Source organism: Nitrosomonas sp. (genome assembly GCF_043753625.1).
Classification (GTDB): Bacteria; Pseudomonadota; Gammaproteobacteria; order Burkholderiales; family Nitrosomonadaceae; genus Nitrosomonas.
Genome location: NZ_JAYUWI010000037.1, coordinates 1 through 52,141, shown reverse-complemented (window position 1 = coordinate 52,141; position 52,141 = coordinate 1). Strand labels below are relative to the sequence as shown.

Sequence of the window (52,141 nt, the reverse complement as noted above, 5' to 3'; positions counted from 1 at the left end):
CAACACGATATGACAAACTGAAAAGAAATTACGAAAGTATGGTTGCCATGGCTTGTGGATATCTGTGGCTACCTATGTGAAATGTCAACAGACCCTAGCAGGATAGATTTTTTTAACGAAATTCCACATTCGACGTTGATCTTGGTTTAACCCATCCTCATAAAGGCTAGACCAGGAAATTAATTCGACTTCAGTAATATGAGGCGGAGTACCTGCTGCCCTTATTAAACCTTCCAGCTTATCTGGGAAATCTATGTCGCCTCTGGATCGAAAAAAATCTACATAAAATCTATGAGCAATCCTAAAGAAATCAGAATATTCTTGACCAATTTCCTCATCCTCTTCTTTCATCTGCGCTTGGAAGCCAACCTGCTTATAATCATCTATTTGCCCGAGCGATTCGATATACTCAGTTTCCACGCATTTTGAGGCCGCAACAAGTTTTTTTACTTGATTCAAATAACAATTCGCACCTTCAGGTATGCGCTCAAGATGTTCTCCTAAATCATTCACCATTTGTATTACTTGATTTTCGGAGCTGCATTGAAGGATGTTAAAATCCCGCAACAATTGACTAACGTCGTCTATATTAGTTCCACCAGCAAAAAGAGGAAGTAGCGGGAGATTTGCACCCCAACGCGCACCTAATTCAAACATAAAATACTGTGATTCCAAAGAGTTAGGTGTTATAAGAGCAATCAATACCTTACTTTCACAAACTTCTTTTTTTATTCGATCAGTAATGAGGGTTCCTATTGGAAGCCTGAAACCGTCTAGACTAGTACACCTAATTTGTTTTGGAGGAATGTTAAGTGAACTCCTCAATATATCAACGAGAATCGATACTATTTCAACATCTTTGCTGTCATGACTAATAAATACTTGCATTTGATTCATTTTATGTTCTTTAATCACAAATGACAGTGTTTTGTGTCAAGTCTAACGTAAAAGACAGATCATATTCCGCTTTCATGATAGTCCACCCTGCCGCTCTAAATGATCCTCAATATCCTTCCGGCTAAACCCAATCGCACTAGCAACTCGATCCGCATGGCTGACTTTGGAGATACCTGCAATCAGGCGGTGCGTCGGGCCTTGCGGCATGAATTCCACTTGTAAATACCGGCCAATGCCATCTTTCTGCAGTAGTTCGCACAATTCGTGGTTATGCGTGACCAGCAAGGTGCTTGCGCCGAGTTTATGAAATCCTTTCAGGATATATTCTGAAATGGTCATTTTTTCTTCAAACGTCGTGCCTTCTGATAATTCATCGAGTACCACCAGGCTACGCGGGGTGGCGTTGAAGAAAATTTCGCGCGTGCGCTGGAGTTCATGGCCGAAACGACCCATCGCGGCGCTGAGCTGGCCGGGGTCGGGGACTTGGTAATAGATATGTTCGGCCGGAACCAGTTGCCCTTGCGTGGCGGGAATGTAGCAACCGATTTGCCCGAGTAACTGGATTTGCGCGATGGTTTTGCAATACGCCGTTTTACCGCCGCTATTCGGACCAGTGATGATCAGTACGCGACCTGCCAGATCCAGATGAATATCGTTCGGCACATAATCCGGCATGTTCTTAATCAGCAGCGGATTCCTCGCCTGACTGACAGTCAGCCGATGCTGCTTGTCATCGAGAATTTCCGGCAATACTCTGTCCCCGGTACATGCTTGCCCATAGCGGACAAAAGACAACAGTTCATCGAGCAATCCCAATGCTTCGATCGCCTTGGCCAATTCCGGGCTTTCGCGGAATTGTTTGCGCAACGGATATATGATCGAATCGCGGTCGGATACACCAATCGCCAGCAGAACAATCGGAAACACCGGCAAAGTGAGCGCCAAGATACCGTAAAAGAGATACGATGCACCTAATTCAGGCATCAAAATTTCCATGAAAAACAGAAGACCATATCCGGCGGTAAGGGAAAGCAGCATCGGCATGAGCTTAAACAGCGAAGGGCGGAAGCGTGAATACAGGTCAAAACTGGTTTTTTCTTTTTTTGATTTGAATTTTCCGCCCATCGAATAAACCGGGCCTTGCATCAGCGCGAACGTGCGCGATTGGCCAAAATCATGGATTGCATCCAGCAGCGTGCGTAAATAAGCGGATTGCGGGTGTGGCAGTGCCTCGGCTTTCTCGACCAGATCGACGGCAAATTGGGTGCCGTCCTGATATTGCCGGTAGCCGTAGCCGCCAAATTCCAGCTTGTCCGAACGCGAGCTCGGCTCATCGGTAGCCAGGCCGCCGGAGAATTCACCATACAGAAGATGTTTCAGCGATTTCTCCCCCGATGCGATTTTTCCGACAAAATTAGCCAGTGCATCATTAAGTTCCGGATTCGATTCTATTTCACGCAACGCAATCTGTTTCTGTTGTAATACCAGCGCATCCTGAACAGGACGGGCGATGGATCGATACAACGCCAAGCGGCCACACTCAGTTTTTGTTTGATCAATCGTGCGAAACAACGCTTCGGTTTCTATCGCTTCAAACGTTTTCGGGTCTAGTGCTTCATAATCCGTCTCGGTTGGACGGATATCTTCCATGCTTGTAGGTCGATCGGAATCGGATAAGATGAATTTTTTGCGCCAAATATCAATCATACGGATAGTCTATTTCAAGGTTTTTGTGAGTTGCCATCAAGCGGCTTTAAATGAACGTGTAAAATACGCAGTTTTAGAATGAAACACAACCCAATGTCTTCCTATTACAAACCGGCACCGCATTTCTGATGATGTCACCCGTCAAAAAACCGCTCCGATTAATCAGCCTTGCCATTGTAGTGAGCGCAATCGCTTTTGCCAGCTGGTATTTTACCCAGCCCAAGCCGTTGGAAGTGGAATTGGCTATCGTCGCAACCGGCAATGTCGAAGCGACCATTGTCAACACTCGAGCGGGCACGATTAAATCCTGCCAGCGATCTAATCTTGCGCCCATTACCGGCGGGCAGATCGCCAAAATCTGGGTGAAAGAAGGCGACCACGTGCAAAAAGGCCAGATTTTGTTGGAACTTTGGAGCCAGGATCTCCAGGCACAGCGTGAACTGGCGCAGCGGCAACTCACGATGGCGCAGGAACGCCGCCGCGAAACTTGTATTTTGGCGGAGAATGCCCGGCGCGAATCGATCCGTACACAACAACTGGTTGAGCAAGGTTTTGTCAGTTCGCAGCGTGCGGAGGATGCCGATGCCAATGCACGTTCCCGGCAGGCCAGTTGTGATGCGACCATTTCCGACATCAAGCGCGCTGAAGCGCAAATTCGTGTCGCTCAGGCGGGAGTGGACCGAACCGTCATTTTCGCGCCTTTTTCGGGTGTCATTGCCCATATCAGCGGTGAGCTGGGTGAATTTACCACACCCTCGCCACCCGGCATCCCAACCCCACCGACGATTGATCTGATCGACGACAGTTGTTTGTATGTCACGGCACCGATGGATGAAGTCGATGCACCCAAAATCAAAATAGGGCAAGAAGCGCGCATTACATTGGATGCGATGCCGGATAAAATTTTCCCTGGAAAAATCCGGCGTATCGCACCGTATGTGACGGAAATTGAGAAACAGGCTCGAACTGTGGATATTGAAGTGGATTTCTTACAGATCTCAACAGATACCTTGCTAGTGGGCTACAGCGCCGATGTCGAAGTCGTTCTTGAACGGAAAGACAATATCGTACGCATTCCGACACAAGCCATACGGCAAAGTAACAAAGTCTGGGTCGTTGACGCCAAAAACCGCTTAGTCGAGCAACAGTTGGAAACCGGGTTGAGCAACTGGAGCTTCACCGAAATCCGCAGCGGTTTGAAAGCAGGCGATCAGATACTGATTTCCTTTGACAAGGACAACATCAAAACCGGTGTTGCCGTGCAACCAAAGCCCCCCCAATGATCCGCCTGACGGCCATTACCCGTACATTTCACATGGGGGATCAGGCGGTCTACGCACTCAATAACATCAATCTGCATATCGCTTCGGGGGAGTATGTTTCGATCATGGGCCCTTCCGGTTCCGGGAAATCCACGTTGCTAAATATTATCGGTTTGCTGGATAAACCCGATGGCGGTAGCTATGAGCTGGATAAACGGTTAATTACCGATCTGTCGGAAACGGAACAAGCGCAAATTCGCCGGGAAAAAATCGGTTTTGTGTTTCAATCGTTCCATCTGATTCCCCGCTTAACGGCTGCAGAAAATATCGAATTACCTTTGATTCTAAGCGGTATGCCGTCTGCACAACGTCAGAGTCTTGTGAATAATGCTTTGCAAGCATTTGAGCTTAAAGAACGTGCACATCACCGTCCAGCCGAACTTTCCGGCGGGCAGCGCCAGCGTGTGGCGATTGCGCGTGCCACAATTATGCATCCCAGCGTTATTCTGGCCGATGAGCCCACCGGCAATCTGGATCATCAGATCGGCGCTGAGGTCATGTTGTTGCTGGAAAACCTGCATCACACGGGTACTACGTTGATTGTCGTCACGCACGATCGGGAATTGGGTTCGCGCGCGCATCGCCAAATCGGTATGCGCGATGGCAAGATATTGACGGATCAAGCCGATGACGCTCACTGATACGCTGCAAACTTCATTTAAAACCGTGGTAAGCTATCGCATCCGTTCACTGCTGATCATACTAGCGATGGCATTGGGCGTGGCGGCGGTGGTTGTACTAACAGCTTTGGGCGATGGCGCGAGAAACTATGTGATCAACCAATTTTCTTCCATCGGCACCAATTTGCTCGTAGTCCTTCCCGGGCGCGCAGAAACTTCCGGATCATTTTTGGGCGCGGTATTAGGCCAGACCCCCCGCGATTTGACCTTAAAAGATGCGCAACTGCTGGGCCGATTGCCGCAAGTCCGGCGCTATGCCCCGCTCAATGTTGGTGCTGCGGAGCTCTCCGCTGCCAATCGGTTGCGTGAAGTCACGGTTTTAGGCAGCACGGCCAATTTGATACCAATCCGGCATATGAAACTGGCACAGGGAAGTTTTCTGGCGCATGGCACCGAGCGCAGCGCTCAAATCGTTTTAGGTGCAAAAATTGCCAATGAATTTTTCCCCCGCAGCCAAGCCATTGGGCAACGTGTCCGGTTAGGCGACAACCGGTTTTTGGTCTCCGGTGTTCTGGCTTCGCAAGGCGAGTCGATGGGTTTCAATACCGATGAAATCGTCATCATTCCGATTGATTATGCCCAAGCACTGTTCAATACCACCTCGCTATTTCGTATTCTGATCGAAGCCAAAAGTCATAGTGAAATTGAATCCGCCAAGCAAGCCATTTTGGCAACCCTACGGCAAAGCCATGACGGTGAGGATGACACGACGGTGATTACACAAGACGCTATCCTCGCCACCTTTGATCGGGTTTTGCATGCATTGACTTTGGCCGTTGCCGGTATTGCCGCGATCAGTTTGATTGTTGCCGGTATTTTAGTGATGAATGTGATGCTGGTTTCGGTCAACCAGCGCACATCGGAAATTGGACTGCTGAAAGCCATCGGCGCTACATCCACCGACATACGCCGCTTGTTTTTTGCTGAAGCAGTTTGGTTGTCGTTGGCTGGCGCCGTTTTGGGATTCTTATTGGGACAATTTGGTAGTCTGATGTTGCGTTTGGCTTATCCGCAACTCCCCTCATGGGCGCCAGCCTGGGCATCAGTTGCCGGCATTGCTGTCGCGCTGATCACCGGTATTCTGGCGAGTTTGATACCCGCCAGTCAAGCGGCTCGATTGGATGCCGTGAAAGCACTGAGCAAAAAATAAATAAGATTAATGCACTCATCATGCAGCAATGTGGCTTAATTCAATTAAGCAATCTATGGGTTCTGGTTTGTGCACTAGAAAACCTTGGGCATAATCAATACCAAGCTCACGCACGCGGGATAACACTGCAGGCTTGTCTACAAATTCTGCCACTGTCTTTAACCCAACAACGCGGGCTACATCGATAAAACAACGTACAGCCACATCATCTAATGGGTCGTCCACCAAGTCTTTAATAAATTGGCCATCGATTTTTAAAATATCGACGGCTAGATTCTTCAAGTAACCGAACGACGATGCACCTGCACCAAAATCATCGAGCGCAACACGCACACCGAGACAACTGACTTGTTCAATAAATAATGACGCATCCGCCAAGTTCGTAACGGCAGCGGTTTCGGTAATTTCCAGACAAATTTTCGCGCAAATAGTTGATCCCGCTTTTCTGAGCAAATCGGTTGCGTGGCTATGAAAGATACGATCGCCGATAGACTGCCCTGAGAGATTAATACACAGCATATCGATGGCAGGGGCATCTTCAGAGCGTTCAGAAAGCCATTGGATGACACTGCGTAAAACCCAGCGGTCGATACGAGAGGCTAAATTGAATCTTTCCGCCGCAGGGAGAAAAGCACCGGGTGGAATGATGGTACCATCGGTATCCAACATGCGCAGTAATACTTCCGCATGAATTCCGTTGCTTGCATCTGACAAATCGATGATGCGTTGCGCATAGAGTTGAAAATGGTTTTCATCAAGGGCGTGCTCAATACGCGTAGTCCATTGCATTTCGCCATGTCGTGCACGCATGGTTTGATCGGTATCGAACCAAATATGTACACGATTGCGTCCAGCATCTTTTGCAGCGTAACAGGATGTATCCGCAGCTTGCATTAGCTCGACAGTTGTTTGCCAACGGTTGTCAATTTCGACCAGGCCAATACTGGTACCAATGCGAAAACGATGCAAATTGTAATGAAAACGAAAATCTTCCATTTTGTCGCAAATTTTTTGTGCGACTCGTTGTGCTTGCCCGGCAGTGCAGTGTTCCAAAAGTACGCCAAATTCATCTCCCCCTAATCTTGCCAAAGTATCTCGAGTGCGCACCGTTTCGAGTAATAGTTGACTAACTTGTTGCAGCAATTGATCGCCAACCGAGTGTCCGCAGGTGTCATTTACCACTTTAAATTGATCTAAATCGATATACATCAGGGCATGTTGAGATTCTTTTACATGGGTGCTTTGCAATATGCGGCGCAGACGCACTTCAAATTCCGCACGGTTAACTAATCCGGTTAACGCATCATGCGAGGCTTGGTAGCTGACTTCCCCACTTAAGCGGCGTTGTTCGGTCACATCATGAAATACGAGAACAACGCCGAGTAAGTCGCCTCGTTCGTTGCGAATGGGCGCAGCGGAGTCTTCAATGCCAAATTCATCGCCATCGCGAGAAATTAAAATCGTGTGATTGGCAAGACCAACTACTTTCCCTTGCTTCATACAAAGGGCAACTGGATTCTCAGTCAGGAGTCGAGTCTCTTCATTGACAATATGAAAAACCTGTGGGAGTGGACGCCCTTTTGCTTCTTCATTGGTCCAGCCGGTCATGTGTTCGGCAACGGGATTCATCCACTGGGTATTGCCTTGGGCATCGGTGGTGATAACTGCATCGCCAATGGATTTTAGTGTTATGCGCATCAATTCGTGTTGTTCGGCTAATTCTTCGGTAAGCCTACGCAGGCGGCTGACATCCCAGTTAACGCTAATCATTCTTAGCGCATTGTCTTGCTCATCTCGTATTACTTGCGCAGCGGCACGGAGATGGTGAATGCTGCTGTCGGACCAAATAATTCTAAATTCAGTATTGAATGGTGCAATGCCTGCAATCGCATCTGAGAGCGCCTTTTCTGCTTCCCCTTTATCATCTGGGTGTAAATGTTTTACCCATAACTCGTACACTTCAGATTGGATTGTTGGCGATAATCCATAGAGTTTATACATCCACTCGTCCCATACTAAAGTGCCATGGGTAATGTTATATTCCCATACACCGATTTCACCGCTATTGGTGGCAAGCGACATACGATTATGGGTTTCTTCAAGCAACAAACGCTGATTCATGCGTTCTGTAATGTCTCGACGTATCGAAACATAACGGTCAATTTCACTCGCGGCATTTCTTAACGGGGTGATAACACTATCCACCCAATACATTGTTCCATCCTTTGCGCGATTGCAAATTTCACTGCGCCAAGATTTTCCTTTAGAGATGGTTTGCCACAAGTCGGTGAAAAATTCGCGTGGATGAGAACCTGAGTTAATAATGCGATGGTTACTGCCAATGAGTTCTTCGCGAGAATATTTGCTAATAGCACAGAAACTATCATTCACCTCCACGATTTTCCCTTTCGTATCGGTAATCGACATAATAAATTGTGCACGAATGGTGTTGAGTAACGCACTATTTTCTTGCGCTAACATTTTATGCTGAGTAATATCTTCTACCGAACCAACAAATCCCATAGCGTTTGATTCAGCGGAAAAGATCGGTTTGGCGCGAGTATGAACATATCGCGTACTACCCTGTTTATCTTGGGTACGAAACTCAAAATCAAATCCCGACCTCTTGCTTGTACTGGTGTTCCACGCCGTAAGTATCTGCGCTTTATCATCAGGATGTAATCCATCCTGCCAGCCATAACCCAAGCTTTTCTCGAGTGTCAAGCCAAAAATTTCTTGCCAGCACGCATTGGTATAGGTGCAACTTCCTATCGCATCAGTGGAAAAAATACCTAACGGTGATGCTTCACAGAGTATGCGAAAGCGCGCTTCGCTGTTAGATAATTGACCAGCCAAATGCGTGACTTGTTTCAATGTGCGGTGTTCCATTACCAAGGCCCGGCGACCTTCAAGCATGCCTACTGCTGCTTTAGCAAGAGAACTGAGTATCGCTCTTTGCTTGTCATCCAATTTGCGCGGCTTAATATCAATCACGCAAAGTGTGCCGACATTCGCACCTTCGCTTAAACGCAAGGTTGCACCTGCATAAAAACGAATATTGGGTTCGGAATTGACTAAGGGGTTGTCATTAAAGCGGGAGTCTTTGGTAGCATCTTCTACTTCAAGAATACCGTCATCATGGATGGTATAAGCACAGAATGCCATTTCTCGCGGGGTTTCGGTAACGCCAGGTAGTCCGATATTAGCCTTAAACCATTGCCGTTCAGCATCAACTAAACTAATTAGCGAGATAGGTACATCACACACCAGCGCAGCAGCCTGAACCAATGCATCAAATTCAGATTCGTATGATGAATCCAATACTTCCAAATCGGCAAGTGCCTTTAAGCGAATTAATTCATCCTCGGGTAATGGTGCAGCGGGCATATGAATGCTCCGGGAAGGTAAAAAAGCACGGGGATTGCGTCAGAAAATACTTACTTATTAATTTACGGGAAACAAAGTAGGGTGTCAAACGCGAGTATCGTTCAAATAGTCATCTAATTCTCGAGATAAGCAGTCAAAATACTCAAGGCATTCTAATTGGTTTTAGAGAAAGATAAGGTCAAAAATGAAGAGAATTTAGAAAGATAAACTGCAAATCAAATACTAACCATCGCATCGAAGCGATGGATCAAAATAACTGTAACGATTTGTGCATTACTCCATTTGGATCCTGACTGTTTCTGGTCAGGATCCAAATGGGAGTAACGCAATTAATATCCAGGCTCTTAGGGTAGGCACATTACAATCTCGATACCTACCTGTGGTGATTCACACGATTATCGATTGTTGTCGGCTTTCAACATTTCGTATTGACGAAATTGATTCGATTTAGCCTCAATATTATCAAACGATGTAACGCCTTGTTACTAGTTATGCAATCGACGTGTTAATTTGTTCTTACAATATTTAGCCACGATAAGATTACTTCTTGTCACCAACAGACTTACCGTCAGCGTCAGAAGCACCCGTATCGTGCCTCGTTACATCATCCGGGCCATAAGCTGATACTTTCGGTCTATCCATCAGATGCCCATCGGGCGTTCTTCTCGGTTCATTACAAGCAGTAAGCGCCCATATTACAAATAGTGCAGCTAATAATAAATATTTTGTTGTCATCATTTTAATCTCCTCTTTAAGCTTTAAGACTAGTCCATGTGAGTTATCTATAAGTTGATCTACATCAATCATAAAATTGATTGTTGTCAGCACTCCCAGATTGAATGAGTGCGATAAATTGAATCTGTTTTCTATTGCATTAATCTTCTTTTCATTGAAATCGATACGCGTGATCAGTAGCACACTACACTTGATAACCTAATACTCACTATCAGGATCCGGATGAGTGTGATCGGAAAGCTTGCTGGAATTGGTACCCAATTAAACTGTTACCGGATCGCGGTTCTCAGACGCTCATGCAGGGACATTACTATCATGCAGGGACATTACTATCTTGGTACACTGCTTAGGATTAAAAATATGAAAATTTAAAGTTACCTAAAGCAAACAATGAACACTCTTGATACTTTTCATTTTGCTTTCCGCTCTTTAACGGCACATCGTTTACGCACCGTTTTATCGGCATCGGGGATTGCCATCGGTATTGCTGCAGTCATTCTGCTGACTGCAATTGGCGACGGTGTTCAACGTTTCGTATTGTTGGAATTCACGCAATTCGGCACTAATATCGTTACCATCACTCCGGGCAAAATCAATACGCATGGCGGCTCCTTAGGTGCCATCGGCAGTGCGCGATTGTTGACAATAGAAGACGGCATGGCGCTAAAACAGAGCCGCTACGCGGAATATACCAATGCCAGCGTAGTCGGCAATGCAGAAATCCGCGCTCAAGGTCGCAGCAGGCGGGTAACCGCGTATGGGCAGGGACCTGATTTCGCCCGGGCATTCAATATGCAAGTCGCTATCGGGCAATTCTTACCGGGTGATGACCCACGCAATCCGCGCGCATATGCGGTGCTGGGCTCGAAAGTTCGGACGGAACTGTTCGGTGATGCCAATCCGCTCGGCGCTTTGCTGCAAGTTGGCGGATCACGTTTTCGCATTATCGGTGTGATGGCATCCAAAGGTAATGTGCTTGGTTTTGATCTGGACGACACGGTTTTTGTGCCCACAGCCCGTGCATTGGAAGTTTTCAACCGGCAAGGTGTCATGGAAATCAATTTTTCCTACCACCCGGATGCGCCGGTGCAGGCGGTAGTCGAAGATATTAACCGCATCCTGGTGGCGCGGCATGGCCGTGAAGATTTTACCGTTAAGCCGCAACAACAAATGCTCAACACGTTATCTACGGTTCTGAATGTATTAAAGTTCGCCGTCGCCGCGCTAGGTGGCATCTCCCTGCTGGTTGGAGCAGTGGGCATGGTCACGCTGATGCATATTGCAGTTTCCGAGCGCGTATCGGAAATCGGCCTACTCACCGCATTAGGCGCGACACGCGCGCGAATCCGCATTTTGTTTTTGCTGGAATCGATCGCACTATCGACCCTCGGCGGTTTGGCAGGATTGATTATCGGAACGGGCATCGCATGGCTGTTTAAATTTTTTATTAGCGGTTTGCCAGTGAATATTCCGTGGGATTTTGTGTTTGGTGCCCTGTGTTTATCCATGGTGATCGGCCTAGCTGCCGGCGTGATACCGGCTATGCGCGCGGCAAAATTGAATCCGGTGGATGCTTTGCGTACGGATTAGAGAAGATGATTAAAGCTTTTGATTCATTAATCGATTAAGAAAACCAGAATAATCTACATTTGTCATTTCTAACGTAGCGAGGAATCTTTGACAATCAACAATATAGATTCCTCGCTCTACTCGGAATGACGGTCTTTAAAAAGCTTCTTAATACATAAAAAGATAAGTGGGATAAAATACTCACAAACATATTTTTCTTTGACCCACCAACCCATCGATTGAGGAAACAACTTATGCGTATTTTTCTCGCTTTGATCATGACCTTCCTGATTAATCCGGTTTTGGCCTGCAACAGTACCCTGCTGGATCATAATTTTCGCAAACTGGCGGCACCGGAAACAGTGAATTTATGTGAAACCTACTCCGGTAAAGTGCTGCTAATCGTCAATACCGCAAGTAAATGCGGTTACACGCCGCAGTATGAAGGGCTGGAAAAATTATTTACAAAATATGAGCAACAGGGGTTTGTCGTATTGGGTTTTCCATCAAATGACTTTATGGGTCAGGAGCCGGGAACTGAAACGGAGATTCAGGAGTTCTGTCACCTGACCTATGGTGTCAACTTCCCGATGTTCGAGAAAACAACGGTGAAAAAAGAAAATGCGCACCCTTTCTATGTGCAATTGGCCGAGTTATCGGGGACCTACCCGACATGGAATTTCCAAAAATACCTGATCGGCCGCGACGGCAAGTTGATCGCGCACTTCAGCCCGCACACAAAACCGTCTGATCCAGCGGTTGTGACAGCTATCGAACAAGCGTTACAAAAATAAAATAATAAATTGCCATTTGATTAGAAAGATAATTCCCGCATTCAAAACAAACCATCTTGGTTCGTGCCGGTAACAAAAGGAGGTAATACAAGAAATGAGCCTATTATCAATCCTAGTATTCTCGTTGATTTTCGGACTAATGGCAGGCGCCAGTGTCGACAAGTCGCATATTCTCCCGGTAGCCCTGATTTCAGCGGTAATTCTCTATATATCGAGAGATAAAATCGCCGCTCGAGAGCCGAAAGCACTTTCGCATGTCGACTCACAACAAAACACCAATACAGCAAGCGGCTATTACGCCTGGCCGGAACTGGGTCTATTTACTATTGCAATCGCCGGAGAATCCTTTCAGGAAGCGATCAATCAGTTGCTACAGGAAAATGCAATAGCCCCTGATGAAGATTCAACTCTTAAAACACACATTCTGACAGCGCATTTGATACCGGATAACGATAATTCCCACGACAGCAACACCGTCCGGGTGGACATTAATAGCCGGACAGTCGGTTACTTAAACCGTGAACAAGCCTTAAGCTTCCGGCGTAGATTGGATGAAAAGGGACTCTCGAGCCAAATCACTACGTGTAATGCGATTATTACGGGAACCGCCGAGGTAAACAGCGGATATGGTGTGAAGCTGGATATTTCTCCATTTGAATGATATGAACCAAGAATCAGATCGTGCAGTTACCAAATTATTGATCCGGCCATTAAAAAGATTTATTAGAATCTCCGTATCCGGCCTTCTCTGCCATGAGAAATAGAACTGTTTAATGGCCGGCTCTATAATTGAGTATTCGTCAGCTCGACTGTTTGTACAATCACTTGTTTACCCATAGCCATAAACTTTCAAAAAATCACAGCATTCATTTATGATATAAGTAATCAATTGTAATTAATGCGACATCACTGCCACAGCACTTACTTTTCCGACCATGCCCTTTAGCCCGATTATTCTGTGGACAGATGCGCTCATTTATTTATTTGTCGCTATCGTACTTTTTTTTATTGGGTATGTCCGTCATCACGAGTACCTGCTGACGCCCTGGAAGCGCGTCGGGTACAGCGCCAGCGGGATGTCTGCTCTCACTATTCTGGTTTTTTTCCTGGTGGTTGGTTTATTGGATACCGTGCATTTCCGCCCAGTTCTTGAGCATAAAACCAATGACGGGGAAAAGATCTACAGTGTTGAAGTGTTGAGTCTGCTGGATATTGTGGTGACACCGTTGCGTACCCATGTCGAGAAAACTTATTCGGCGCCACTGGCATCTCATCTCTACGCAAAAGAAACGATTGAGCTTCCGGATGGCATGCAAGTGCGCGCCTTCGCACGACTTGAATATGGCGGTGCGCACCTGCAAAACCCGGAAATAGAACACATTAGCGATATTATATGGCGTAGCGCAGCAGGCTTGGGATATGGCCTATTGGTTTGGGGTATCCTGGTTGCTAGTTTATGTATGCTTCTAGCGCGTCGCAACCAGCAAAGCTTCCTGCAAAACCTGTCCGCAATTTGGCGCCGCACTACCGAGACTCCCTGGTACGCCATACTAATCACACTGCTAATCCTGCTGATGCTAATCGGCTGCGTATTCACACTGGCATCGCATTATCATGTTTTGGGCACGGACAAGGTCGGGCAGGATATTTTGTATCAGTCGCTTAAAAGTATCCGCGTCGCATTGGTCATCGGTACCTTAACCACGCTGATTATGCTGCCGTTCGCGTTGCTGCTGGGCATTATGGCGGGTTATTTCAGCGGCTGGATCGATGATGTTATTCAATATATCTACACCACGCTGAATTCTATTCCGAGTGTTTTATTGATCGCGGCCGCCGTATTGATGATGCAAGTGTATATCGAAACGCACCCGGAAATTTTCGAAACGATTGCCTCACGGGCGGATCTGCGTTTATTGTTCCTGTGCATTATTCTTGGGATTACCAGTTGGACCGGGCTATGCCGCTTATTGCGCGGGGAAACGATGAAATTGCGCGAATTGGAATATATTCAAGCTGCCCACGCATTTGGCGTCTCGCATTGGCGCATTATCAGCCGTCATATTTTGCCGAATGTCATGCACATCGTGTTGATCGCAACCGTGATGGATTTCAGCGGCCTGGTTTTAGCCGAAGCTGTTTTATCGTATGTCGGCGTCGGCGTGGATCCCTCCACAATCAGCTTCGGCACGATGATCAACGCCGCTCGCCTGGAAATGGCGCGTGAACCGATGGTTTGGTGGGCGTTGATGGCAGCGTTTGGTTTTATGTTCACATTGGTACTGAGCGCCAATCTCTTTGCCGATGCAGTACAAAACGCACTCGACCCGCGCACCCGGATATTGAAACAAAGAAACAGTTTTTTTCATCGCCCAGAAAAGAAAAATGCCATTCCGTTAAATAAATCCCCGGAAGCAATCACGCCGTCAGGACCGTCTCAACATCCATGAAAATCCTGCTGGACATAGAAAATCTGCAGACGCTGCTGCACACCGGTGAGGCCCCCGTGCGGGCGGTCGATGGGTTAACGCTAAAAATTTCACCAGGAGAAACGTTTGCCTTATTAGGTGAATCCGGATGCGGCAAATCGATGACAGCACTGTCGATTATGCGTTTGCTGCCCGATGCCGGTGAAATTGTTGCCGGTCAGATCAAAATTGATGGCACCGATGTGCTGCAATTGCCCGAAACCGAAATGCGCAAAATCCGCGGAAAGCGCATCAGCATGATTTTTCAGGAACCAATGCTGAGCCTGAACCCGGTTATGACTATCGCCGAGCAAATTGATGAAGTGTTGAAGCAGCATCTCGAACTGCCCCGGCAAGCCGCGCAACTGCGTATTCAAGAATTGCTGGAACAAGTCGGCATACCGGATGCGCCGCGCCGCATGCATGAATACCCGTTTCAGTTTTCCGGCGGGATGAAACAGCGTGCCATGATAGCTATGGCGCTTGCCGGTGAACCGGAATTGCTCATTGCGGATGAACCGACGACTGCGCTGGATGTCACCATACAAGCACAAGTGCTGGATTTGATGCGGCAGATCCAGCAAAGCAAAAACATGGCGATTTTGCTGATTACCCATGACTTGGGGGTAGTGGCCGAAATGGCGCAACGCGTCGCCGTGATGTATGCGGGAGAAATTGTCGAACTGGCAGCCCGGGGTGATTTCTTTAATCATCCTGCCCACCCATATTCCCAGCAATTATTTGCCTCCTTGCCCGGAAAACAAAAACGCGATCAAGCATTAGCCGTCATCAATGGCAATGTGCCGCCCTTATCGCAACAATTTTCAGGCTGTCGTTTCGTCGATCGTTGCAATCAGGCGCTGCCGTTGTGCCGTGACACCATTCCGCAGTGGCATCCGGTTTCCGGTCAACATCAGGTTCGCTGTCATTTATATGACAAAGATTCGATGCACGTTTCCAACAACCTGGTGGCAGACAGTGCTATACGGAATGTTGTAAACATTGCACAAACAGCACACGCGTCAACAGCCTCTCTCTTATTACAGGTAACCGATCTCAAAGTGCATTTCCCGATCCGGAAAGGATTATTCAAACGCGTTGTGGGTCATGTCAAAGCGGTCGACGGGGTGTCGCTGAAAATTGCTGCCGGTAAAACTTTGGCGCTCGTCGGTGAATCCGGCTGCGGTAAAACAACGATCGGCAAAAGCATTTTACAATTGATTCAACCCACAGCCGGTAGCGTGCGTTTCAAAGATCAGGAATTGGTCGCGCTAGGCAGAAGCCAGTTGCGGCAAATCCGCTCGCAGTTTCAGATTATTTTTCAAGATCCTTACTCTTCGTTGAATCCGCGCATGCGAATTATTGAAATTCTGCAGGAGGGTATGAATGCACTGCATGTCGAAAGAATTGATCACACGGACGCCAATAACCAAACATCCGCTCCTTCCAGAGAAAAAGAGATTGATGCGTTATTGCAGCGCGTTGGTTTACCCGCTGATGTAAAATGGCGGTTTCCGCATGAATTTTCCGGTGGTCAGCGGCAACGCATCGCGATTGCCCGCGCTTTGGCTGTTAACCCCAAGCTGTTGATTTGTGATGAACCGACCAGCGCTCTGGACGTATCCGTTCAGGCGCAAATTTTGAATTTGCTCAAATCGCTGCAGAATAACTTAGGACTTGCATTTTTGTTTATTACCCACAATATCGCTGTCGTAGAATATTTGGCTGATGAGGTTGCTGTGATGTATCTGGGAAGGATCGTTGAACATGGGCACATTGATGAGGTAATCGGCTGCCCCAAGCACCCTTACACTCAGGCACTGCTGTCATCTGTACCGCAGATCCAATCCGATCCTGACCGGCAAATTATCCATTTAAAAGGCGATTTACCATCACCAGCTTCACCGCCTGCCGGTTGTCATTTTCATCCACGTTGCCCTAAAGCTATGCCCATTTGCCGAGAATCCTACCCGCCCGTCAGTGCATTCAGTACAACGCACACTGCCCATTGTTTTCTTTATCCACAGGAACAAGGTTCTGAAAATTATGAGCATTAATAACGAAGTGGCGCGTCGCCGAACATTTGCCATTATTTCACACCCGGATGCGGGCAAAACAACGCTGACCGAGAAACTGCTGATGTACGCTGGTGCCATTCATATTGCCGGCAGCGTTAAAGCACGCAAAGCCAGCCGGCATGCGACTTCGGATTGGATGGAAATTGAAAAGCAACGCGGGATTTCGGTCGCCAGTTCGGTCATGCAAATGGAATACCGCAATTGCGTGATTAATTTGCTCGATACTCCCGGTCACCAGGATTTCTCGGAAGATACCTATCGCGTACTCACCGCCGTCGATGCCGCGCTGATGGTGATCGATGCCGCCAATGGTGTGGAAGCACAAACCTTGCGCCTGCTGGAAGTTTGCCGCGCGCGCAACACGCCGATAGTTACTTTTGTGAATAAAATGGACCGGGAAGTCCGCGAACCGCTGGATCTGCTTGATGAGATTGAGCGCACACTCGGAATGTCTACGATACCCTTTACTTGGCCTGTCGGCATGGGGCGCAACTTCCGCGGGGTATGCGACCTGCAAAATAATTGTATGCGCTTATTCCAAGCCGGATCGGATCGCATCGGTCATGAAGAAGAAGTGATCACGAATTTTGATGATCCTAAAATGCATGAACGCTTTGGTAGCGATCTGTCGACCGCATTGCAGGCGATCGATTTAATCAAAGGCGCTTCACCGGCTTTCGATCACAAAGAATTCCTTACCGGCAAGCAAACGCCGGTTTTCTTTGGTTCCGCGATCAATAACTTCGGTGTCCGGGAAATCCTCGATGCCCTGGTTGATCTGGCGCCATCGCCCGAATCACGTAATGCCATCCAGCGTGAAGTGCTGCCGGATGAAAAGAAATTTTCCGGTATGGTATTTAAGATTCAAGCCAATATGAATCTGGCGCACCGCGACCGCATTGCATTCGTCCGGGTTTGTTCCGGCCACTTCAAGCGCGGCATGAATTTAAAAGTCGCGCGCAGCGGTAAAGATATCCGCACCAGTACGGTGGTATCCTTTTTATCCCAGCGCCGCGATATTCTTGAAGAAGCCTACCCCGGCGACATCATCGGCATACCCAATCACGGCACGCTGCAATTGGGCGATACCTTAACCGAAGGCGAAATTTTACAATTTACCGGATTGCCTTTTTTTGCACCGGAAATTTTTCGCACCGTAGAAATTGCCGATCCGTTGCGCAGTAAGCAACTGAAATTAGGGTTGGCGCAATTGGGTGAAGAGGGCGCTATTCAAGTATTCCGCCCGCATTTGGGCAATATGTTGTTACTCGGCGCTGTCGGTACATTGCAATTTGAAGTGGTAACGCATCGTCTGCAGCATGAATATGCTGTCGCAGCGCGTATCGCCCCAGCCAAATATCAGTTAGCCCGCTGGGTTACCTGTGAAGACTCACGTGAGTTGCAGCGGTTTATTGAAGCGAATTCCCATCGTATCGCTTATGATGCTGTGGATGCGCCGACCTTTCTGGCGTCTTTCGGTGCGGAACTGAGTGTTGCGCAAGAAAACTGGCCTGCTATTCGTTTTCATAAACTGCGCGAACATGCCGGCCTGGTTTTTCAGAGCCATATGAATGGATAATGACAAAACATGGTGAAATGGACATGGTTTTTTATATCACTGATCCTTTTAACTTCCTCGGCACTCGCCAGTGATTTAGCCCATTCCGCTGCTGAAAAACCAGTCCGTTTTGTTGTCATCGGCGACATGCCCTACACCGACACGGAATCTGCTCTGCTGGAACATCCCGATGGCGCTATCGCCAAAGCCATTAAAGCACTCAATCCCACGGTACTGATCCACCTGGGAGATTTCAAGAGAGGCCGGTTAAGCTGCACCGATGAATTATATAAAGACAATTACCGGCAGATCGCACAACTCAATCCGCATAAAATAGTGTATACCCCCGGCGATAATGATTGGGCAGATTGTGATCGATTCAATATCTCCGCGCGATATGACGAGTTGGAGCGGCTCAACACTTTGCGCCAGCTTTTCTTTCACCAAGATGCGCATCAATTAACGAAAGACATTCCGGGCCTTATCCGGCAGGAATGTCTTATTGAAAATGCCCTATGGGAAATTGGTCTGGTCGTTTTCGCGACACTGCATATTCCCGGCAACAATAATGGCAGAAAGGAAATTCTTCGCAGTGACATCCAAGCTGCATTGGATGAAGCGGATCATCGCGACCAATCCAATGGGAAATGGCTGCAGCAATTATTTGCAGCGGCAGAATCCGCGCAAGCGATAGTGATTGCCTTCCATACGGACATGTTTGACTTCGATCATGACAAACCTGTTTGCTCAGCAGAAAATCGCACTGAGTGCGATGGATACCGAATGATACGTGAGTTGATTAAAACTAAAGCGTTGCAATTTAAGAAACCGGTTTTGGTGATTCACGGTGACACATTAGCCTATTGTCTGAATCAACCGTACACAGAAATTCCCAATCTTTGGCGGCTCAACGCACCCGGGGATATCAAATATGTCGATGCCAGCCAGATCCTGTTTGATCCGAAAAACCAAGCAATGCCTTTTACGGTAACCGGCTTACTTGACCGGAAACCGGCTCCGGCAGTTTGTAACGATAGTTTTTTCGACTTATCCATTCCATTACCATTCTTGAAGTAGGAAGTTTTTCTATCATGATTTTCAGCATGACTGGCTACGCCATCGCAACTCAGGAAACACCCCATGGTTCTTTTAGCCTGGAAATTCGTTCTGTCAATAACCGGTATCTGGATGTCCAGTTCCGCTTGCCGGACGATTTTCGCAAACAAGAGCCCGCGATGCGGGAACTGCTGGCCACCCAACTCAGCCGCGGTAAAGTCGAATGCCGCTTGAATCTTTCTCCTTCTATGCAAGCAGAACAAAATCAGCAACTGGATAGCGCGTTATTAGAAAATCTCCTACTATTACAACAAACGATCAAAACACACCACCCTGCCGCGCCATCGTTAACCGTCGCGGAAATCCTAAAATGGCCAGGCATGCTGGGAAACGACCATTCACCCATGGAGGAATCCGGTGAAATTGGCATAGCGCTACTGCAAGCCGCGCTGGAGGACTTAAAAGCTGCCCGGATACGTGAAGGCGATAAACTGAAATCCATTTTATTGGAACGCCTCAACCAAATCCGCCAGCTCCTGATCGCCGCCTCCCCGCGCATTCCAACGCTGATTGCCGCATTTGAGGAAAAACTGCGCACCCGCTTGGAAGAAATTCTAGGCAATCAGGAAGATGATCGCATCCACCAGGAAATTTCGCTGTTCGCCGGAAAAATTGATGTGGATGAAGAATTATCCCGCCTGCAAGCGCATCTGGATGAGGTGGAACGCATTCTGAATAAAGGCGGCTCCGTCGGTAAACGGCTGGATTTCATGATGCAAGAACTGCACCGCGAAGCCAACACCATCGGCTCGAAATCGGTGGATCTGGAAATATCCCGGATTTCGATGGAACTTAAGGTGATTATTGAGCAAATGCGGGAGCAGGTGCAGAATATTGAGTGATGTGAATAAACTTAATTTGGTTCGTTATTATCGTACACTTTGATTATTATAGGCGAACATGTTCAATCTATTAGTCACCAATAGCACCGGCTGGAGCTCCAGCCGCGGAACCATGGACAGCGGTCGAACCCTCGAGTACACGGCAGAACATCTCAAAACACGATTTGCACCAGATGGTGTACTTGATCTCCGCGCAGTAATAGAGCTGCCAACGGTGTTTGCAAACGAAAACAGTTGGGATGGCAACCAACCATCTGCTCGGGTCGGAACTCTCACGCGCGTTCAGCTGATCGGAACCGAGTATCACCTTGAGTACATATTTGATCCAGACATCCCACCAATATCTAATACACTGCTGTTCTCAACCGCTGCTGATGACTTACACATTAACACCAAAGCCCGTATTCCTGAATCATCTCGTAATCATTGGTCCATTAAGGATATTGATCTTTTCAAGATCTTGTTAAAACATGGAATCGGTCAACGCTCCAAACCGAAAGTATTTGATCTTACAAACGAACCCATTAATGACAAATTGGTCGCTGTAATGATGCCATATGATGCTGCCTTTAAACCGGTGTATGAAGCTCTGCAGATTGCCATTGGTGAGGCAGATATGATCTGTCAACGTGCAGATGACATTTGGGAAAATGACCACGTCATTCAGGACATCGCTTTCCTGCTTTGTAAAGCCACGGTCGTCGTCTGCGACCTCAGCGGACGCAATGCCAATGTGTTCTACGAGATGGGTATTGCTCATACACTCGGTCGAGAGGTAATCCTGATCGCGCAATCGGATGCAGATATCCCATTCGATGTAGCGGCAATCCGACATATCAGATATTTGCAGAACGGTGAGGGCCTAGCCAAGTTGAGTACAGATCTGAAGCGTCGCTTGGAAACCTTAAAAGCACGAAAATTGAATGAATGAAACAAGGCCGTGTGGTCCGCAATCTGTATTGCGTCGAATGAAAACGCCCGGGTGCAATGCGCTTTGCTTATTGACACCCTACAATCCTTATCCCCATGCGCATCCCAACCGATAGAGAACCCACACATCCCGGTGAAATGCTTCGTGCTGAATTTTTGGAACCGATGGGTATCAGCCAGCGGGAATTGGCGGAGGCTATCCATGTTCCGTATCAGGGTGTCAACGAACTGGTCAATCAAAAGCGCGGTGTTACACCGAGGATCGCGTTGAGACTGGCGAAGTTCTTTAATGTATCAGCAGATTGAACGTGGTAATGAAATTATCGTCGGAAGTGCACCATTACAATTAATGTGCAAATTCTACGCAAGTGCTCCTAATATTTTTGATTGGTTGCTGCTGATAGCTATAGCGATTCACTGGAGTCGACATCACAATATGTAGTATCTCCCAGGCGCTGGGTATAATTATTAAGAATTCGTGTTCCTTCCGCAGGCTTGATACGTCCCGCGTTTATCTGCCGGCGAATAAATTCCGACATGCGCCGGCCTAGGTCATTGGGAAAATATTGCACCTGGCTCAGCATTTCCTTGACACTAATTCCCTTCAGCAATTCTTCTATCCAGAAACCGCTCGCTTCTTCTGCTTTCGCATAAACGTGTACCTCATCCACGCGTCCGAATAGATTGTGCGCATCCCCCAGTATCTCCTGATAAGCCCCGACGAGAAAAATACCCAGAAAGTAGGATTCATCCTGACGAAAATCATGCAGGGGCAGGCAGTCACTGATGCCGGACGATGACACATACTGACTTACCTTACCATCCGAATCACAAGTCAGATCCACTAACTGACCGCGCCGCACAGGTTTTTCCTGCAATCGATGCAGGGGCATCACCGGGAAAATTTGTCCGATGGCCCAGTGATCGATAATTGAATGAAAAACTGAGAAATCTCCCAGATACATGTCCGTGAGCTGCTTTTCCAGTTCCATCTGCTCGGCCGAGACCGGGGTCGACTCAGCCGCAGTTAACTTGTGCAGCACTTCGCGACAAATACTCCAGTACAAACTGTCCGATTGCGCCATATGTTCAACAGACAGGTAACCCAATCGCGCCATCTGCTCGGTTTCCTGACGGATTTCCTGCGCATCGTGATAACATTCCAGCAACACACCGCTTTTCTCTGCAGATTGTGTATCGTTGTATACCGACGCCATGCGTAACACTGTGGCAGGCAGATGAACCGGCAAATCAGACATCGGCGGACTATCCGGTCTGTGCACTCCCAACACAGGAACCACCAGCACGGAATGATGTGCGGTGAGGGCGCGGCCACTTTCTGACAGGAGATTCGGCATCGGTACCTGTCGCTCATCACAGATTTCTTTAACCGTATACACCACTACATTGGCATATTCACGTAATCCGTAATTAATGGATGATTCCGGATTGTCATAGTCACCACCGTAATTCACCCCGAGTCCGCCACCGACATCCATATATTTGATCTGCAGACCTCGCAACATCAAATCTGCATAAATCTGCATGATTTCTTTGACTGCACTCCGCAGCACCTGAATATCAGCAATTTGACTCCCCAAATGGAAATGCAACAATTCCAGCTGCCCGGCCATTTTCCGGTTTTCCAGTGTCTGTATTAGTTTTGCCAGCTCCGGAATAGTCAATCCAAACTTGGAACTGGCCCCGCCGGACTCAAACCAACGTCCCGATCCCTTCGTGTTCAGTTTCAATCGCACCCCTAACCGGGGTTTCATCTGGCGCGCTTCGGCCAGATTCATCAGCTGCTCAAACTCCGAATATTTTTCAATAATCGGCACCACTTGCTGCCCAAGCTGTTGTGCATTTAACATGAGGGTCAGCATGGTGCAGTCCTTAACACCATTGCAAAGCAACAGTGTCTCATCGGCAATCAGTGGCAGCACGGCCAACAACTCGGCTTTGGAGCCACATTCCAGTCCAATACTAAATTCTTTGCCGGCTTCCAGGATTTCCGCCACCACCTCCTGCAACTGATTAACTTTAATCGGATAAATACTGCGATAGGTTCCTTCGTAGCCGCTGTCCTGAATCGCCATCTGAAACTGTTGGTTCAGGCGCCGCACGCGCGAACTGATCACATCCTGAAAACGAATCAGCATGGGTAGAGAAGCACCTTCGGAGCGAGCTGCGCGAATTACATCCATGACATCTATGTGCAGTGTCTGGCCTTCTATAGGGCAAACCGAGACATGGCCCCGCTCATTCACTGAATAAAAACCATCTGCCCACTTTTCCATCGCATACAGTGCCTGTGAATCGGCGCAGGACCAGTCAGGCTGTGTTACTGCAGCACTTATCATCGGGATTTTTTTCGCTGTGTGTGATTTTCAGCGTAAAGACATAACAACTCAATAGCGATCTGCGCGGCCGCAAGCGCAGTAATTTCAGCATGATCATAAGCAGGTGCCACCTCGACAACATCCATACCCACCAGATTGATGCCTTTAAGTTCACGGATAATGTTCAGCGCCTGAAAGGTTGACAATCCACCCGGTACCGGCGTGCCAGTACCGGGTGCAAAAGCCGGATCCAGACAATCTATGTCAAAGGTGATGTAAACCGGAGAATTCCCCACCCGCTCGCGTATTTGCCGAGCTATGTCGCGGCCGGATAGCTCATGCACTTCTGCCGCAGAAACAATATGGAAACCCATCGTATCCTCATTGATGGTGCGGATACCAATTTGTGTCGACGATACGGGATTTACAATCTTTTCTAACGCCGCCTGGTGAAACATGGTGCCGTGATTGATGCCATTGCCGGAGGAAGGCCAAGTGTCGGTATGGGCATCAAAATGAATCAGACTAATAGGACCATATGCGGCGGCATGAGCCCGCAAGCTGGGGTAAGCGACAAAATGATCTCCGCCAAGCACTAGAGCGGCTGCTCCCGAGTTGATAATATGGGCGATTTGTTTCTCGATATGGGACACGCTCAACAAGTCCCCGTCAACGGGCTCGCAGTCGCCGTAATCAATCACACGCAGTGCAGTCATCGGGTCCGTTTGCCATGGCCATGGACGTTCCCATGCCAGCGACAACGATGCATTACGGATGGCGCGAGGTCCCAATCGCGCGCCGGATCGATTGGTGGTAGCAATATCCAACGGTACTCCGATTACAGCCACATCAACCCCTGTCAGATCTGCCTGATAAGGTACGCGAAAAAAACTGGTTGCTCCCCCGAAACTTAAGGTATGCGAAATGCCCTGTCCCGGTTTGCCACGAAACCCATTATCCCAAGTATGCATAAATACTCCTCGCCATAGCATAAAAAATAAACGCTTTTTTGCTCAGTTCAATATACGTAAAGCCTCATGTATAGTCAAACACGCTGCTTTTGCAGTATGTTTAAGTACATGTGATTATGATCTACCATCAAATATCGTTCGACTAGTGCCTTCAGTTTCCTTTGCGCGTAAGCTCCAGAAATATGCGTTAATCCAGATGGATGGTTGGTGTAAAGTATTTTGTTGCCAATGCCAATGCCAATGCCAAAACGAATGCATTGTTCGCAACAGCGATGGGTAAAGTTAATTTTTAAGCCACTTTCTTGGCAAGATGATATTTAGGCTTTTGACTGAGGCAAGCTAATAGGGGAGGGGCTGTATAATTTTTCAGATTCAGTTTCCTTGGACTGATAACCAAAGCCAACGCATCACCAGAAAACTAAATATACCAATCAAAACTACTATGCTAAATGCTAATAAACCTAAAACCCCAACAAATAAACGACTATGAATTACAGTTTCTTCCGGTTGGTTTAGATAATCATTTAGCAATTGTACATTCCGTTGATTGGCCTTCCAGACGATATCTGATACATCTCCAATAACAGGAATAATGCCCAGAATGGCATCAAATCCAATATTGAATGCCATTTTCAGAAGAATAGACTTCGGAACACCCATCTGAGCTGCTTGTGTCAGGATATGACTTGAGATTACTGCGCCTAATGCATCTCCGAATCCGGGGATCAATCCAATTAGGCCATCCAGGCCAAAACGTATCTGTGTGCCTGGAATACGAAAGTAGCTATCCATTAACCATGCAAGTCGATTTAATTTGTCTTGTTTAGTTTGTGCTTTGTCCATGCTTTATCCCTTTCGGATTTAATTCCTCGCCGCCTTGCGTGTCAGGGTTCTGCCACTATCATGCTGTTTGGTCACTCAATTCATACGTAATCTGCAAAATTTCTAAATGAAACAGGTTCATATATATTGGCAATCAATAAGCTTAGTGTCCGTGCGCTGTCGCACTTAGCTGTCAAATAATCTCCATTTCAAAAAGTACTGCACATATTCCTATTCAGCTTATGCGTGGTTCAAGCTCAATCAGTGGATATCATCGATTGATTTAATTCGCCATTCGTACGGTATCACACAGACGCATCAGCACCTTGGCTATATGATTAAACAAATCAGGTACATTACTGCCTGATTTGTTTAATAATCTCAAGGAGTTAAAATGAATAAATTCAATATCAGTTCGATCTTGGTAGCGCTCAGCCTTACATTTAGCGGAAGTAGCATTGCGCAAAATATGTCCAAAGATGAACACGAAGCAGCGGAAAAAAGTATCGTAGCCCAGTATAAATTGGACAAGGAAAAATGCGAATCCCTGACTGGCAATGCAGAAGACATCTGCGTGGCCGAAGCGAAGGGAAAGGAAAAAGTAGCAAAAGCAGAGCTTGAAGCTAAATTCAAACCTTCCAAAGAAGCCGCCTATAAAGTAAGTGTTGCCAAAGCAGAAGCGAATTACGATGTGTCCAAAGAAAAATGTGATGACATAGCAGGCAATGAGAAGGACGTGTGCGAAAAAGCCGCGAAAGCCATATTAGAGCAAGCCAAATCTGAAGCTAAAGCGAAACAGCACCATTGAGAAGCTAGAATCAATCAAGCTACAAGTTAATTAGGACTGCTTCAACGTGTCTGTGAAGCTGAAATAAAACGGGACTGCCATCAAACTCAAAGATGGCAGTCCCGTCGTTTTTTATGCTGTCTAATTCGATATTCTCTAATGATTCCTCATGATTTTATTAGAATTACCTAACTCCTACTCTGTGCCGGATTGTTTATTTTGTTATGTGTACTAGCGTACATACCCGCACAGAATTTGCCTATATCGTTGCTTAACCGTAACGATGTACTAGAAGTTTAGTGTGACAGTTCGGTTAATTGTCGAAGTGATTTACTAGGAGATCGTCATGAGCAAAGATCAAATCAAGATTGAGAAAACTTCGGCAAAACCCAAGCTAACTATGGTTTAAATAATACCCGCAAGAAAGCGCATTAAATTTATTTTTAACAGGAGATGAACATGAGCTACGAAGATCGCGATACCTATGGTATGTACAAAAACGATAACGCAGATGGACCCGGACCTGCTCTGATGGGCGCAGACACCCTCATTGGAAATGATGTCCATAATCATAAAGGCGAAGATTTGGGTGACATCAAAGATATTATGTTAGACACGAAAAGCGGGAAAGTATGTTACGCAGTGCTGTCCTTCGGTGGTTTCTTAACGATAGGGGAAAAACTTTTTGCAGTGCCATGGGACGCATTGACACTCGATACGGAACACAAGTGTTTCGTATTAAATGAGGAGAAAGAGCGTCTCAAAGCAGCGCCCGGATTCGATAAGGATAACTGGCCCAATATGGCCGACGAAACATGGGCGAAAAGCATCCATTCTTATTATGGGACGGAATCAAGCACTCATGAAACGCGTGTTTAACGGTTCTGATTATTCTCCCTCTTCCTCGCTGTTTTAGTTCGCGTGGATTAGCCCTCTTAGTTTTTAAGAGGGCTTTTTATCTCCACTATTTTTATTCGATTGGATAACTTACTCGGGTCGTAAGTCAGAATATTCTTAGCCGAATCGATGCCTATTGTTGGAATTCTCGAGTTGGATATTATTTTCTAGCTATGTAATTTTAAACGCCACTGCTTTGCTCTGAATGGTATTTAGAGTAGTGCTGGGTAACTTTAGTGCATTCTCTCCCCAAAAGTAGATAAAACTTAATTGTGCTATCTCCTATCCATTCTCGGTGTGACTGGCAGCATTGTCGCCTATGGTTTTATCGGTATTTTCGTTGACCTCAAATCGTGTCGGCAGGCATTATTCTCATTCAGCTTTGGGTGGCATCTCCGGCTGCGGCAATAGAGAATATTCCGAAGAATCAACAGTAATTCCTGATCATACACAGGATCTACCCAATGATTCGTTACTCACTGGGACCAATTTACCATCTGATCGAAGCATGCATATGTACCTAGAACAATCACGCATCTCATCCGTATCCTTTGTGCGTCACCGTACATACAACAGACAATTGGTGCGATATTGTGTGTGCGGGGCAGTGTAATTCACAGCGCACTAACAGATTGGTTTTTAGATTCCACAATTTGTATCTGGGTTAATCAATTATCGAATTTATTCGTTCAAAAGGAGAACAAACCATGGCATCAGCAGATGAATTTAGCAAAGAGATGGATCAACTAAGAAAGGAATTTACCACCCTTCGGCATGAACTAGGATCGCTGATGACTTCAGTGAAGGATCAGGCAGGAAAGCAAGGTGAGAAGGTTGTCGATTTGGCTCAAGACACGGGAAAAGCTGTACGCAATCAGACTAAGGCGGCTGGAGAAAGTGTGGAGAAATATATCGAAGAACGTCCGCTTACCAGTGCACTTGTTGCTTTCGGCAGCGGCTTCTTGATTGGTATGCTACTGAGTAATAAACGTTAAACGGTTGACATAAATGCTGCCCAAATTACTTGCAGAAATTGTCGCTGCGGAACATGCCAAACTATGGCGGAGTTCGGTCAAATTAGCCATTGTGATGTCCCTATTGGGATTGGCAGTGATGGCCGTGGTAGTTGGCATGGTTTTCGTGCTTTATGGTTTGTACTTATCGTTGGTAGAGACATTTCCGCCCTGGCAAGCAGGCGTAATTGTGGGTGGTGTCGTGGTGTTCTTTGCAGCAATCTTGCTAATGGTTATTGCCCAGCAAAGTCGAGCAGTGTCGATTAAAAACAGTAATCCCCCTGAGCAAGCTGCTGATGATCCCTCCGCTCAGTTGGGAGCCGTAATTGGCGATATTGTTGCTAAGTCTAATGTTAAAAGCAGCGACTTTGTGCTGACGGCATTGATCGCTGGAATAGTGCTTGGTGCTAGTCCGAGTCTTCGACAGCGGATACTAACTACGCTATCAGATCTGACCAAACCTAACGATAAATAACTTTATGACGTTGAATTTCTGTTTCATATGGATGGGGTTTCTCAAATGATTCATGAATCCTTTATTCTTTAATTCTCATCTATCTTTTTCACCGCATGAATTGAAGTTTTTATCTCTCAGAAGGTTTGGTGCGAATGGCCATCGCGCGTATTGGGTGGATATGGGTTTTTTTGATTTATTCTGGAGGTGATTCGAGTATGCGTCAGATATGGATTGTAACCTGCCTTGCGACAAGCCTTCTCTTAGGCCAGGCAGTCGCGGCTGATCAAGCACGAAAGGCGGAAATCGCCGAGAGCAAGGCGGAGGTACTGGAGGAGAAGGCCGCACCCGATGGCAGCAAAGTGCCTCCGACTCCAGCCCAACTCATCTCTAAGCCCCAAGCGCAAGCAGTCGATCCGATCGGCGAAGAGCCGTTGGACAGTGCAGTCACTTGTCTTGCCCGCAGCATCTACTGGGAGGCAAGGGGCCAGAGTGATACCGGTATGGAAGCCGTCGCCAATGTTGTTATGAACCGGGTAGGCCATGAGGGCTTTCCAAACACCATCTGTGGCGTTGTCAAGCAAGGCCAAGAGCAAGGAGCCTGCCAGTTCTCGTGGTGGTGCGATGGTCGTTCGGATGACGCAAAGGAGGACGAATCCTACGTGATCGCCAAGGAAATTGCGCGCAAGGCCCTCAATCGTCAACTTAAGGACCGAACCGGTGGCGCCTTATACTTCCATCATCGGAAAGTAGTTCCCGGTTGGTCCAAGGAATATGCCAAGATGGCCGAGGTCGGCGAGTTTATCTTCTATAAACCGGCTGGCGGCGTGGCCAAATAGGCTCTGTAGATTGATATTGGCGAGAGCTCGTAACACGCGACGGGTTTTATCCATCTAGCTTTTTCTTCAGCATGGCGTTGACTTGCGCTGGATTGGCTTTGCCTTGCGTGGCTTTCATGATCTGGCCGATCAGTGAATTGAAGGCTTTTTCCTTGCCGTTACGATAATCAGCGACTTGCTGAGCATTGGCGGCTAGCACCTGATCAAGCAATTTCTCAATCGCGCTGTCGTCGGAAATCTGTTTTAGGCCTTTGGCTTCGATGATGGCATCGACATTTTTATCCAATTCGCCGTTCCACATACTTTCAAACACCGTCTTGGCGGCTTTGCCAGAAATGGTGCCGTCACTGATGCGCGCGAGCAGTTCGGCGAGTTGGCTAGGGGTGATCGGGCAGGCGGTTATTTCAATGCCTTCCTTGTTCAATTGCCCGCTGATCTCGCCCATAATCCAGTTGGCGCACAGTTTGGCTTGTGCGGGTAATTGCTTGAGCGTGGCGTCAAAATAATCCGCCATTTCGCGAGAACTGGTCAGCACGGAAGCGTCATAGGCGGACAATGCAAACGCGGAAACATAACGATCCCGCTGCGCTTGCGGCAATTCCGGTAAGGTTTGCCTGACTTGATCAATCCAACTTTGCGGAATTTCCAGTGGCAATAAATCCGGATCGGGGAAGTAGCGGTAGTCGTTGGCGTCTTCCTTGGTACGCATGGTGCGTGTTTCGTCTTTGTTGGCATCGTACAGACGGGTTTCCTGCCGGATGGAACCGCCGTCTTCAAGGATTTCAATTTGCCTTCTAGCTTCATAATCGATGGCTTTTTCCAGAAAACGGAATGAGTTCAGATTCTTGATTTCGCAGCGTGTGCCAAGTTTTTCCGTGCCGCGCGGGCGCACCGACACATTCGCATCGCAGCGGAATGAGCCTTCCTGCATGTTGCCGTCGCAAATACTGATCCAACGCACCAGTGCATGCAATGTTTTCGCGTACGCTACGGCTTCCGTGCTGCTGCGGATATCCGGCTCGGATACAATCTCCAGCAGTGGCGTGCCGGCGCGGTTCAGATCGATGCCGCTCATGCCATGAAAATCTTCGTGTAGCGACTTTCCGGCGTCTTCTTCCAAGTGTGCGCGGGTCAGGCGGATGTTTTTTTCAGTGCCATCGACTTGAATCTGAATGTTGCCGCCTTGCACCACCGGTAATTCGTATTGGCTGATTTGATAGCCTTTGGGCAAATCGGGATAAAAGTAGTTCTTACGCGCGAAAATGGAAGGCGAGTTGATTTTCGCTCCCACCGACAGTCCCAGTTTAATCGCCCGTTCCACCGCGCCTTTATTGAGCACCGGCAGAACGCCCGGCAGCGCCAGATCGATTACGCTTGCCTGGGTATTCGGCGCTGCGCCATAGACGGTGGATGAGCCTGAGAAAATTTTGGACTGCGTTGAAAGTTGAGCATGTACTTCAAGGCCGATGACAATTTCCCACTGCATGATGTATTTTCCGACTAAATTGATATTTTTAGGAATGAACGATTGGTTTAAACGGGCGACTGTAAATGCCAGCCGGTTGCCAGTTGATATTGGTGCGCCACATTCAGCATTTGCGCTTCGCTGAAGTAATTACCAATGATATGCAAACCAACCGGCCGGTTTTTATCGCCAAAGCCGACCGGAATCGACATCGCCGGCATTCCGGTTAGATTGGCCGCGCTGGTATAGATGTCCGACAAATACATCTGGATCGGATCGCCGCTTTTTTCTCCCAGGTTAAAAGCCACGGTGGGGGTGGTGGGTCCCATGATAATGTCGCATTGTTTGTAAGCTTCGGAAAAATCCTGGGCGATCAGGCGGCGCAGCTTTTGCGCCTTAATATAATAAGCATCGTAATAACCATGCGATAAAACGTACGTGCCGATCAGGATACGCCGTTTTACTTCAGGGCCAAATCCTTCCGCGCGCGATTTGCGGTACATGTCGGCCAAATCACCGTATGATTTAGCGCGATGGCCATAGCGCACGCCGTCAAACCGGGATAAATTACTCGATGCTTCAGCAGGCGCCAGCACATAATAAACGGGAATCGCCAACGGTGCGTTCGGCAACGAAACTTCAACCGTTTGCGCCCCTAGTTTTCGGTATTCATCCAATGCTTTTTCAATTGCGCTTTCGACATCCTTGCTCATGCCTTCGGCGAAATATTCCTTCGGTAAGCCGATGCGCAAGCCAGCTAACGGTTTTTGCAGATCCCGTGCATAGTCCTCGGCGTCACGCTGCAAGCTGGTTGAGTCGCGCGGATCAAACCCGACCATGACATTCAGCAGCAATGCGAGATCTTCTGCCGATTTGGCCATGGGTCCGCCCTGATCCAAGCTGGAGGCGAAGGCAATCATGCCGTAGCGGGACACCAGTCCGTAGGTCGGTTTGATGCCTGAAATGCCGCACAATGCGGCGGGCTGGCGAATGGAACCGCCGGTATCGGTGCCGGTTGCTGCGGGGGCCAGCCTTGCCGCAACTGCGCAAGCTGCACCGCCTGAACTGCCGCCAGGCACTGCGGCATGATCCCAAGGGTTTTTCACCGGGCCATAAAATGATGTTTCGTTGCTCGACCCCATGGCGAATTCATCCATGTTGGTTTTGCCGATATTGACTGCACCCGCCTGATTGAAGCGTTCAATGACTCCGGCATCATACGGTGAGACAAAATTCGACAGCATTTTTGACCCGCAGGTGGTGAGCCAGCCTTTGGTGCAGAAAATATCTTTCTGCGCAATCGGGATTCCGGTCAACGGGCCTGCTTGCCCGGAAGCGCGCATTTTGTCCGCGGCCTGCGCTTGCGCAAGGCTTAATTCTTCATTCACTGTAATAAACGCATTGTATTCAGGATTAAGCGCCTTGATGCGTTTGAGAAATTCTGTTGTCAGTTCAGTGCTGGAAATCTTTTTTTCGGCAAGCTGAAGGGAGAGCTGTTTAAGACTGGCATTAAACATGGCATTTACTGATAGAGAAAAATAAAATGTTGCGTATAATTATTGTTTTTAAATTCTAAGATAGTTCTTCCGGTTTACTTTATTGAAGTGATTTTTATTCTATTCAATAACTTGAGGAACCAGATAGAGACCCGCTTCGACTTGTGGCGCTATCGATTGATATAATTCGCGCTGGTCGGTTTCAGTGACCGCGTCTTCACGTAAACGTTGTACGACACTTTGGGCGTGAGACATGGGTTCTACTGTTGAGGTATCGACTGCTTGCATGGTTTCAATCAGATTGAAAATACCGGATAACTGAATCAAAGTTTCTTTTGCTTCGTCTTCATCAATCTCAATATAAGCAAGATCAGCTATACGTTTTACATCGCTAACAGACAAAGTCATTTTATATGGGTAACCTTATATTCAAATAAGTATTAGGGTATCATGCTCCGTTTAACAGGCGTATTATTTTTTGAAGGTTTTAATTATTATTCGCTCTCATCATGATTACTAATAACGGATTCTGCCACTATGTTTAATTTCTTGAACAACAATATTCTTGGAAGCTATTTTTCAACAGATATGGCGATTGATCTGGGCACAGCGAATACGCTGATTTATGTCCACGGCCAAGGAATCGTGTTGGATGAGCCCTCTGTAGTAGCAATCCGCGAAGAAAGCGGGGCCAATGGCAAGAAAATGATTCAGCAAGTAGGTCTCGCAGCCAAGCAAATGTTAGGCCGCACACCGGGTAATATTACCGCTATCCGCCCGATGAAAGATGGTGTGATTGCGGATTTTACCGTGACTGAGCAAATGCTCAAGATGTTCATCCGGAAAGTGAATCCTCCCCGGTTGTTTTCAGCCAATCCGCGCATTGTGATTTGTGTGCCTTATGGTTCCACGCAAGTGGAACGCCGTGCGATTCGTGAAGCGGCCTACGGCGCTGGTGCCCGAAAAGTTGAATTGATCGAAGAGCCTATGGCAGCTGCATTGGGCGCTGATATGCCGGTTGAATCGCCTACCGGTTCCATGGTGGTTGATATTGGCGGCGGCACCACGGAGGTCGGTGTCATCTCGTTAGGCGGTATTGTTTATTCGAATTCTGTGCGCGTGGGTGGGGACAAATTTGACGAAGCAATCATTAACTATATCCGCCGTAACTATGGCATGTTAATTGGCGAACCTACTGCAGAAATCATTAAAAAAGAAATCGGCTCGGCCTTCCCAGGTTCTGAAGTACGCGAAATTGAAGTGAAAGGCCGCAACCTTGCAGAGGGAATACCGCGTAGCTTTACCATTTCCAGTAATGAGATTCTGGAAGCGCTGGCGGAACCCCTGAACAGCATTGTCAGCGCGGTTAAATCGGCTCTGGAACATACCCCGCCGGAATTGGGTTCGGATATCGCCGACAAAGGTATGGTTATGACCGGTGGCGGTGCTTTGTTGCGTGATATTGATCGTTTGTTAATGGAGGAAACCGGTTTGTCCGTCATTGTCGCCGATGATCCGTTGACCTGTGTGGTGCGTGGCGCCGGGATTGCTCTGGAAAACATGGATCGGTCGATTGGTATTTTTGCCCGTGACTAAATAAATTGAATCATTAATCTTTTTTTCTTATTGCATAAACTGACTCAGAAACAAAACCAGATTTGTAAATACTGGACGTAATGGAAACAGCTCCTCAGTTTTTCAGACATGGCCCAGGTCCGTTTACACGGCTGTTTGTATTCGCTTTGTTATCCTGTTTACTGATTGTTGGAGATACGCGTTTCAAATATTTTCCGCAATTGCGTCAGGCTATTGGTGTGGTTATTTTCCCATTACAGCAAATTGCCTATATTCCAGCCAATATTTATGATCAGGTAGAGGAATTTGTCGCCAGTTTTAACTTACTGGAAGAGAACATAAAACTGCGGCAGATCTATATCGAGGATCGGGAGCAATTGCTAAAATTAGCTTCACTGGAAGCTGAGAATCTTCATTTACGCAATTTGCTCGGGGCGGCGCAACAAATTGAAACCAAAACCAGAACTAAGGCAGTTTTGGCTAAAATTTTGTATACCCCGCGCGATCCGTTTAATCATAAAATTACCCTGAATAAAGGCGGTCAGCATCATATTCAACTCGGCCAGGCAGTCATTGATGATAAAGGCATCGTCGGACAAGTCACGCAGTTATATCCTTGGTCATCCGAAGTGACACTGTTGACCGACAGAGACCATTCCGTTCCCGTGCAGGTTGTCCGTAACAGTTTGCGCTCTGTCGTGTCAGGTACCGGTAAAAATGATCTACTGGAGTTGCGTTATCTATCGGTGAATACTGATATTCAGCAAGGCGACCAGCTGGTCACTTCTGGAATCGGCGGGGTGTATCCGCCTGGTATTCCTGTTGCGACAGTGCTGCGAATTGAACGAGACCCTACGGGTGATTTTGCTCAGATTATCAGTACACCGGTTGCTGACGTGGATCGGAACCGGCAAGTTTTAATCCTGTCCCTGGTGCAACCGGAATCCCATGATGCTTTAGAGATGCCTAAAATTGAATCCGGAAAGAATTAAAGACGATAGATCAAATAAGGACAATTACTTTGGACAGGATGTGTATGTTCCTGCCAGTAATTGGTTTATTGCGGCAAGTTTGGTTTTGGCTTTGATTCTAAATTTCCTGCCATTGCAAGGGGATATATTGATATTTCGTCCTGATTTCGTAGCCATTGCGATAGCCCATTGGAATATTAATCACCCGCATAAAATGGGAATGAACGTGGCTTTCGGCATGGGATTGCTGATGGATGTCGGCAACACCGGTATACTGGGACAGCATGCATTAGCCTATTGTGTCATCATTTACCTTACATTAATCTTCGGGCGGCGATTACGGTTATTTAATTCGATGCAACAAGCCCCTCAGATTGGTTTGATATTATTAATCATGCAGATGGTCGTTATTCTGGTTGCAATCTCAGGTGGCTCAGCCTTACCAGATAAACAATATTTCTTTGCGACAGTGACGGGTACCTTGCTTTGGGCACCCGGTTCCTTCCTGTTAACGATGCTACTGAAGCAGAAGCCAGATTCTGATGCGTTATGAGACGACATGTAGAACTGCGAAATCATCCTGTTGAATTACATAAATTTCGTTTTCGTCTCGCTATTAGCGCTTGTTTTGTACTCGTCCTATTCTTGATACTCTATGTGCGCTTCTATTATTTACAGGTTTCTCAACAAGAGCACTATCACACGCTGGCGGAAGCAAATCGTATTTCCATTTCACCGCTGGTTCCCAATCGCGGCTTGATTTATGACCGCAATGGGCGGGTTTTGGCGCAAAACTATTCAGCATACACGTTAGAAGTTGTGCCCAGTAAGATCCCTGATCTTGAATCGACGCTGAATGAACTGGCGACAATTATTGAAATAACTGCCACTGATCGTCAGCGATTCAAGAAATTGCTGAAGGAAAGTAAACGATTTAAAAGCCTGCCTATTCGTAGCCGTTTGACGGATGTGGAAATCGCAACCTTCGCGGCTAATCGCTACCGGTTTCCTGGTATAGAAATCAGGGCGCGTGTGCTGCGTCAATATCCGGAAAAAGAAGTCGTATCGCATATCATCGGCTATATCAGTCGCATTAATGACCAAGATCTTGAGCAAATTGAACGCAATGAAGAACTCAATAATTATCGAGGTTCTCAGCATATTGGAAAAATCGGCATTGAACAGAGCTATGAGAAGCAATTACATGGTGTTACTGGTTTTGAAGAAGTGGAAACCGATGCAGCAGGCCGTTCCATTCGTGTTCTGTCGCGTACACCATCCATTCCGGGTAACAATTTGATCCTTTCACTGGATCTTGGATTACAGGAGGCTGCAGAAAAAGCTTTTGGCGATCGTCGTGGCGCATTGGTTGCATTGGATCCGAATAACGGCGAGGTGCTTGCCTTTGTCAGCAAACCAGGCTATGACAATAATCTTTTTATCGGCGGTATTGATCAGGAAAACTGGAGTCTGCTTAACAATTCGATTGATAGACCATTGAACAACCGGGCATTACGGGGTGTTTATCCACCTGGATCAACCTTTAAACCTTTTATGGCATTAGCGGCGCTTGAGCTCGGGAAACGCACGCCGGAATATAGTATGAGCGATCCCGGATACTTTTCATTGCCTGGTGTAGAACGCCGCTATCGCGATTGGAAACCGGGTGGCCATGGCAGGGTTGATTTGCATAAATCGTTAGTCGTTTCATGCGATACCTATTATTACAGTCTTGCCAATGATCTAGGGATAGACAATATACACAGCTTCATCGGCCAATTTGGATTGGGTAAGAAAACAGGTATTGATGTAGAAGGTGAAGTTTCTGGACTTCTGCCATCATCTGCCTGGAAAATGAATCAATATAAGCAAAAGTGGTATGCCGGAGATACCATTTCTGTTGCAATCGGTCAGGGCTATAACCTGACTACACCTTTACAACTCGCTTTTGCCACCATGATTATCGCGAATAATGGCAAAGCTTATCTTCCCCGTTTGGTTAAACAAATACAGAACAGTGATACCGGAGATGTCGAGGATATTCCTGAAAAGCTGCTCTACAGCCTGAATCTAAAACCCAGAAATCTTGAAGTCGTCAAAAGTGCATTGGTTGATGTTACCCGTCCTGGCGGTACCGCTGCAAAAGCCGGTGCTAATGCAGCCTATGATTTTGCAGGTAAAACCGGTACGTCACAAGTGATCGGTATTAAGCAGGGGGAACGGTACAATGAAAAATCTATTAATGAGCGTCACCGTGACCATGCCATGTTTATCGCATATGCGCCAGCAGATAACCCTAAAATTGCGCTGGCGGTACTGGTTGAGAATACTGGAACCGGAGGTTCAACCGCAGCACCTATCGCCAGACAAGTATTTGATTATTATTTACTAGGGAAATTGCCTGATGCGACCGTTGCAAAATTAAATGAGCCTGCCGAAGAACATGTTCATGATCATCTCTAAGGATTTGGCTGGCGATTGGTTAAACAATCCATTCAAAGATGGCGGCTGATTAAATCAAAGTATGATAGAAATTAGAAAAATCTGGCACTATTTCACACGCTACATGGATAGTTTTCTGTTGATCGGGATACTCACATTAATGGCCGTGGGGCTGATTGTGCTCTACAGTGCCACAGGCGCAAATATGAGCAGAGTCAGTAATCAAATCATCAACATGCTGGTGGCCTTGGTCATCATGTGGCTGGTTGCTAATATCCCTTTGCAACAAATCATGCGTCTTGCGCTACCCATGTATGTATTGGGACTCGCCTTGCTGATCGGTGTTGCCTTGTTTGGAGAAATCAACAATGGCGCAAGGCGCTGGCTCAATATCGGGGTAACAAGAATTCAACCGTCTGAATTGATGAAGATTGCCATACCATTGATGATGGCCTGGTATTTCGACAAACACGAAATCACCTTACGTCTGAAAGACTATCTTGGCGCAACGGTACTGTTAATGTTGCCGGTTTTGTTGATTCTGCGGCAACCGGATTTGGGCACTGCTTTATTAATTGCGGCCAGCGGTTTTTATGTGTTGTTTCTGGCTGGACTATCCTGGCGCATCATTGCCGGATTGGTGGTAACGGTTGCAGCTAGCTTGCCAGTATTTTGGTCAATGATGCATGATTACCAGCGCCGACGTATTATGACATTGCTTGATCCTTCACAAGATCCACTGGGTGCTGGTTATCACACTATACAATCATCCATCGCGATTGGTTCTGGTGGTGTTATTGGTAAAGGGTGGCAGAACGGCACACAAGCGCAATTGGATTTTTTACCGGAACAGAGTACTGATTTTATTTTTGCAGTTTTTTCCGAAGAGTTTGGCCTCATTGGTAATACCATACTATTATTTCTATATTTAGTAGTCATTGCGCGGTGCATGGTGATTACGGCCAATGCCTCGACACAGTTTACTCGCTTGATTGCCGGATCAATTACACTGACTTTCTTTACGTACATTTTTGTTAACATGGGAATGGTTAGTGGTATCCTTCCCATTGTAGGCGTTCCGCTTCCACTCATCAGCTATGGGGGTACATCCATGGTGACAATGTTGCTTGGTTTTGGTATTTTGATGAGTATTCAAACACATCCTAAACTAGTCAAAACATGACAGACACTAATTCCGCGTTCCAGAAAGTTCGAAACTATTTGTCTATATTATCAACACCAGTTATTGGATTGGCATCGGCATTGGTCTTTGCAGTGTTGGCGGCTTGCAGTAGTACGCCGCAATACACAGCCGCGCTGTCACAAAAAGATGCATCTTCTGCTTCAGTACCTGACTCAGGCGCAGGTAAAGTGGCTAGAAAAGGAGGGGGATATTATCTGGATGATGGTCCGGACGATAATCCACCGTCGAATCTGCATTTAGTTCCAGATGCGGTACCCAGAGTTGAGCCGTTGCGTCCGGCCAATATGCAGCCATATGTTGCATTAGGGAAAAATTTTAAGCCCATGACTGAACTACGGCCCTATAAAGAACGGGGAGCCGCTTCATGGTATGGCCGCCGTTATCATGGAAACAATACGGCATCGGGGGAGGTATACGACATGTATGCAATGACAGCGGCTCACCCGACGTTGCCGCTACCCAGCTATGCCCGGGTAACCAATCTGGAGAATGGCAAGTCAGTGATTGTGCGTCTGAATGATCGCGGTCCATTTCTATCCGATCGCTTAATCGATCTTTCTTATACGGCGGCGTATAAACTGGGAATACTGGCTGGTGGAAGTGGTCGGGTTGAGGTTGTAAGCATATTGCCTGGTGATGGTGATACGGTCAGACTGGCTGTTTCCAAGCCATCGGCATCGCTGCCTGTTGCAGACAGTAATACGGAAATGAATATGGTTTATCTGCAACTGGGCGCATTTGGCTCATCGGATAATGCACGTAATTTTCTAACACAGGTACGGAAGAAACTTCCGTGGCTCAACGATACGATCAGTATTACCCAAAATAATGGTTTGTACAAAATTCACGCGGGGCCCTATCTAGATCAGGTTGTTGCACAGCTGGCAGCTAATACGATTACGCAACAGCTTGCGATAAAGCCTGTGCTGGTGATCGACTAATAGAGGCAAAAAAATCCCTATTGCAAGCAATAGGGATTAAAGGGCCTCGTCATAAAATCATTGATCGCAATCAGCACAAGTCAAATGTAAAACATCTTCCTCAGTAAAGGTATCACTACATTTTTTACATTTTGACTTCGATATTCTCGAATCAATTGCGACAACATGATTTCAAGTTTAATACCTACTTAGAATTTTGAAGATGAAAACAGAGAGGGAATATACCGCTATATCTAAATTATGCCTGTGACTTTTAGTACACGCATGTGAAAATGTTGTTTTGTGATGGATTTAGTAATGGTTAATTCATTTTATTTTTAGATACTTAATTGATTATTTTATCATTCTTGATTGTGTTGAGCGCGGGACGATTGTGCTGTCTCTATTCTTCATTTCACGGAACTATGGACTCCATGAAAATCAGCATATTTTAATGATCAGGTTTTTATTGTATTTTGTATTTAGCAGGTCGTTGAAAAACGTTTTCGAGGTAGCCGATGCAAGGAAAAAACAGGCGAAAAAGCGCAGTTTATGCTTAATAAATGAGCATTTTGAGTCTGTTTTTAACACCGTAGCGGCAACGCAGATAGTTTTTCAACGGCCTGTTAGACCTAATGATTGATTAGGTTGTTGAGTAGCCTATAATCAACCCAATCTTTATCGACAATTGTTATGCTTCTGATTTGGGTGAACGGTTGGGATGGTTCGCCAAGATCTGACAAAACTGCGACTGCACCGTTAAAATCTTGTGAATGAGTATAACCACTTACCGTGATGAGCGTAGGGAGGTTTGCAGCCAGTGCAGACTTCAAACCGTTTTCCGAATCTTCTATGGCGATGCATTGTTGCGGGGTTAATTTGAGTTGATCGAGCACCCATAGGTAAATATCAGGTGCCGGTTTTTTCATCGGCACAATGTCACCGGCACCAATCACGTCGAACCAGCCAATCGATTCTTCGCCTAATGTGGATTTTAGCAGAGCGGTAACATTCTCCATTGTCGTTGTTGTCGCAATCGCGAGTTTTATTTTTTCCTGGCGCAATTCATGGATCAACCGCGCGACACCCGGGCGTAACGGAATGCTACCGGCTTCCATCAGTGATTCAAAGTAGTTGGTTTTGGTTTTGTGTAAACTGACAATCCAGTCTGGCAAATCACTTTTATTCAGTTCAGCCGGAGCATATCTTTCTATGTAATAACGAATCCGTTCTTTTCCGCCGGTGACTTGCAATAGCTCACCATAAAGATCGATATCCCAATTCCAGTCGAGATTAAATTGTTTAAATGCAGCATTGAAGGCAAGACGATGGCCATCTTGCTCGGTGTCGGCAAGCGTGCCATCAACATCAAAAAGTACGGCTTGTAGTTTATTCTGTGTATTCGTCATTTTAATTCTGTTTATTATCAAATGGATTATAGCTGGCACGTTGCAAACGATCCGCAATGGCTAACCAGCTATGATGATCAGGCGGCGTCTCTATTATCATATAATCAAATGCTGCCTGATCAAACTGGCGTAATTTTGAATAGAGTTGCTGGCCATACGCAATTGGATCTACAGGCATGGAAAATTGTTCGATAGATTGACTCGAAGGTCGCGATCGGCCGATATCGGACCATGTCATGACAAGTACCCGAAAACCTTGCGCAGCTAGGGCTAAAGAGCGATCCCATATGTGCTTTGTCGAATATATTCTTAATGGCGTTGCAGGCGCGTAGTGGGCTGGTAATGACCCGGATGTACGTATCATCTGACTTGTGTTGTGCGCTAATATAACCGGGCCCTCCAACACAGATTCCAGTGCAGATAATGCGATTCCACCCGGGCGGAGTATCTTTGGCGATTGATCATGAAAACTGACGATCGTACTTTCCAAGCCTACTTCACAGGCGCCGCCATCCAGGATCATATCGACCGCTACGCCCAATTCCTCTTGCACATGTGCCGCCGTGGTTGGGCTGATTCGTCCAAAACGATTTGCGGATGGTGCAGCCAGGGCTTTTTTGGGTCCCAATGCAGCAAGTAGCGCTAGTGCAACAGGATGCGCCGGTATGCGCAAGCCCACAGTATCTTGGCCGCCGGTAACGCTATCGGGTATGTGGCGGCTGCGTTGCAGAATCAGTGTGAGGGGGCCGGGCCAGAAGTGTCGGGCTAGCTTCCAGGCGGAATTCGGTATTGCTTGTGCCCAGTAGTCCAAATGGGAAACATCGCCAATATGAACGATGAGCGGGTGATCTATCGGCCGCTGTTTTATTTGGTAAATTTTATTGATGGCATCCGGGTTGGTGACATCTGCACCGAGACCATAAACTGTTTCAGTAGGGAAAGCCACTGTGCCGCCTTCGCGCAATATCAGAGCGGCTGCAGTAATCTGATCCTGTTGCTCCGCTGTCAAACTGGATTTATTCTGCTTGTATTGTGTGTGTACCATTCTTGTGGTGAAATTTTTTGATTGCCGAATCAAACAAAAGCGATGAGTGGTTCATTAATGAAATCACGGTATATTGTCATGCCAGTCATATCCGAGCACGCCTTGCATCATACGTACGATATAAAAACTCAGCCAGTTCACAATATAATTACGCCATGAGAAGAAGCCTTTGTGCGCTGGCATTACCGGTATGGACTCTTCTGAAATCGCGGTTTTTAAACTTGTTCTGAGCTCAAGCGCAAATTGATGATCTTCAATGATGATATTGGCTTCGCGCGCCAGCAGCAAACTGAAAGGATCAATGTTGGAAGAACCCACGGTTGCCCAATGCTGATCAATAACCGCTACTTTTGCATGCAAATAACTGCGATTATATTCATAAATTTTTATCCCGGCTTTCAACAAATTTTCATACAGTGCCTGAGTTGCATGGTGCTGCAAACGATATTCAATTTTACCTTGCAATAAAAGCTCAACCGTTACGCCACGTTGAGCGGCAGTTTTTAGCGCGTTGCTAAACTTTCTTCCAGGCAAAAAATAAGCGTTGGCAATGATGATTTCGGTATGTGCCTGGTTGATGGCTTCTAGATAAGCGTGCTCAATGTCATGACGGTGCCGCCAGTTATCTCGTATCACAAATGCGGCTTTTTGATCTCCGCAAGGTTTGTCCTCCGGCTTTATAGTAACTGGGATAACCCAGCGTTTCTTTAAATGCACCCAGGTGACTAACATCCATAAATGCTTCACAGCCTTATGGATCTGAATAAGTAGCGGGCCTTTGATAACAATAGCATAATCAAAACGCGGTGTTAGTTTTTCCGGATTATGTTGATCATCAATGATATTGATGCCACCGGCAAAAGCGATTTGTGCGTCAACAATGACTAATTTGCGATGCATCCGGCGTAAACGATAACGCCGTGGCATTGAAAAAATAAATTCAGGCCGGAATATGAGTACCTTCATGCCGGCCTGAAGCATGCTGTCGATTTCCTCTCGCGGAAAATCCTGCGAGCCAAAACCATCCAGCAGCAGATGTACGGCTATGCCACGTTGTGCTGCACGTTTTAAAGCCGCTGAGATTTTTCTGCCAATGGCATCGTATTCAAAAATATACGTTTCAATGTGTATTTCTGTTTGTGCTTTTTCTATTGCCGCTTCTAATTCCGGAAAATATTCGTCGCCATTGTGTAGTAGGGTTATGTGGTTACTATCAACAAAATGGGGATTTTTCATGTGCGGATTAAATTTTCAGATAGTGCCGCATGCGTCATTATGTGCTGATTAGCTCCGGGATAATCTCTGGGAACATGTAGCTGGCGATTTGCAGATTCACAGGCATGTGCATATCTGTAACTATGAAATCTTCAACATTCTATCCAGCGCTAATTTTGCAAGCTTGGCTTCATCCTGAGGGACTTTGATCTGATTTACGACATTGCCGTTGACCAGATTTTCCAGTACCCAAGCCAGATGCTGCGGATCAATTCGTGCCATCGTCGAACACATACATACCATGGGTGACATAAACTGAATAATTTTTCCTTGGGACTTGAATTCTTCAGTAATCCGGCTAACCAGATTGAGCTCAGTGCCTACTAACCAGCGTGTGTCGCTTTTTGCTTCTGCAATGGTTTTAATGATGTACTCGGTTGAGCCGACATAATCGGAAGCCTTGCAAACCTCAAAACTACATTCCGGGTGAGAAATGACGATACCATCGGGATATTGATTGCGGAAGCGAATAATGTGCTGTGGCTGAAACATTTGATGAACAGAACAATGGCCTTTCCAGAGTAAAATTTTAGCCTTCTTAATTTGTTCAACAGTTAATCCACCCATTGGTTCATCAAAATTCCATACTGGCATTTCATCGAGTGGAATGCCCAGTTGATGCCCGCTCCAACGACCGAGATGCTGATCAGGGAAGAATAAAACCTTTTCCCGCTGATTAAATGACCATTGCAGAACTTTCCCGGCATTACTGGATGTGCAGACAATGCCCCCGTGCTCGCCACAGAAAGCTTTAAGATCGGCCGCAGAATTAATGTAAGTGACCGGGGTGACCGTTTCATCGGGATCCAATATTTCCGCAAGTTCGCGCCAGGCACGCTCGACATTGGAAAGATTGGCCATATCTGCCATCGAACAGCCGGCAGCCATATCGGGTAAAATAGCAATCTGCTCGGGGCCGGAAAGAATATCCGCCACTTCAGCCATAAAATGAACACCGCAGAAAACCAGGTAATCGGCGTCAGTTTGTGCTGCAAGGTAAGAAAGTTTTAAAGAATCACCCGTCAGATCGGCATGCCGGTATACATCTGCACGCTGATAATGATGCGCCAAAATAACAGCGCGTTTTCCCAGAGTATTTTTGGCCGCAATAATACGCTGTGCGCATGCTTCATTCTGTAACTGATCATATTGTTCAAATTCAAAGGTTTTTTGATGCATTGCGATTCTTTTCTTCCCAATGGTTTATCAAATAATGCACATTACTCTATCCTAAGATATGGATTCATGCATGACATTTAAAGACCTACTGAAAGAATGGTACAAGAATCGATTCGTTAAATGGAGATTAGTGTTCTGTTATAATTTATAAAAGTGCATTTTTTAATCAGTAGGGCTAGATTGATACTCAATATTTTGGGATTAATGAAACGAGCAATATTTCTAAATGGTTAATCGCCTACATATCAGATCTCCTTTGATTCTCCTAATTGTTTTGGCGTTATTGACGTTCTGGCTGGACCGGATAACACGGCCAGCGGAACCGATTGGAGGTGAGAACTTGTACGTCAATCCAGACTATATTGTAGAAGACCTATCCGGTATTCGTATGGATCACGAGCAGGAAATTCAACGTAAATTCACAGCAAAGAAACTATTTCACTACCTCGACGAGGAAGTGACGCAGATGGAACAAGTAAGTTTTATTAATATCGATCCGGAAAAACAGCTGATGCGATTGCATGCAGATAGAGCTGAAGTAAAAAGTAAAGGTAAAAATATCACATTAATAGGAAATGTGACTGCAATCAGAGGAACGGATGATGAGAAAAGTAAGATTACTTTGATGACTGATTTCTTGCATCTGATTCCGGATGACAATCTGGTTAAGACAGATCATGAGGTGACTATTTCAAGATTGAATACCACGATTCATTCAACCGGACTGGAATTCAATAATCGTATTGGAGTGATACAACTCCTATCAAAAGTAAAAGCTGTGAATACAAAATGAAACGAATTATCGCTATAGGCTTGTTTAGTTTGTGCTTTACTCAGTCTGTCTGGGCTGAGCGGGGTGATCGTGAAAAACCGATCTATCTGGAAGCTGATCGTGCAACCGTTGAAGATGTGAATCGTAAAGAATCTAACCGGGTCAGTGTATTTACCGGAAATGTGATCCTGACGCAGGGAACCTTGCGGATTACTGCCGACAAAGTGATTATGAAAGAAGATTTGCATGGATTCCGGTATGCAACAGCTACTGGAGATCTCGTTAGCTTTCGACAGAAACGCGATGGTCTGAGTGAGTATGTTGAAGGATGGAGTCAACGGGCTGAATACGATAGTAAAACGGACAAAATCGAATTATTCCGGCAAGCACGTTTGAAACGTGGTTCCGATGAAGTGCAGGGCGATTATATTTCCTATGATATGAAGACCGAGTTCTTCAAAGTGATTGGCAGCAAGGAACGTGGAGATGAAACAGGTCCTGACAAGCGGGTGCGGATAACTATTCAGCCAAAAAATAATTCTGAGTAGCACAAATAGCAACACCAGATTAGAAACGGATATGATTTCAGAAAATGAGTGAATTAAAGGCCAGTAATTTAAGAAAACGCTATAAATCACGCACTGTGGTGCAGGATGTTTCTTTTTCAATCAGCAGCGGTGAGGTGATTGGATTACTCGGACCCAATGGTGCCGGAAAAACGACTTGTTTCTATATGATCGTTGGCTTGGTGCCTCTCGATGGCGGCGGGATACATCTGGATGAGCAAGATCTAAGTCAATTGCCGATTCATCGAAGGGCAAAGCTTGGGCTGAGCTATTTGCCGCAAGAAGCATCCATTTTCCGGCGTTTGACGGTTGAAGAGAATATTCTTGCGGTATTAGAGTTACAAAATTTGGATGAAGAGACGAAACAGGGGTATTTAGATGACTTATTACACGATTTGCATATCAGTCATTTGCGTAATAATTCCGCAATCAGTTTATCGGGAGGTGAGCGTCGTCGTGTCGAAATAGCCCGCGCATTGGCATCGCAGCCGCGTTTTATTTTACTGGATGAGCCGTTTGCAGGTGTTGATCCGATCGCTGTCGTGGACATACAGAAAGTCATTTCTTTTCTGAGAGAGCGGAAAATTGGTGTACTGATTACGGATCATAATGTTCGAGAGACATTAGGGATTTGTGATCGAGCTTATATCATCAGTGAAGGTCATGTGCTAGCTAAAGGTAAACCTGAAGAGATCATAGATAATGAAAAAGTCAGGGAAGTTTATTTGGGAGAACACTTCCGCTTGTAAAATAACGAATGAATTGAAGTCAATTCATTTAGCAATTGCTGTTTTTCCAGGATCATGAAGCCAACACTCCAACTAAAGTTATCTCAGCAACTTAAGCTTACCCCCCAATTGCAGCAATCCATCCGGCTGCTGCAATTATCGACGCTTGAATTAAATCAAGAGATTGAACGGATCGTGCAGGAAAATCCGTTGTTGGAGCTCGATGAGGAATGGAATGCGCCTGTGGCTGAAAATTCATTCGAGCATTCAGAATCAGAAGATTCTGCAGATTTTGATAGCGTGCCACCAGAAACGGCAGCATCTGAAGTTAAAGATGAGCCGGAGGAACGCTTTGAATCGGATCCTGAATGGTCACAGGAAAATATTTTTTCTCAGGGCACTTATGAAGATGATGATCATGAGGCGCCGCAAATACCTGCCAGACCATTGAGTTTGCGTGAACATTTAAATTTCCAGATTTGCCTGAGTCAAATTTCTGAGCATGAGAAATTTATTGTTAGTCTGTTGATTGACAGCTTGAATGAAGATGGCTATCTGTTACAGGATTTGGATGAGCTAATGGAAATGCTGCCCGCAGAACTGGGCATCAATCTGGATGACTTGCAGGATGCACTCAAATGTTTACAGTATCTTGACCCATCGGGTGTGGGCGCACGTAACCTACAAGAGTGTTTGGTGCTGCAACTGCAAGCGTTGCCTGACGATGTCTGCCGTAATCAGGCAATAAAAGTTGCGCAAGAATATTTGGAAATTTTGGCAGCGCACGATTTTGGTCAGATTAAGAGATTATTGGCATGTGATGATCAAAGTTTACGAGCTATTCAGAAACTGATTATTAATCTGAATCCTAAACCAGGTGCACAGTTTAATTCTCAAAGTGAACGCTATATTGTGCCGGATATTACGATTACTAAAAAAAATGGGGTCTGGAGGGCAAACCTTAACATGGCCGCAATCCCACGCCTCAATATTAATCATCTCTATGCTAACATACTGAAACAGGAGCATCATTCTTCACGTGGTTTAGTAAGCCAGTTGAATGAAGCTAAATGGCTGATTAAGAATATTCAGCAGAGATCAAGTACTATTTTGAGAGTAGCCAGTGTGATTGTGGAACGCCAGCAGCAATTTTTTGAACATGGAGAAGTTGCTATGCGTCCGCTTGTATTACGAGATATTGCGGAAACCTTGAGTCTACATGAATCAACAGTATCACGGGTAACTACACAAAAATTTATGTATACTCCGCGAGGTATTTTTGAACTTAAATATTTTTTTGGTAGCCATGTCTCTACGGATTCAGGGGGAGCTTGTTCAGCGACGGCGATCCGTGCCTTGATCAAGCAACTGATACAGGAAGAAAACCCAAGGAAACCACTCAGCGATAACAGAATTTCAACTATTCTTGAACAGCAAGGTATTGTTGTTGCTCGTCGAACCATTGCGAAGTACCGGGAATCGATACAGATTCCTGCAGCAAATCTTCGTAAATCATTTTAATCAGAAGAAAAGGAAGGATATGAACCTTAAACTTACCGGAAACCATGTAGAAATTACCGATGCTATGCGTGAATATGTCATTTCAAAGGTCGGTAAAATTACACGCCATTTTGATCATGTCATTGACGTCAGTGTCATTCTGTCGGTAGAGAAACTTAAACAAAAGGCGGAAGCGAACGTTCATGTGCGTGGTAAAGATATTTTTGTCGAAACTGACAGTGAAGATATGTATGCATCGATTGATAGTCTCGTGGACAAGCTGGATCGACAGATACTCAAACACAAGGAAAAGAATCTTGAGCGCCGGAACCACGGCGCATTGAAAAATCAAGATCTTGATGAGCAATAAAAGATAATTAGGCATGTTTCTATTTCCAAAAAAGAAATGTTGATTCTTCTGGAATGCTGCATGAATTGTAATTAAGAAACTGTACGCTTCACTATCATTTGAACGAATAATCCTATTTTCCATGAATCAAATCTCGCAATTATTACCGCTGTCCAATGTTATTGTCGATCTGGATGTCACCAGCAAGAAACGTGTTTTTGAACAAGCTGGATTATTATTTGAAAATGCCAATCAAATTGCGCGCAGTCAGGTTTTTGATAGTCTGTTCGCACGGGAAAAACTTGGCTCAACAGGTTTAGGACAGGGCGTGGCTATTCCACACGGCCGTATAAAGGGATTACGCGAAGCGGTTGCTGCCTTGGTAACAATGAAAGAGGCGATACCCTTTGATGCACCTGACGGTCGACCAGTTAATCTGGCTTGTATTTTACTGGTCCCAGAGAAAGCTACTGATAAGCACTTGCAGATCCTCAGTGAACTGGCGCAGATGTTTAGTGATAAGCAGTTTCGTGAAGGAATTTTGCAGTGTAAAGATGCTGCGAAGATCCATAAACTCATTGTTGATTGGAAACCGAATGTCGAAGATTAGTATTGCTCAGCTATTTGAAGATAAGAAGGAGAAACTTAAACTAAACTGGATCGCGGGTCAGTGTGGCGGCGATACTGAACTCAGTGATGAGGCTGTTGCACAGTCTGGGCAAGGTATGATTGGTCATTTGAATTTTATCCACCCAGACTGGATTCAGGTGATTAGTAGTGATGAGATTCATTATTTAAACAAGCTGGATGCTGCCTCACTTGAGAAAAAAATAAACCAGCTGACGCAAAGCAACCTGGCATGTATTATCGTGGCGGACAATGCCGAAATACCTGTGTCTATCCTGAGTATGGCCAGTGCATTCGATATCCCTTTACTGCATTCACCTTACCCCGGTTTGGAAGTTATCTGGCTGATTCGCTCTTACCTGGGAAGCGTGTTGGCTCCGTCTTGTAGTTTACATGGGGTACTTCTGGATGTGTTGGGTATGGGAGTCATAATAACTGGTGAAAGCGGTGTTGGTAAAAGCGAATTGGCCCTAGAATTAATAAGTCGCGGTCATGGTTTAGTAGCAGATGATGTCGTAGAATTACGACGTGTCGCCCCGGAGACATTGGAAGGTCGCTGCCCTCCAATGCTCAGGGATTATCTTGAAGTACGGGGCTTAGGCATGTTGAATATCCGTACAATTTTTGGAGAAACCGCAGTACGGCGTCGTAAAAATATGAAGCTGATCGTTCACTTGCAGAATAGCGGAGGAACAAATGCTGGTTTATTGGAACGACTGCCCATCAGTGATCTTAACGAGAGCATTATGAATGTTGATATCCGTAAGGTCATTATTCCTGTGGCGGCTGGCCGGAATTTGGCCGTTCTCGTGGAAGCAGCAGTGCGAAATTATGTTTTGCAATTACGTGGTATTGATGGCACGAAGGAGTTTATTGAACGTCATGAGCGGGAAATGAATAACGAAGGCGGATAAAAGCCAGTACTAACCCGAATGATTTGTTCATTTTCTTTTAATAACAATCACATCGGGATTATTTCCCGAATCAACTTGGATTAAGATGAAAAATTCTCAGACGATTACCTTGGCATTGACTGGTGCATCTGGGATGCCTTATGGGATTCGTTTGCTCGAAATGTTGTTGCGGGAAGGAAAGCAAGTTTATCTCCTGTATTCAAAAGTAGCGCAAATTGTTGCGCAACAGGAAATGAATCTGGCACTGCCTTCCAGTGCTAAGGAAGCAGAATCCTTTTTTAATCATCAGTATCATGTGCCAGAAGGACAGTTACGTGTATTCGGACGCGAGGAGTGGTTTGCACCAGTTGCTTCCGGCTCTAATCCGGCTGATTCGATGGTGATTTGTCCCTGTACGATGGGGACCTTGGCAGCGATTGCTGCAGGCCTGAATCAGAAATTGATCGAACGGGCAGCGGACGTCATGTTGAAGGAAAATCGGCAACTTATTCTAGTGCCACGGGAGACACCGTTTTCTTCCATTCATCTGGAAAACATGCTCAAGCTAGTGCGTAGCGGCGCCGTTATTCTACCTGCGAATCCTGGTTTTTATCATCACCCGCAGACGGTACAGGATATGGTTGATTTTGTTGTTGCTCGCATTCTTGATCATTTGGGGATTATACATACCTTGATTCCTCGCTGGGGAATATAAAGCCGACCGACGCGCTATATAGGTTTTTGGCTAAAATCCGACAGTTCATACAAACAGATAGCACCTTTTTGAGTATGAACTCATGACAGTATCAGGATAAATAGCCTATTTTTCTATGCTTATTTGTCAGATAGAATGACATCATATTGATGTAATTTATTTAACTTTAACTGGGATGTAAAATAGAAAATGACTCGAATACTGGTGGTTACACTATTGTTGCTTAGCTCGCATGTATCAGCTTTATCCATGCAATGGATACCTTTAGAGGCAGCAACACGTCAAGGAAATTTAGGTGATATCAATGGGAATGCAGTTATTGAATATAGAAATGCCGGGCGAGGTGGGATCGACTGGGATGTCTCGGGTGTTGGGCCCAGAGGGGGTTTAGGTGCGCGAGAATTGTGGTTGTTTGATGATTCAGCAGCTGGTATACCTGGAACGAGCGAAGCGACTACAGCGTTTTCCGTAATCAGTAATAGTGTTGGCTTCATCATGGCTGGGGATCATAACGATGGTTTTGCCCAGTTTTTTGTCGATAACATTGATGTTGGTACATACGATATGTATCGAACAGGAAATATAATTTTAGTAGTGACAGAATTGGATTCTGTAGCGCATTCATTAAGGATTGTACAACTCGGCCGGCATAATCCAAATTCAACCAAAGGTGATGTTGCAATTTTCGGTGGCGCAGCATTCAATACTCCTGCAATTCCAGAGCCACAAACATATTTGATGTTGTTAGCCGGATTGGGTCTGATAGGTTTCGTGGCACCCTACAGGAAGCAAAATGCTTAGCTTGGATTTACCTATCTTCCAGTTAACCCCATTTTCTTGGCGGGGTTATCTTTTGTGGTAACAAACTTGCGATTCTCCATGGTTTTGCTGCAGAGCGCGTGGTGAAAATTGTTGCTATCATACTGTTTACTCATCGGCGCACTGAGATGCGGGGATGAGCTTGAGTTCATGTTCTTCAGTTCGGAAAATGCCAGCTTCTGTCACAATATAATGCATTGCTATATCATGTGGCTGAGCGTAAACATTTTCTAATCGTTGCATTTCAAAAGCTACTCCGATAGTTAAGGGTTGTGGTTGGTACGTAGCTAAAGTACGATCAAAATAACCGCTGCCATAGCCCAAACGATAGCCATATTGATCAAAGCCAACCATGGGAATAATTATCGCCTCAACCTTCACAATCCTAGTGTCTACAGGGATAGGAATGCCATAAGCACCATTTTTCATAGGTAATCCAGGCAACCATTCACGAAAACAGAGTGGTGCATTCGTACTGACTACTTCCGGTAGTGCGAGTGTTGCGCCATGATGCATAAAATACTGGGCAATTGACCGTGGGTCGTATTCACCCCGAAACGGCCAATAAATTCCAATATTCATTTTCTGAAGTTTTGGGAAACCTTTTCTGAGCAAATCTGAAATTGCTTGACTCCATTGCTGACGGGTAGCCTCAGATAAAGTTTCTCTGGATTCGATTAATTGTTTTCGTTTATGTTTTCTCCATTCAAATAAATTATCCATCATTTCTAATTTGTGCTAGGGCCTGTTGACATTTTAAGATAACTATTTAATAAATAGAAACAAACTTGTAATATAGGTATTCCTATAACACCAATAAAACAAGTTTGCGATGC

At 46.1% G+C, this 52,141-nt stretch carries 48 protein-coding genes and 1 pseudogene; 34 read left to right on the top strand and 15 right to left on the bottom strand.

Translation table 11 applies throughout. The annotated features are described in order from the left end of the window. A pseudogene (locus tag ACH10T_RS03780) lies at nt 1-80 on the top strand (IS5/IS1182 family transposase); the annotation flags it as partial. Nucleotides 81-84: 4 nt separating this feature from the next. Here ACH10T_RS03780 and ACH10T_RS03775 read toward each other — a convergent pair. Next, complete coding sequence (locus ACH10T_RS03775; protein ID WP_394807995.1) at nt 85-897, bottom strand: toll/interleukin-1 receptor domain-containing protein; 813 nt, start codon at nt 895-897, stop codon at nt 85-87. Nucleotides 898-969: 72 nt separating this feature from the next. Next, nucleotides 970-2,604, bottom strand: a complete 1,635-nt coding sequence (locus ACH10T_RS03770) for a DNA mismatch repair protein MutS (protein WP_394807994.1) — start codon at nt 2,602-2,604, stop codon at nt 970-972. A gap of 131 nt (nt 2,605-2,735) precedes the next feature. Here ACH10T_RS03770 and ACH10T_RS03765 point away from each other — a divergent pair, with 131 nt between their 5' ends. Genes ACH10T_RS03765 through ACH10T_RS03755 form a run of 3 tightly spaced genes read left to right on the top strand, consistent with a single transcriptional unit; the run spans nt 2,736 to nt 5,756 of the window. After that, the gene (locus ACH10T_RS03765; protein WP_394807997.1) at nt 2,736-3,887 is read left to right on the top strand and encodes an efflux RND transporter periplasmic adaptor subunit; all 1,152 of its coding nucleotides are present in this window, start codon (nt 2,736-2,738) and stop codon (nt 3,885-3,887) included. Then, nucleotides 3,884-4,567 (top strand): ABC transporter ATP-binding protein, encoded by a 684-nt coding sequence (locus tag ACH10T_RS03760; RefSeq protein ID WP_394807993.1) that lies wholly within the window; start codon nt 3,884-3,886, stop codon nt 4,565-4,567. The genes ACH10T_RS03765 and ACH10T_RS03760 overlap by 4 nt, the downstream gene beginning before the upstream one ends. After that, entirely contained in the window at nt 4,554-5,756 is a 1,203-nt protein-coding gene (locus ACH10T_RS03755) for an ABC transporter permease (RefSeq protein WP_394807992.1), read from the top strand. The genes ACH10T_RS03760 and ACH10T_RS03755 overlap by 14 nt, the downstream gene beginning before the upstream one ends. An 18-nt stretch (nt 5,757-5,774) precedes the next feature. On the opposite strand, the gene ACH10T_RS03750 is transcribed toward ACH10T_RS03755, so the two are convergent. Both ACH10T_RS03750 and ACH10T_RS03745 read right to left on the bottom strand, forming a co-directional pair. After that, nucleotides 5,775-9,143, bottom strand: a complete 3,369-nt coding sequence (locus ACH10T_RS03750) for a PAS domain S-box protein (protein ID WP_394807991.1) — start codon at nt 9,141-9,143, stop codon at nt 5,775-5,777. A 540-nt stretch (nt 9,144-9,683) separates the two neighbouring features. Further along, nucleotides 9,684-9,881, bottom strand: coding sequence for a hypothetical protein (locus ACH10T_RS03745; protein ID WP_394807990.1), 198 nt, complete (start codon nt 9,879-9,881; stop codon nt 9,684-9,686). 387 nt (nt 9,882-10,268) lie between these two features. Here ACH10T_RS03745 and ACH10T_RS03740 point away from each other — a divergent pair, with 387 nt between their 5' ends. The 10 genes from ACH10T_RS03740 (at nt 10,269) to ACH10T_RS03695 (ending at nt 21,539) form a co-directional block, all read left to right on the top strand. Continuing rightward, nucleotides 10,269-11,468 (top strand): ABC transporter permease, encoded by a 1,200-nt coding sequence (locus tag ACH10T_RS03740; RefSeq protein WP_394807989.1) that lies wholly within the window; start codon nt 10,269-10,271, stop codon nt 11,466-11,468. A 233-nt stretch (nt 11,469-11,701) separates the two neighbouring features. Then, entirely contained in the window at nt 11,702-12,241 is a 540-nt protein-coding gene (locus ACH10T_RS03735; RefSeq protein WP_394807988.1) for a glutathione peroxidase, read from the top strand. A gap of 94 nt (nt 12,242-12,335) precedes the next feature. Next, complete coding sequence (locus ACH10T_RS03730) at nt 12,336-12,902, top strand: hypothetical protein (RefSeq protein ID WP_394807987.1); 567 nt, start codon at nt 12,336-12,338, stop codon at nt 12,900-12,902. Nucleotides 12,903-13,176: 274 nt separating this feature from the next. After that, entirely contained in the window at nt 13,177-14,691 is a 1,515-nt protein-coding gene (locus ACH10T_RS03725) for an ABC transporter permease (protein WP_394807986.1), read from the top strand. Continuing rightward, nucleotides 14,688-16,766, top strand: a complete 2,079-nt coding sequence (locus ACH10T_RS03720; protein WP_394807985.1) for a dipeptide ABC transporter ATP-binding protein — start codon at nt 14,688-14,690, stop codon at nt 16,764-16,766. Before ACH10T_RS03725 ends, ACH10T_RS03720 begins: the two co-directional genes overlap by 4 nt. Next, a complete protein-coding gene (locus ACH10T_RS03715; protein ID WP_394807984.1) occupies nt 16,756-18,366 on the top strand; it encodes a peptide chain release factor 3 in 1,611 nt (536 codons plus the stop codon). Before ACH10T_RS03720 ends, ACH10T_RS03715 begins: the two co-directional genes overlap by 11 nt. A 9-nt stretch (nt 18,367-18,375) precedes the next feature. Further along, on the top strand, nt 18,376-19,422 hold the full coding sequence (locus ACH10T_RS03710; protein WP_394807983.1) for a metallophosphoesterase: 1,047 nt from the start codon (nt 18,376-18,378) through the stop codon (nt 19,420-19,422). Between the two features lie 14 nt (nt 19,423-19,436). Next, the gene (locus ACH10T_RS03705; protein ID WP_394807982.1) at nt 19,437-20,303 is read left to right on the top strand and encodes a YicC/YloC family endoribonuclease; all 867 of its coding nucleotides are present in this window, start codon (nt 19,437-19,439) and stop codon (nt 20,301-20,303) included. Nucleotides 20,304-20,361: 58 nt separating this feature from the next. After that, entirely contained in the window at nt 20,362-21,234 is an 873-nt protein-coding gene (locus ACH10T_RS03700; protein WP_394807981.1) for a hypothetical protein, read from the top strand. Between the two features lie 95 nt (nt 21,235-21,329). Beyond that, nucleotides 21,330-21,539 (top strand): HigA family addiction module antitoxin, encoded by a 210-nt coding sequence (locus ACH10T_RS03695; RefSeq protein ID WP_394807980.1) that lies wholly within the window; start codon nt 21,330-21,332, stop codon nt 21,537-21,539. Nucleotides 21,540-21,637: 98 nt separating this feature from the next. On the opposite strand, the gene speA is transcribed toward ACH10T_RS03695, so the two are convergent. The 3 genes from speA to ACH10T_RS03680 form a co-directional block, all read right to left on the bottom strand. After that, on the bottom strand, nt 21,638-23,593 hold the full coding sequence (gene speA, locus ACH10T_RS03690; RefSeq protein WP_394807979.1) for a biosynthetic arginine decarboxylase: 1,956 nt from the start codon (nt 23,591-23,593) through the stop codon (nt 21,638-21,640). Then, a complete protein-coding gene (speB, locus tag ACH10T_RS03685; RefSeq protein ID WP_394807978.1) occupies nt 23,590-24,543 on the bottom strand; it encodes an agmatinase in 954 nt (317 codons plus the stop codon). The genes speA and speB overlap by 4 nt, the downstream gene beginning before the upstream one ends. 372 nt (nt 24,544-24,915) lie before the next feature. Further along, on the bottom strand, nt 24,916-25,386 hold the full coding sequence (locus ACH10T_RS03680; protein WP_394807977.1) for a DUF4112 domain-containing protein: 471 nt from the start codon (nt 25,384-25,386) through the stop codon (nt 24,916-24,918). Between the two features lie 373 nt (nt 25,387-25,759). On the opposite strand from ACH10T_RS03680, the gene ACH10T_RS03675 reads away from it, so the two are divergent. The 5 genes from ACH10T_RS03675 to ACH10T_RS03655 all read left to right on the top strand — a co-directional run bounded on the left by ACH10T_RS03675 (nt 25,760) and on the right by ACH10T_RS03655 (nt 29,355). Then, nucleotides 25,760-26,173: a hypothetical protein gene (locus ACH10T_RS03675; protein WP_394807976.1), complete on the top strand. Its 414-nt coding sequence runs from the start codon at nt 25,760-25,762 to the stop codon at nt 26,171-26,173. Between the two features lie 438 nt (nt 26,174-26,611). Then, nucleotides 26,612-27,031 (top strand): PRC-barrel domain-containing protein, encoded by a 420-nt coding sequence (locus tag ACH10T_RS03670; RefSeq protein ID WP_394807975.1) that lies wholly within the window; start codon nt 26,612-26,614, stop codon nt 27,029-27,031. Between the two features lie 725 nt (nt 27,032-27,756). Continuing rightward, complete coding sequence (locus tag ACH10T_RS03665; protein WP_394807974.1) at nt 27,757-28,044, top strand: YqjD family protein; 288 nt, start codon at nt 27,757-27,759, stop codon at nt 28,042-28,044. A 13-nt stretch (nt 28,045-28,057) separates the two neighbouring features. Further along, nucleotides 28,058-28,537 (top strand): hypothetical protein, encoded by a 480-nt coding sequence (locus ACH10T_RS03660; protein WP_394807973.1) that lies wholly within the window; start codon nt 28,058-28,060, stop codon nt 28,535-28,537. A gap of 134 nt (nt 28,538-28,671) precedes the next feature. Beyond that, nucleotides 28,672-29,355, top strand: a complete 684-nt coding sequence (locus ACH10T_RS03655) for a cell wall hydrolase (RefSeq protein WP_394807972.1) — start codon at nt 28,672-28,674, stop codon at nt 29,353-29,355. A gap of 46 nt (nt 29,356-29,401) precedes the next feature. Here the strand turns inward: ACH10T_RS03655 and gatB are convergent, their stop codons facing one another. The 3 genes from gatB to gatC form a co-directional block, all read right to left on the bottom strand. Continuing rightward, nucleotides 29,402-30,844: an Asp-tRNA(Asn)/Glu-tRNA(Gln) amidotransferase subunit GatB gene (gene gatB / locus ACH10T_RS03650; RefSeq protein ID WP_394807996.1), complete on the bottom strand. Its 1,443-nt coding sequence runs from the start codon at nt 30,842-30,844 to the stop codon at nt 29,402-29,404. A 44-nt stretch (nt 30,845-30,888) separates the two neighbouring features. Next, entirely contained in the window at nt 30,889-32,337 is a 1,449-nt protein-coding gene (gene gatA, locus ACH10T_RS03645) for an Asp-tRNA(Asn)/Glu-tRNA(Gln) amidotransferase subunit GatA (protein WP_394807971.1), read from the bottom strand. Nucleotides 32,338-32,436: 99 nt separating this feature from the next. Beyond that, nucleotides 32,437-32,724: an Asp-tRNA(Asn)/Glu-tRNA(Gln) amidotransferase subunit GatC gene (gatC, locus tag ACH10T_RS03640; RefSeq protein WP_394807970.1), complete on the bottom strand. Its 288-nt coding sequence runs from the start codon at nt 32,722-32,724 to the stop codon at nt 32,437-32,439. 129 nt (nt 32,725-32,853) lie between these two features. Between gatC and ACH10T_RS03635 the strand changes: the two genes are divergently transcribed. The 6 genes from ACH10T_RS03635 (at nt 32,854) to ACH10T_RS03610 (ending at nt 39,449) form a co-directional block, all read left to right on the top strand. Next, complete coding sequence (locus ACH10T_RS03635) at nt 32,854-33,912, top strand: rod shape-determining protein (protein WP_292926563.1); 1,059 nt, start codon at nt 32,854-32,856, stop codon at nt 33,910-33,912. A gap of 80 nt (nt 33,913-33,992) precedes the next feature. Then, the gene (gene mreC, locus ACH10T_RS03630) at nt 33,993-34,883 is read left to right on the top strand and encodes a rod shape-determining protein MreC (protein WP_394807969.1); all 891 of its coding nucleotides are present in this window, start codon (nt 33,993-33,995) and stop codon (nt 34,881-34,883) included. After that, the gene (mreD, locus tag ACH10T_RS03625; RefSeq protein WP_394807968.1) at nt 34,864-35,415 is read left to right on the top strand and encodes a rod shape-determining protein MreD; all 552 of its coding nucleotides are present in this window, start codon (nt 34,864-34,866) and stop codon (nt 35,413-35,415) included. Before mreC ends, mreD begins: the two co-directional genes overlap by 20 nt. Further along, on the top strand, nt 35,412-37,325 hold the full coding sequence (gene mrdA / locus ACH10T_RS03620; protein WP_394807967.1) for a penicillin-binding protein 2: 1,914 nt from the start codon (nt 35,412-35,414) through the stop codon (nt 37,323-37,325). The genes mreD and mrdA overlap by 4 nt, the downstream gene beginning before the upstream one ends. Nucleotides 37,326-37,386: 61 nt before the next feature. Continuing rightward, on the top strand, nt 37,387-38,487 hold the full coding sequence (rodA, locus tag ACH10T_RS03615) for a rod shape-determining protein RodA (RefSeq protein WP_394807966.1): 1,101 nt from the start codon (nt 37,387-37,389) through the stop codon (nt 38,485-38,487). Continuing rightward, a complete protein-coding gene (locus tag ACH10T_RS03610) occupies nt 38,484-39,449 on the top strand; it encodes a septal ring lytic transglycosylase RlpA family protein (protein WP_394807965.1) in 966 nt (321 codons plus the stop codon). The genes rodA and ACH10T_RS03610 overlap by 4 nt, the downstream gene beginning before the upstream one ends. Before the next feature lie 611 nt (nt 39,450-40,060). Here ACH10T_RS03610 and ACH10T_RS03605 read toward each other — a convergent pair. From ACH10T_RS03605 to nadA, 4 genes are all read right to left on the bottom strand, one after another. Next, the gene (locus ACH10T_RS03605) at nt 40,061-40,837 is read right to left on the bottom strand and encodes an HAD family hydrolase (protein WP_394807964.1); all 777 of its coding nucleotides are present in this window, start codon (nt 40,835-40,837) and stop codon (nt 40,061-40,063) included. 1 nt (nt 40,838) lies between these two features. After that, entirely contained in the window at nt 40,839-41,882 is a 1,044-nt protein-coding gene (locus tag ACH10T_RS03600) for an L-threonylcarbamoyladenylate synthase (protein WP_394807963.1), read from the bottom strand. A 63-nt stretch (nt 41,883-41,945) separates the two neighbouring features. Continuing rightward, nucleotides 41,946-43,118, bottom strand: coding sequence for a cardiolipin synthase ClsB (gene clsB, locus ACH10T_RS03595; protein WP_394807962.1), 1,173 nt, complete (start codon nt 43,116-43,118; stop codon nt 41,946-41,948). 120 nt (nt 43,119-43,238) lie between these two features. Next, the gene (nadA, locus tag ACH10T_RS03590; protein WP_394807961.1) at nt 43,239-44,336 is read right to left on the bottom strand and encodes a quinolinate synthase NadA; all 1,098 of its coding nucleotides are present in this window, start codon (nt 44,334-44,336) and stop codon (nt 43,239-43,241) included. Between the two features lie 256 nt (nt 44,337-44,592). Here nadA and lptC point away from each other — a divergent pair, with 256 nt between their 5' ends. The 9 genes from lptC to ACH10T_RS03545 all read left to right on the top strand — a co-directional run bounded on the left by lptC (nt 44,593) and on the right by ACH10T_RS03545 (nt 51,287). Then, the gene (gene lptC / locus ACH10T_RS03585; protein ID WP_394807960.1) at nt 44,593-45,129 is read left to right on the top strand and encodes an LPS export ABC transporter periplasmic protein LptC; all 537 of its coding nucleotides are present in this window, start codon (nt 44,593-44,595) and stop codon (nt 45,127-45,129) included. Then, on the top strand, nt 45,126-45,656 hold the full coding sequence (gene lptA / locus ACH10T_RS03580) for a lipopolysaccharide transport periplasmic protein LptA (RefSeq protein ID WP_394807959.1): 531 nt from the start codon (nt 45,126-45,128) through the stop codon (nt 45,654-45,656). Before lptC ends, lptA begins: the two co-directional genes overlap by 4 nt. Nucleotides 45,657-45,700: 44 nt before the next feature. Then, nucleotides 45,701-46,423 carry an LPS export ABC transporter ATP-binding protein gene (gene lptB / locus ACH10T_RS03575; protein ID WP_394807958.1) on the top strand — a complete coding sequence of 241 codons (723 nt, stop codon included), beginning with the start codon at nt 45,701-45,703 and terminating at the stop codon, nt 46,421-46,423. Between the two features lie 54 nt (nt 46,424-46,477). Beyond that, nucleotides 46,478-47,923, top strand: coding sequence for an RNA polymerase factor sigma-54 (locus tag ACH10T_RS03570; RefSeq protein WP_394807957.1), 1,446 nt, complete (start codon nt 46,478-46,480; stop codon nt 47,921-47,923). Between the two features lie 19 nt (nt 47,924-47,942). Further along, nucleotides 47,943-48,272: a ribosome hibernation-promoting factor, HPF/YfiA family gene (gene hpf, locus ACH10T_RS03565; protein WP_394807956.1), complete on the top strand. Its 330-nt coding sequence runs from the start codon at nt 47,943-47,945 to the stop codon at nt 48,270-48,272. 121 nt (nt 48,273-48,393) lie between these two features. Beyond that, nucleotides 48,394-48,861 (top strand): PTS sugar transporter subunit IIA, encoded by a 468-nt coding sequence (locus ACH10T_RS03560; protein WP_394807955.1) that lies wholly within the window; start codon nt 48,394-48,396, stop codon nt 48,859-48,861. Further along, nucleotides 48,848-49,792, top strand: coding sequence for an HPr(Ser) kinase/phosphatase (gene hprK, locus ACH10T_RS03555; protein ID WP_394807954.1), 945 nt, complete (start codon nt 48,848-48,850; stop codon nt 49,790-49,792). The genes ACH10T_RS03560 and hprK overlap by 14 nt, the downstream gene beginning before the upstream one ends. Nucleotides 49,793-49,877: 85 nt before the next feature. Continuing rightward, nucleotides 49,878-50,486, top strand: a complete 609-nt coding sequence (locus ACH10T_RS03550; RefSeq protein WP_394807953.1) for a flavin prenyltransferase UbiX — start codon at nt 49,878-49,880, stop codon at nt 50,484-50,486. Nucleotides 50,487-50,675: 189 nt separating this feature from the next. Beyond that, entirely contained in the window at nt 50,676-51,287 is a 612-nt protein-coding gene (locus ACH10T_RS03545) for a PEP-CTERM sorting domain-containing protein (protein WP_394807952.1), read from the top strand. Nucleotides 51,288-51,413: 126 nt separating this feature from the next. Here the strand turns inward: ACH10T_RS03545 and ACH10T_RS03540 are convergent, their stop codons facing one another. Continuing rightward, complete coding sequence (locus ACH10T_RS03540) at nt 51,414-52,028, bottom strand: 5-formyltetrahydrofolate cyclo-ligase (protein WP_394807951.1); 615 nt, start codon at nt 52,026-52,028, stop codon at nt 51,414-51,416. Nucleotides 52,029-52,141: the final 113 nt, after the last annotated feature.

Bases quoted from the DNA above. Each gene is read 5' to 3' on its own strand.
- ACH10T_RS03760 (WP_394807993.1), top strand. From the start codon at position 3,884: ATGATCCGCCTGACGGCCATTACCCGTACATTTCACATGGGGGATCAG.
- ACH10T_RS03660 (WP_394807973.1), top strand. From the start codon at position 28,058: ATGCTGCCCAAATTACTTGCAGAAATTGTCGCTGCGGAACATGCCAAA.
- lptB (WP_394807958.1), top strand. From the start codon at position 45,701: ATGAGTGAATTAAAGGCCAGTAATTTAAGAAAACGCTATAAATCACGC.
- ACH10T_RS03740 (WP_394807989.1), top strand. From the start codon at position 10,269: ATGAACACTCTTGATACTTTTCATTTTGCTTTCCGCTCTTTAACGGCA.
- ACH10T_RS03735 (WP_394807988.1), top strand. From the start codon at position 11,702: ATGCGTATTTTTCTCGCTTTGATCATGACCTTCCTGATTAATCCGGTT.
- ACH10T_RS03550 (WP_394807953.1), top strand. From the start codon at position 49,878: ATGAAAAATTCTCAGACGATTACCTTGGCATTGACTGGTGCATCTGGG.
- ACH10T_RS03710 (WP_394807983.1), top strand. From the start codon at position 18,376: ATGGTGAAATGGACATGGTTTTTTATATCACTGATCCTTTTAACTTCC.
- ACH10T_RS03730 (WP_394807987.1), top strand. From the start codon at position 12,336: ATGAGCCTATTATCAATCCTAGTATTCTCGTTGATTTTCGGACTAATG.
- ACH10T_RS03655 (WP_394807972.1), top strand. From the start codon at position 28,672: ATGGCCATCGCGCGTATTGGGTGGATATGGGTTTTTTTGATTTATTCT.
- ACH10T_RS03715 (WP_394807984.1), top strand. From the start codon at position 16,756: ATGAGCATTAATAACGAAGTGGCGCGTCGCCGAACATTTGCCATTATT.
- nadA (WP_394807961.1), bottom strand. From the start codon at position 44,336: ATGCATCAAAAAACCTTTGAATTTGAACAATATGATCAGTTACAGAAT.
- ACH10T_RS03665 (WP_394807974.1), top strand. From the start codon at position 27,757: ATGGCATCAGCAGATGAATTTAGCAAAGAGATGGATCAACTAAGAAAG.
- gatC (WP_394807970.1), bottom strand. From the start codon at position 32,724: ATGACTTTGTCTGTTAGCGATGTAAAACGTATAGCTGATCTTGCTTAT.
- ACH10T_RS03540 (WP_394807951.1), bottom strand. From the start codon at position 52,028: ATGGATAATTTATTTGAATGGAGAAAACATAAACGAAAACAATTAATC.
- ACH10T_RS03545 (WP_394807952.1), top strand. From the start codon at position 50,676: ATGACTCGAATACTGGTGGTTACACTATTGTTGCTTAGCTCGCATGTA.
- hprK (WP_394807954.1), top strand. From the start codon at position 48,848: ATGTCGAAGATTAGTATTGCTCAGCTATTTGAAGATAAGAAGGAGAAA.
- ACH10T_RS03610 (WP_394807965.1), top strand. From the start codon at position 38,484: ATGACAGACACTAATTCCGCGTTCCAGAAAGTTCGAAACTATTTGTCT.
- speB (WP_394807978.1), bottom strand. From the start codon at position 24,543: ATGCATACTTGGGATAATGGGTTTCGTGGCAAACCGGGACAGGGCATT.
- speA (WP_394807979.1), bottom strand. From the start codon at position 23,593: ATGATAAGTGCTGCAGTAACACAGCCTGACTGGTCCTGCGCCGATTCA.
- mrdA (WP_394807967.1), top strand. From the start codon at position 35,412: ATGAGACGACATGTAGAACTGCGAAATCATCCTGTTGAATTACATAAA.
- ACH10T_RS03675 (WP_394807976.1), top strand. From the start codon at position 25,760: ATGAATAAATTCAATATCAGTTCGATCTTGGTAGCGCTCAGCCTTACA.
- ACH10T_RS03770 (WP_394807994.1), bottom strand. From the start codon at position 2,604: ATGATTGATATTTGGCGCAAAAAATTCATCTTATCCGATTCCGATCGA.
- ACH10T_RS03775 (WP_394807995.1), bottom strand. From the start codon at position 897: ATGAATCAAATGCAAGTATTTATTAGTCATGACAGCAAAGATGTTGAA.
- ACH10T_RS03745 (WP_394807990.1), bottom strand. From the start codon at position 9,881: ATGATGACAACAAAATATTTATTATTAGCTGCACTATTTGTAATATGG.
- ACH10T_RS03695 (WP_394807980.1), top strand. From the start codon at position 21,330: ATGCGCATCCCAACCGATAGAGAACCCACACATCCCGGTGAAATGCTT.
- ACH10T_RS03600 (WP_394807963.1), bottom strand. From the start codon at position 41,882: ATGGTACACACACAATACAAGCAGAATAAATCCAGTTTGACAGCGGAG.
- ACH10T_RS03560 (WP_394807955.1), top strand. From the start codon at position 48,394: ATGAATCAAATCTCGCAATTATTACCGCTGTCCAATGTTATTGTCGAT.
- ACH10T_RS03700 (WP_394807981.1), top strand. From the start codon at position 20,362: ATGTTCAATCTATTAGTCACCAATAGCACCGGCTGGAGCTCCAGCCGC.
- ACH10T_RS03755 (WP_394807992.1), top strand. From the start codon at position 4,554: ATGACGCTCACTGATACGCTGCAAACTTCATTTAAAACCGTGGTAAGC.
- ACH10T_RS03765 (WP_394807997.1), top strand. From the start codon at position 2,736: ATGTCACCCGTCAAAAAACCGCTCCGATTAATCAGCCTTGCCATTGTA.
- ACH10T_RS03570 (WP_394807957.1), top strand. From the start codon at position 46,478: ATGAAGCCAACACTCCAACTAAAGTTATCTCAGCAACTTAAGCTTACC.
- ACH10T_RS03670 (WP_394807975.1), top strand. From the start codon at position 26,612: ATGAGCTACGAAGATCGCGATACCTATGGTATGTACAAAAACGATAAC.
- rodA (WP_394807966.1), top strand. From the start codon at position 37,387: ATGATAGAAATTAGAAAAATCTGGCACTATTTCACACGCTACATGGAT.
- ACH10T_RS03750 (WP_394807991.1), bottom strand. From the start codon at position 9,143: ATGCCCGCTGCACCATTACCCGAGGATGAATTAATTCGCTTAAAGGCA.
- ACH10T_RS03725 (WP_394807986.1), top strand. From the start codon at position 13,177: ATGCCCTTTAGCCCGATTATTCTGTGGACAGATGCGCTCATTTATTTA.
- gatA (WP_394807971.1), bottom strand. From the start codon at position 32,337: ATGTTTAATGCCAGTCTTAAACAGCTCTCCCTTCAGCTTGCCGAAAAA.
- ACH10T_RS03605 (WP_394807964.1), bottom strand. From the start codon at position 40,837: ATGACGAATACACAGAATAAACTACAAGCCGTACTTTTTGATGTTGAT.
- lptA (WP_394807959.1), top strand. From the start codon at position 45,126: ATGAAACGAATTATCGCTATAGGCTTGTTTAGTTTGTGCTTTACTCAG.
- ACH10T_RS03720 (WP_394807985.1), top strand. From the start codon at position 14,688: ATGAAAATCCTGCTGGACATAGAAAATCTGCAGACGCTGCTGCACACC.
- ACH10T_RS03705 (WP_394807982.1), top strand. From the start codon at position 19,437: ATGATTTTCAGCATGACTGGCTACGCCATCGCAACTCAGGAAACACCC.
- clsB (WP_394807962.1), bottom strand. From the start codon at position 43,118: ATGAAAAATCCCCATTTTGTTGATAGTAACCACATAACCCTACTACAC.
- ACH10T_RS03635 (WP_292926563.1), top strand. From the start codon at position 32,854: ATGTTTAATTTCTTGAACAACAATATTCTTGGAAGCTATTTTTCAACA.
- mreC (WP_394807969.1), top strand. From the start codon at position 33,993: ATGGAAACAGCTCCTCAGTTTTTCAGACATGGCCCAGGTCCGTTTACA.
- ACH10T_RS03680 (WP_394807977.1), bottom strand. From the start codon at position 25,386: ATGGACAAAGCACAAACTAAACAAGACAAATTAAATCGACTTGCATGG.
- hpf (WP_394807956.1), top strand. From the start codon at position 47,943: ATGAACCTTAAACTTACCGGAAACCATGTAGAAATTACCGATGCTATG.